Source organism: Brevundimonas sp. GW821-FHT10A07, assembly GCF_059415785.1.
In genome coordinates this window covers 1-55,736 of record NZ_JBWKNX010000020.1, presented here as the reverse complement: position 1 = coordinate 55,736, position 55,736 = coordinate 1, and the positions used below count along the sequence as shown (strand labels likewise).

The window sequence follows — 55,736 nt, the reverse complement described above, 5'->3', positions numbered from 1 at the left end:
TTCTCGACCTATCTGAACGACATCAGCGGGCAGATCATGGCGATGTTCGTCCTGACCGTCGCCGCGGCCGAGGCCGCCGTCGGCCTGGCCATCCTGGTGACCTTCTTCCGTAACCGCGGCGACATCGCCGTCGACGACGCCTCCGTGATGAAGGGCTGAGCGTGAACCTCCACACCCTGATCATTCTCGGGATCTTCGCCCCGCTGCTGGGCGCGACCGTCGCCGGCCTGTTCGGCCGCCGCATCGGCGACATCCCGTCGCAGACCCTCACGACCGGTCTGCTGTTCTTCTCGTGCGCCGTGGCCTGGACGGTGTTCGGCCAGTGGACCTGGGGCCATCTGGAGCCCTTCACCATCCGCCTGGCGCCCTTCATCAATGTGGGCGACTTCCAGTCGGCCTGGTCGATCCGCATCGACGCCCTGTCGGCGACCATGCTGATCGTGGTCACCAGCGTCTCGTCGCTGGTCCACCTGTATTCCTGGGGCTATATGGCCGAGGACGACAGCCGGCCGCGCTTCTTCGCCTATCTGTCCCTGTTCACCTTCATGATGCTGGCGCTGGTGACGGCCGCCGACTTCATGCAGCTGTTCTTCGGCTGGGAAGGCGTGGGTCTGGCCTCGTATCTGCTGATCGGCTTCTGGTTCAAGAAGCCGACCGCCAGCGCCGCCGCCATCAAGGCCTTCGTCGTCAACCGCGTCGGCGACTTCGGCTTCGTGCTGGGCATCATCACCATCTTCTGGATGTACGGCACGATCGAGTTCGCCGAGCTGTTCCCGCTGGTCGCGACCAAGGCGGGCACAACCTGGGAGTTCCTGGGCGTCCAGTGGTCCGCGCTCGACCTGGCCGGCTTCCTGCTGTTCATCGGCGCCATGGGCAAGTCGGCCCAGTTCTTCCTGCACACCTGGCTGCCGGACGCGATGGAAGGCCCGACCCCGGTTTCGGCCCTGATCCACGCCGCCACCATGGTGACCGCCGGCGTCTATATGGTCTGCCTGCTGTCGCCCATCTATGAGTATGCGCCGGGCGCCTCGCAGATCATCGCCATCATCGGCGCGATCACGGCCCTGTTCGCCGCCACGGTCGGCCTGACCCAGAACGACATCAAGCGGGTCATCGCCTATTCGACCTGTTCGCAACTGGGCTACATGTTCTTCGCGGCGGGCGTCGGCGCCTATCAGGCGGCCATGTTCCACCTGTTCACCCACGCCTTCTTCAAGGCCCTGCTGTTCCTGGGCGCCGGTTCGGTGATCCACGGCATGCACCACGAGCAGGACATGCGGAAGATGGGCGGGCTGTGGAAGCTGCTGCCGATCACCTATGCCGTCATGACCATCGGCACCATCGCCATCACCGGCCTGGGCATCCCCGGCGTCGGCGGCTTCGCCGGCTTCTATTCGAAGGACTCGATCATCGAGAGCGCCTTCGCCTCGGCCGCCTCGGGCCATTCGGCGGTCGGCATGTTCGCCTTCTCCATCGGTCTGATCGCGGCCGGTCTGACGGCCTATTACTCTTGGCGCCTGATCTTCATGACCTTCCACAACAAGCCGGTGTGGAAGGAAGAGGGCGACGCCCATCATGCCGACGATCACGCCTCGCACGCCCAGCTGGAAACCCATTCCGAGCCGGTCTCCGATGCGCACGCCCATGACGACCATGCGCATGACGATCATGGCCACCACGGTCCGCTGCAACCGCACGAGAGCCCCTGGGTCATGCTGGTTCCGCTGATCCTGCTGTCGGTCGGCGCCGTCGCCGCGGGCTTCGTGTTCGCGCCGCATTTCATCGGCCATCACGAGCATGAGTTCTGGCGTGGGGCCATCTTCACCGGCGAGCACAACCATGTGCTTCACGAAAGCCACGACGTCCCGACCTGGGTGAAGTGGTCGCCGCTGATCCTGACCCTGACCGGTACGGCCTTCGCCTACTGGATCTACGTCGCCCGCGAAGGCATGGGCCGTCGCATGGCCGAGCGGGGCGGGTTCCTGTACAACTTCCTGTACAACAAGTGGTATTTCGACGAGTTGTACGACTTCGTCTTCGTGCGCGGCTTCAAGGCCGTGGGCGACGTCTTCTGGAAGATCGTCGACGTGAAGATCATCGACGGCCTCGGCCCGAACGGCGCCGCCTGGGCGTCGCTGAAATCCGCCGCACGACTGGGCAAGCTCCAGTCCGGCTTCGTCTATCATTATGCCTTCGTGATGCTGCTCGGGGTGGCCGGTCTGCTCACCTTCGCCATCCTCGTGTGGGGAGCCTGAGCCCGTGCCCTACATCCTGAGCCTCGTTACATTCCTGCCGCTGGCCGGCGCCCTGGCGATCTTCCTCGCCCGGCTGGCGTCGAAGTCCCAGGACGCCGCCGCTCCGGCCGCGCGCTGGATCGCCCTGATCACGACCCTGGTCGTGCTGGCGGTCTCGGTCGTGCTGGTCGCCGGTTTCGATCCGTCGAACCCCGGATATCAGTTCGTTGAAATGGTCCCCTGGTTCGCCGGGGCCAGCTATCATCTGGGCGTCGACGGGATCTCGATCCTGTTCGTCCTGCTGACCGCCTTCCTGATGCCGATCTGCATCCTGGCCAGCTGGAAGTCGGTCGAGACGCGCGTCGTCGAATATATGATCGCCTTCCTGGTGCTGGAGACCCTGGTCATCGGCGTCTTCACGGCGCTGGACCTGTATCTCTTCTACATCTTCTTCGAAGGCACCCTGGTGCCGATGTTCCTGATCATCGGCATCTGGGGCGGCGCCAACCGGATCTACGCCGCCTACAAGTTCTTCCTCTACACCCTGCTGGGGTCGGTGCTGATGCTGCTGGCCATGCTGTGGATGTCGCACACCGCCGGCACCACCAGCATTCCCGAGCTGAAGCAATACGCCTTCGACCCGGCCGTTCAGCCCCTGTTGTGGCTGGCCTTCTTCGCCTCCTTCGCGGTGAAGATGCCGATGTGGCCGGTCCACACCTGGCTGCCCGACGCCCACGTTCAGGCGCCGACGGCGGGTTCGGTCATCCTGGCCGGCATCCTGCTGAAGCTGGGCGGTTACGGCTTCATCCTGTTCAACGTGCCGATGTTCCCGGTTGCGTCCGAGATGTTCCGCCCGCTGGTCTTCACCCTGTCGGTCATCGCCATCGTCTATACCTCGCTGGTCGCCTGGCGTCAGACGGACATGAAGAAGCTGATCGCCTATTCGTCGATCGCCCACATGGGCTTCGTCACCCTGGGCATCTTCTCGGGCAACTATCAGGGCATGCAGGGCGCGGTGTTCCAGATGATCAGCCACGGTCTGATCTCGGGCGCGCTGTTCCTGTGCGTCGGCGTCGTCTACGACCGGATGCATACGCGTGAGATCGCCTTCTACGGCGGCCTGACGTCGCGCATGCCCTGGTTCGCCGCCATCTTCCTGATGTTCACCATGGCCAACGTCGGCCTGCCGGGCACCTCGGGCTTCATCGGCGAAGTCCTGACCATGACGGGCGCCTATCAGGCCTCGACCTGGGCGGCCCTGGTTGCAGCTTCGGGCGTCATCTTCTCGGCCGTCTATGCCCTGACCCTGTATCGGGCGGTCATGTTCGGCGAGATCACCAATCCGAAGCTGATGACCATCGCCGACATCGACAAGCGTGAGCTGCTGCTGTTCGTGCCGCTGATCCTCGGCACCCTGTGGCTGGGCGTCCATCCGGCCGCCGTCCTCGATTACACCGGGCCCGCCGTCGAGGCCCTGACCAATGCCTATCGCGTTGCGATCGGCGGGTGAGACCAAGCATGCCTGATCTGTCCTCCGCCCTGCACCTCGCCGCCTCGGAGCTGACCCTCGCGGTCGGCGCCCTGGTCCTGCTGATGGTCGGCGCCTTCATCGGCGACAAGAGCGCCCGGCTGGTGTCCATCCTGTCGGTCCTGCTGCTGATCGCCGCCGCCGTCCTCGCCTTCATGGGACCGTGGGGCGTCGCCTTCAACGGCGCCTATGTGGCCGATCCGCTGGCCATCTACGGCAAGAGCGTCATCTATCTGTCCGCCGCCGTGGCCATCGTCCTGGGCGACGGCTGGATGAAACGGACCCACATCGCCAAGTTCGAATATCCGGTCCTGATCGTGCTGGCCTCGGTCGGCATGGGGATGATGGCGTCCTCGGGCGACCTGATCTCCATGTATGTCGGCATCGAGCTGCATTCGCTGGCCCTGTACGTCCTGGCCGCCTTCCACCGCGACGACGTCAAGGCGTCGGAAGCGGGCCTGAAATATTTCGTCCTCGGCGCCCTGTCGTCGGGCCTGCTGCTGTACGGCTCCAGCCTGATCTACGGCTTCGCCGGTTCGATGCGGTTCGAGGACATCGCCGCCTTTGCCGTCGATCACCCCAGCCCGGGCCTGGTGTTCGGTCTGGTCTTCCTGATCTGCGGTCTGGCGTTCAAGGTCTCGGCCGCGCCCTTCCACATGTGGACGCCCGACGTGTACGAAGGCGCCCCGACCCCGGTCGTGGCCCTGTTCGCCACGGCCCCCAAGGTGGCCGCCATGGTCCTGATCGCCCGCGCCCTGGAGGGCGGCTTCAGCGAGGCCCACGCCCAGTGGTCGCAGGTCCTGGTCGCCATTTCCCTGATCAGCTTCGTCGTCGGCGCCTTCGGCGGCCTGGTGCAGAAGGATGTCCAGCGCCTGCTGGCCTATTCGTCGATCGCCAACATCGGCTACGCCCTGCTGGGCATCGCCGCCGGCACCAGCGAAGGCCTGCAGGCCATGCTGATGTTCATGACCCTGTATGTCATCGACCAACTGGGCTTCTTCGCCATCCTGCTTAGCCTGTCCAAGTCGGGCCGTCCGATCCGCCGCATCGCCGATCTGGCGGGTCTGAAGAAGGATCGTCCGGTCACGGCCGTGGCCCTGACCGTCCTGTCTCTGTCGGTCCTGGGCATGCCGCCGTTCTCGGGCTTCTGGGGCAAGTATTATGTCTTCGGCGCCGCCGCCGACGCCGGTCTGTGGCCGGTGGCTGCGGCCGGTCTGGTCGCCTCGGTCGTCGCCGCCTTCTATTATCTGCGCATCATCAAGCTGATGTGGTTCGACGCACCTGTCGACGACATCCAGATGGACAAGTCCTCGCCGGAGACCAGCATCATCGGCTGGGCCTGCGCCGCCTTCGCCTTCCCGCTGGTGATCGTCGGTCTGACCTGGCTGGAGCCGCTGACCAAGGTTGCGAGCGCCGGCTTCGGGAACGGTTAGGGCGTTGACGCCCGCCCCTCTGGTCATCCTCGACGAGATCGACTCGACGCTGTCGGAAGCCCGGCGGCTGGCGGAGGCGGGCGAGGTCGGCCCGAAGTGGATCATCGCGCGCCGCCAGACGGCGGGGCGTGGCCGGCGCGGCCGAAGCTGGGTGGACAAGCCCGGAAATCTGGCCGCGACCTTGCTGATCCGGGTTCATGCGTCGCCGCGCGAGGCCGCGCAGGCGACCTTCATCGCCGCCCTGGCCGTCGCCGACCTGCTGGACGTCTTCGTCTCGCCGGCCCTGGTCTCGATCAAATGGCCGAACGACGTCCTGCTGGACGGCCGCAAGGCGTGCGGCATTCTTGTCGAAAGCGGCGCGCATGCGTCCGGCGGGCTCTGGCTGGCCGTCGGGATCGGCGTCAACCTGGCCCATGCGCCCGAGGGAACCGAGAAGGCCTCGGCGGCGATCGCGGAAAGACTGCGCGAGGACCTCGCCTTCGCCCCGCCGGTCGAAGCCGCCGCCGAGATCCTGGCCGAGACCTTCGCCGTCTGGTGGGGGCGCTGGCAGACGATGGGCTTCGAGCCGGTTCTGGACGCCTGGACCAGCCGTCTGACCGGGCTGAACGGCCCGTGCACAGCGCGTCTGGACAACGAAACGATTGAGGGCCTGGCCGAGGGTGTGGAGCCTGACGGGGCCTTGCGCCTGCGCCTCGCCGACGGCTCCGTGCGATTGATTTCGGCCGGCGACGTCTTCTTCGGCAAGGCGGCCTGATGCTGCTCGCCATCGAACAGGGCAACACCAATACGCTGTTCGCCGTCCACGACGGTTCGGACTGGATCGCCCAGTGGCGCGCCGCCACCGAGGCCAGCCGCACCGCCGACGAATACGCCGTCTGGCTGAACCAGCTGATGGTCATGAAGGGGCTGGAGTTCGCCGCCCTGACCGGCTGCATCATCTCCAGCGTCGTGCCCCAGTCGATCTTCAACCTGCGCAATCTGTCGCGCCGCTATCTGAACATCGAACCCCTGGTGATCGGCGAGAACGCCCAGCTCGGCATAGAGGTGCGGATCGCCAAGCCCAGCGAGGCCGGCGCCGACCGCTTGGTCAACGCCATCGGGGCCAAGCTGGTCTATCCGGGCGACCTGATCGTCATCGACAGCGGCACGGCCACCACCTTCGACATCGTCGCCGACGACGGCGCCTTCGAAGGCGGTCTGATCGCCCCCGGCATCAATCTGTCGCTCCAGGCCCTGCACGAGGCGGCGGCCAAATTGCCGCGCATCGCCATCCAGCGCCCCGACCACGTCATCGGCAAGGGCACGGTCGAGGCCATGCAGTCCGGCGTCTTCTGGGGCTATATTTCGTTGATCGAAGGCCTAGTCGCGCGCATCAAGGCGGAATGGGCGCGGCCCATGACCGTCATCGGCACCGGCGGCGTCGCCAGCCTGTTCGAAGGCGCGACCGACAGCATCGATCACTTCGATCCCGACCTGACTATTCGCGGCCTCCTGGAAATCTGGCGTCGTAACGCCCAAATGACTGACTGAATGAAAAAGCAAAACCAAGACGAACTCGTTTTCCTGCCGCTGGGCGGCTCGGACGAGGTCGGTATGAACCTCAACGCCTATGGCTTCGGGCCAGAGGCTGATCGTGAATGGCTGATCGTCGATGTCGGCGTCACCTTCGGCGACCTGTCCACGCCCGGCGTGGACGTGATCGTGCCCGATCCTTCCTATCTGGAAGGCGAGACGATCAAGGGCATCGTCCTGACCCATGCGCACGAAGACCATATCGGCGCCCTGGGCTGGCTGTGGCCGCGCATCAAGGCGCCGATCTACGCCACCCCCTTCACCGCCTATCTGATCCGGGACAAGCTGCGCGAACGCGGCATCCTGGACGAGGTCGAGCTGATCGAGGTGCCGCTGGGCGGCACGGTCGACATCGGCTCGTTCGGCGTGACCTTCGTCAACATGAGCCACTCGATCGCCGAGCCGAGCGGCCTGGCCATCGACACCCCCCTGGGCGTGGTGTTCCACACCGGCGACTGGAAGATCGACGACCAGCCGATCATCGGCGAGAAGACCGACGCCCCCGCCATTCGCGCCATGGGCGACGAGGGCGTGCTGGCCATGGTCTGCGATTCGACCAATGTCTTCGTGCCGGGCGTCGCCGGGTCCGAGGGCGATGTGGCCGTCGCCATCACCAAACTGATCTCCAGCCTCAAGGGCCGGGTCGCCGTGGGCTGTTTCGCCTCCAACGTCGCCCGGATGGACAGCGTCATCCGCGCCGCCGAGGCCTGCGGGCGTCGCGTGTCGCTCGCCGGCCGTTCGATGCACCGGATTACGGCTGCGGCCAAACACGTCGGCATGCTGCAGGACGTCAAACCCTTCCTGTCGGACGAGGAGGCCCGCGTCTGGCCTGCCGACCAGATCCTGTATCTGTGCACCGGCAGCCAGGGCGAGGCCCGCGCGGCCCTGTCGCGCGTCGCCGACGGCACCCATCCGGTCGTCAAACTGGGCCTGGGCGACCACTGCATCTTCTCGTCGCGCCAGATTCCCGGCAACGAACTGGCCATCGGCAATCTGCAGGACCGGCTCGCGGACCGGGGCGTGCGCCTCTACACCGAGAAGGATCACCCCGGCATCCACGTCTCGGGCCACCCGTGCCGCGACGAGCTGAAGCAGATGTATGAATGGGTGCGGCCGCAGATCGCGATGCCGACCCATGGCGTGCGTCGCTTCCTGCTGGAACACGCCAATCTGGCCAAGGATATCGGCGTCAAGGAAACCGTCACCCCGCGCAACGGCGACATGGTTCGTCTGGCCCCCGGACCGGCCAAGATCATCGACGAGGTGCCGAACGGCCGCCTTTACGTCGACGGCGGCATGCTGGTGACCGAACAGGGCGAGGCCCTGAAGGAGCGTCGCCACGCCTCGACCAATGGCGTGCTGATCGTCAGCTTCGCCCTCGACAAGCGCGGCCGCATCGCCAGCGACATCGACATCCGCAGCGTCGGCCTGCCCGGCGACACCGCCACACCGCTGGGCGACGCCCTGGACAATCTGGCCGAGCGCGTCGAACAGGTGATCAAGAGCCTGAAGGGCGACGCCCTGGACGACGAAATGGTCATCGAACAGGCCGTGGCTCGCGTGCTGAAGAAGGCCAGCCAGCAGATCTGGGATCGCCGTCCGATCGTCGAGACGGTCGTCCTGCGGGTCTGACCACAAACACCCCCGTCACCCTCGGGCTTGTCCCGAGGGCCCAGCTTTCCGTCTCGCGGACAGGTGGGGTAGGGCGGGCGGCCGTGCGTCACTCCACCCGAGTTCCATGCTGAACCGTGGGCCCTCGGGACAAGCCCGAGGGTGACGGTGAAATAGGGTCGTGAAGCAACCTTGGCCGTTCACGCGCATTTTCTGCGCGCTGAAGCGGTCGGGGCATATGGTCGAAGAACACAAACCCACGCGCGTGCGCCGTCTGCTGGAACGGGTGCGCCACGCCCGTCATCCGTTGCACGGCTGGCGGCGCTGGGCCGTGATCGCAGGGCAGGGGACGGCGGGCTTCGTCGCCCTGTTCGCCGCAGTGAACGTGGCGCTCAGCCTGTCCACCTTTCGCGGCGACGAGCCGCTGTCGCGCATTGTCCATGAACTGCGCGTCCTGTGGTTCAGTCCGACGGACGGACAGCCGATGTCGCCGACCGCCTTTCCGACCGTCTATGGCCGCGACCTCGGCCCCGCGCCCGACACCGCCGCGATCCACGCCTATCTGGAGCGAGAGGCCGAGGACGGGGTCTTTCTGCTGGACCATGTGATGGTGGACCGGATCCTGAGGCTGAACGGACGGATCGACGCGCGCAGCCTGCCGTCCGGCGTCTATGTCGGCGCCCACGCCCTGGGGCCGGACGGCCTGCCGCTGGTGCCCGTGACCAAATACATGGGCCACTATCTGCTGTTCCCGCGCCACGCCTATATTCTGGTCGTGCCGCAGACGGGCCCGGCCATCGCTTTTTCCGCCAGCCAGAACGCCAAGTTCGGCGTCACGGATCACCCCGACCGTCTCTCGGCCGAGATCGCCCCCTATACGCCCGACGCCTATGACTTCCCCAGTTCGGGCGAGGCCCTGCACGAGATGACGCGGATCACCAGAGACCCAGCCCGCGTCGCCGAGGCGGTCGAGGCCCTGAAGGGCGCCCAGGCCCGGCTGGAGGCCGAGGGCCTGACCTACGGCCTGCTGGCCCCGAACTCGAACACCGCTGTCGGCTGCGTGCTGGAACGGTCGGGCTCCATCACCCAGGCGCAGCGGTCGTCCATCCTGTTGGCGTTACGCGCGCCGGGCTTCGGCGCAGCCTGCGAATAGACGTCTCGGAATCCGGCGGAGGTCCGCTATATCCCGTCCATGACCGAACGACTCTTGCTGCTGAATCCCGACTGGCATGACGACCAGGGCGGTCCCTGGTTCTGCCCGGCCGGCGCCTATGTGGAGGGCGTGCTGGCCTTCTATCCCCGGCTGCGGGACGTTCTTGATATCGTCTATCTGGACCACCCCCGGCCGCGCCCGCCGGTCATCGCCGAGGTCGGCGAGGCGCATCAGAGCTGCCCGATCCTGATCCTCGACGGCGAACTGGACTGGCCCGAGGCTCAGGTCAGCGAAACGACGGGGCGCCGCTTCCTGCAGGACCACGCCATCGCGCCCTATCTGGCGGCGCGCTACGGCGTAGGCCGGCCGCATCCCTGAGGCGCGATCGACCGCGATGTCGTGTCAGCCGAGCGTGGCCTTGCGATAGGTTTCGTTCAGTTCGAACACCTCGGCCGACACCTCGACCTTGCCGGCCGTGCGAGCCAGCGCGGCGGTCAGGATCTCCAGCACCTTTTCGCTCAGCGCGATCTTCTGCTCCGGCATGCGGCCCAGCATCAGGCCGATGCGGCAGGCCAGCATGGCGGTCTCGGGCGCGTCGTCGGCGATGACGACGTGATCCAGGGCGATCAGCCGGGTCTTGCAGGCCGACAAGGCGGCGCCGGCGATCTCGACGGCGGCCTGATGGATCTCCAGGGCGACCGGGGTCCAGTCGGCGTCGGCCAGGTGGCGGGTGTATTCCAGGGTGATCTGCGGCATGTCGGGGACTCGTCCAGAGGAGGCCGATCCTCTAGACCGGTTTCAACCGGGCGCCAAAGCCCGGACAGGAGGTCCCATGCCCATCGGCCCCATCACCATGTTCGGCATCTACATCATCGTCTGGTGGACGGTGTTGTTCGGCGTGCTGCCGCTGGGAACCTCGCGCGAGACCCACGAACCGCCGACGGACGGCGCCCAGTGGGGCGCGCCGACGACGCCGAACCTGAAGCGCAAATTCATCACCACCACCTGGGTCGCGGCCCTGGTTTGGGTCTTCGTCATGGTGCTGATCTTCACCGGATGGCTGCCCCTGCCGGACTTCTCGCGCGCGCCGGCGGTCTAATCCCCAACCCGGCCTAGCTTTCGCCCCGGTCCAGCGGCTAAAGCCTTGGTCTGTCTCTACGCCTAGGATTCCCCATCATGCGCCTGTCGCGCTTTTTCCTGCCCACGCTGAAGGAAGCCCCTTCGGACGCCCAGATTGTCTCGCACCAGCTGATGCTGCGCGCCGGCATGATCAAGCAGGAGGCCGCCGGCATCTACGCCTGGCTGCCGCTGGGTCTGCGGGTGCTGCGCAAGATCGAGCAGATCGTCCGTGAAGAGCAGCAGCGGGCCGGGGCGGTCGAACTGCTGATGCCGACCCTGCAACTGGCCGACCTGTGGCGAGAGTCTGGGCGTTACGACGCCTACGGCCCCGAGATGCTGCGCATCACCGACCGGCACGAGCGCGAACTTCTGTACGGACCGACCAACGAGGAGATGATCACCGACATCTTCCGGGCCTATGTGAAGTCCTACAAGTCGTTGCCGCTGAACCTGTTTCATATCCAGTGGAAGTTCCGCGACGAGCGCCGGCCCCGGTTCGGCGTCATGCGCGGCCGCGAGTTCCTGATGAAGGACGCCTATTCATTCGACGTGGACGAGGCCTCGGCCCGCAAGGCCTACAACCGCATGTTCGTGGCCTATCTGAACACCTTCGCCCGCATGGGTCTGAAGGCCGTGCCGATGCGCGCCGACACCGGCCCGATCGGCGGCGACCTGAGCCACGAGTTCATCGTCCTGGCCGAGACCGGCGAGAGCGCGGTCTTCTGCGACAAGGCCCTGGTCGAAATGCCGGCGCCGGGCGCGGACGTGGACTGGGACGATCTTCAGTCAATCGTTGATCAACGAACCGCGCTCTACGCCGCCACCGAGGAAATGCACGACGAAGCCCGGTTCGAGGCCGAGACCGCCGAGGGCGACCGTCTGTCGGCGCGCGGCATCGAGGTCGGCCACATCTTCTATTTCGGCACGAAATACTCGGCGCCGATGAAGGCCAAGGTCGCCGGGCCGGACGGTCAGGACGCTGAGGTCCATATGGGCAGCTACGGCGTCGGCGTGTCGCGTCTGCTGGGCGCCATCATCGAGGCCAGCCACGACGAGGGCGGCATCATCTGGCCCGACGCCGTGGCCCCGTTCGACGTGGTCGTGATCAATCTGCGGGCCAATGACGCCGCCGTCTCCGCCGCCTGCGAGGACGCGGTGGCCCAGCTGGAGAAACTGGGCAAGGACGTGCTGTACGATGACACCGACGAACGGCCGGGCGGCAAGTTCGCCACCGCCGATCTGATCGGCGTGCCGTGGCAGCTGACCATCGGTCCCAAGGGCCTGGCCGACGGCGTGGTCGAGCTGAAGCGCCGCGCCACCGGCGAGAAGGTCTCCGTCCCCCTGGCCGAAGCCATCGAAAGGTTGACTGCTTGAACCTGCCGTCCCGTCCTTCCGGCGCCTTCTCCTCGTGGGAGATCGGCCTGGCCCTCCGCTACCTGCGCGCCAAGCGCAAGGAGGGCGGGGTGGCGACCATCGCGGTGATCAGCTTCATCGGCATCATGCTGGCCGTCGCGGTGCTGATCAGCGTCATGAGCATCATGGCCGGCTTCCGCTCGGAACTGCTGGGCCGGATGCTGTCGTTCAACGGCCATATGTACGTCCAGGGGCCGGTGCTGACGTCTGAAGATCGGGACGCCGCCCTGAAGCGGATCGCCGACGTGCCCGGCGTGGTCAGCGTCACCCCGCTGAACGAGAGCCAGAGCCTGGTCCGGGTCGGCAACTTCACCACGGGCGCCATGGTGCGCGGCGTGCGGCCCCAGGACCTGGCCACCACCAAATACGTCTTCGACAGCCTGACGCCCAAGGAACGCGCCGACTTCGGCAAGGGCGCATACGGCGGCGACCGAATCCTGATGGGCGCGGCCCTGGCCAACTCCCTGGGCTTGCAGGTGGGCGATCCCGTCACCCTCTATTCGCCGACCGGCGCCGACAGCGCCTTCGGCAATCTGGGCGGTCTGGAAAAGACCTATTTCGTCGGCGGCCTGTTCCGCTCGGGCACGGCCGACTTCGACCGCGCCTTCCTGTTCATGCCGCTGGAGCAGCAGCAGTTGTTCTTCGGCAAGGAGGGGGTCTGGGACGCCATCGAGATCAAGGTCGACGACCCCGACCGCGTCGGCGAGCTGACCCCCGCCATCCGCGACGCCGCCGGCCCCGGATCGGTCATCAGCGACTGGCGCGAACGCCTGGCCGCCTTCTACGGCGCCCTGCGGGTCGAGCGGGTGGCCATGAGCATCATCCTGGGCCTGGTCGTCGCCATCGCCGCCATGAACATCATCTCCGGCATCGTCATGCTGGTGAAGAACAAGACGCGCGACATCGCCATCCTGCGCACCGTGGGCGCCAGCCCGTCGGCCATCCTGCGCATCTTCTTCATGTCCGGCGCCATGATCGGCGTGGCGGGCACCCTGGCGGGCCTCGCCCTGGGCCTGCTGTTCTGCTGGAACATCGGCACGATCCAGCACGCCATCGAGGCCGTGCTGGGCGTGCAACTGTTCAACGCCGACGTCTATCAGCTGGACGCCATCCCGGCCCTGGTCGATCCGATGGACGTGACCTGGGTCGCCCTGCTGTCCTTCAGCATGAGCTGCCTGGCCAGCCTGCCGCCGTCCTGGACGGCCTCTCGCATCGATCCTGTGGAGGCGCTCCGCTATGAGTAGGTCTCCGATCCTGTCGGTGCGCGGCCTGACCCGCACCTATGACACCGCCAACGGCGGCCTGACCGTGCTGAAGGGCGTGGATCTGGACGTCATGCCGGGCGAGATGGTCGGGCTGATCGGCCCCTCGGGCTCGGGCAAGTCCAGCCTGCTGCACGCCGCGGGACTGCTGGAAAAGCCGACCGAGGGCACCGTCGCCATCGACGGCGAAATGGTGGGCGACCTCGACGAGCGCGCCCGCACCCGCCTGCGCCTGTCGCGCATCGGCTTCGTCTATCAGTTCCACCATCTGCTGGCCGAGTTCGACGCCCGCGACAATGTCGCCCTGCCGATGCGGATCGCGGGCATGAGCCTGGCCCAGGCGCGCCGTCAGGCCGAGGAGACCCTGACGACCCTGGGGCTCGGCGAGCGGCTGACGCACCAGCCGGCGCAACTGTCGGGCGGCGAGAAGCAGCGTGTCGCCATCGCCCGGTCCCTGGCCAACAAGCCCCGCCTGCTGCTGGCCGACGAACCGACCGGCAACCTGGACCCGACCACCAGCCAGTCGGTGTTCGAATCCCTGCGCGACCTGGCCAAGACCACCGGCGTCGCCGCCCTGATCGCCACCCACAATATGGAGCTGGCCGGCCATATGGACCGCGTCTTCGCCCTGAAGGACGGCCATCTGGAAGAACGGGCGGCGGAGAGCCAGGCCTACTGAGCCAGGCCTAATGACATCTGGCGGACGCCGTCACCCAACGGCCGCGTCGCCCCAGATGGCGCGCAGCTGCTGGGGCCGGCGGCAGCCCTGGCGATAGGCCTCGTAATGAGCGCGGTTGCGGCGGGCGTAATCCTGATGCTCCGCCCCGGCGGGCCAGAACCGCTGGACCCCGACGACCGGGGTGGTGAAGCTCTTGCCCAGAACGCGCATCGCCGCATCTCGTGACGCCACAGCGGCCGCCCTCTGCTCCGCCGTGGCGAAGACCGCCGCGCGATAGGACGGCCCCTGGTCGCAGAACTGCCCGTTCGGATCGGTCGGGTCTATGGTGCGCCAGTAGCGGTCCACCAGGGCGCGATAGCTGACGACGCGGGGATCGAACGTGACCTGGACCGCCTCCATATGGCCGGTCCCGCCGCGCACCACCTGCTCATAGGTCGGGTTGGCCGTCTGGCCGCCGACGAAGCCCGACACGGCGGACCGCACCCCCGGCAGGCCGTCGAACGCCTTTTCCTCGGACCAGAAACAGCCGCCGGCGAAGACGGCCGTCTGAAGCACCGACCGGGCGGGCTGGGCCTGGGCGCCGTCGGTCTGGGGCAGGGCGGCGGTCGTCACGACGACCAGGGCGGCCGCAATCGCCGCGCCAGCCAGGAATTTCAGAGACTTGGGCATGGGGACATCTCCCTTTCTCCACAGGCATACGATGCGCCGCTGCAAATGGTTTCAGACCGTCTCGCCCCTTGGGATAAGACCGGGGTTGACGAGAACAATGAGCGAACATAGAACAAGGCAAGAACATTCATGTCTGGGGGTAAGTCGCCATGCCGCGTTTGATGAGAGATATGCTGTCGCTGGCCTCGTGCAGCGGTTTCGTCTGGATGGTCTGGACCCTGGCCATCAGCGTGACGGCCGCCTGATTTCAGACTCGCGCCACAGGGTCTGAATTCGCATTGTGTAAAATCAATCGCTTATGAGAGATTCTAGACTATCTGGACTGTGTTTTTTCGCCGTGACGGTCTGAAGCCTCTATCCACAGCGGATCGATGATCGCGCGGCCCGGCTGAAGGTTTGCGGTGTTCCGGCGGGCGGTGATGTGAGACTCGGTCCAGGATGATGCGCGGCCTCCCTTCGGAGGCGCGACAGGCGGAGGTCCAGTGAGCGAACCGGTCAACAGTCAGGGTTTTGTCCATCTGCGGGTCCGCTCGGCCTATTCGTTGCTGGAAGGCGCGATCAAGGCGGGCAAGCTGGGCAAGCTGGCGGCGGACGCGGGCATGCCGGCCGTGGCCATCGCCGACCGGACCAATCTGTTCGGCGCGCTGGAGTTCAGCCAGTACACCCGTGACGCCGGGGTCCAGCCCATCATCGCCTGCGCCCTGCCGGTGTTCGGCATCGGCGGACACCAGGCCGTGCGCTGGGCCAAGACCCCGACCGTGGTCCTGCTGGTCCAGAACGAGGCCGGGTGGCGCAACCTGTGCGCCCTGTCGTCCTCGGCCTATCTGGACGCGGGCGAAATGGCCGAACCGGGCGTGGCCTGGGACCAGGTCGTGGCGCGGTCCGAGGGGCTGATCCTGTTGTCGGGCGGCCCCGACGGTCCGGTCGATCCCCTGTTCGCCCAGGGCAAGACGGGCGAGGGGGCGGCCGCCCTGGCGACGATGAAGTCCGCCTTCGGCGACCGCTTCTATGTCGAGCTGCAGCGTCACGGGCTGGAGGACGAAAAGCGGGCCGAGCCCGGTCTGGTCGAATGGGCCTACGCCCACGAGACGCCCCTGGTCGCGACCAATGACGTCTATTACGCCAAGGCGGCCCAGGCCAAGTCGCACGACGCCCTGTTGTGCATCGCCGACGGCGCCTTCACCGGCCAGGAAGACCGCCGCCGCATCACCGGCGAACACTGGTTCAAGTCGGCCGAGGCGATGCGCGACCTGTTCGCCGACCTGCCCGAGGCCTGCGACAACACCATCGACATCGCCCGGCGCTGCGCCTTCCTGGTCAACACCCATGCGCCCATCCTGCCGCGGTTCGACACCGGGGCAGGGCGATCCGAGGCCGACGAACTGGCGCACCAGGCGCGCGAGGGGCTGAAGGTCCGCCTTGGCCAGATCACCCCCGCCGTGCCCGAGGCGGAATACTGGAGCCGGCTGGAATGGGAGGTCGGCATCATCCAGCAGATGGGCTTCCCCGGCTATTTCCTGATCGTGTCCGACTTCATCAAATGGGCCAAGGAGCACGGCATCCCGGTGGGGCCGGGGCGGGGCTCGGGGGCCGGCTCTCTGGTCGCCTGGTCCTTGACCATCACCGACCTCGACCCGCTGCGGTTCGGCCTGCTGTTCGAGCGGTTCCTGAACCCCGAACGGGTCTCCATGCCCGACTTCGACATCGACTTCTGCCAGGAGCGGCGCGAAGAGGTGATCGACTATGTGCAGGACCGCTACGGCAAGGACCGGGTGGCCCAGATCATCACCTTCGGCACCCTGCAGGCGCGGGCCGTGCTGCGCGACGTGGGCCGGGTGCTGCAGATGCCGCTGGGCCAGGTGGACCGGCTCTGCAAGATGGTGCCGAACAACCCGGCCAATCCCGTCACCCTGGCCCAGGCCATCGACCTGGAGCCGCGCCTGAAGGAAGCCAGGGACGCCGAACCTGCGGTCCGCACCCTGCTGGAGACGGCGCTGGAGCTGGAGGGGCTGTACCGCAACGCCTCGACCCACGCCGCCGGCATCGTCATCGGCGACCGGCCTCTGGTCGAACTGGTGCCCCTGTACCAGGATCCGCGCTCGACCATTCCGGCCTCCCAGTTCAACATGAAATGGGTCGAGCCGGCGGGTCTGGTGAAGTTCGACTTCCTGGGCCTGAAGACCCTGACCGTGCTGGATCGCGCGCGCGGCTATCTGGAACGGCGCGGCGCGGCGCAGGACTGGAACGGCCTGCCGCTGGACGACGCTCGCACCTATGAGCTGATGGCCTCGGGCCAGACCGTCGGGGTGTTCCAGCTGGAATCCCAGGGCATGCGCGACACCCTGCGCAAGATGCGCTGCGGCTCGATCGAGGAGATCACCGCCCTGATCTCGCTGTATCGGCCGGGGCCGATGGAGATGATCGACACCTATATCGACCGGAAGTTCGGTCGGGCCGAGGTCGATTATCTGCACCCCAGCCTGAAAGAGGTGCTGACCGAGACCTACGGGGTCATCATCTACCAGGAACAGGTGATGAAGATCGCCCAGATCCTGGCGGGCTACAGCCTGGGCGAGGCCGACCTGCTGCGTCGCGCCATGGGCAAGAAGAAGAAGGAGGAGATGGACTTCCAGCGGGCGCGCTTCGTCAAGGGCGCGCTGGAGAAGACCGTCCCCGAGGCCCAGTCCGGCTCGATTTTCGACCTGGTGGCCAAGTTCGCCGGCTATGGCTTCAACAAGTCGCACGCCGCCGCCTACGCCCTGATCTCGTTCCAGACCGGCTGGCTGAAGGCCAATCATCCGGTCGAGTTCTTCGCCGCCTCGATGAGTCTGGACCTGTCGAACACCGACAAGCTGGCGGTCTTCTATCAGGACGCCAAACGGTTCGACGTGCCGGTGCTGCCGCCCGATCTGAACCGGTCCTCGGCGGACTTCGACGTGGCCTGGGACGACAGTCGTGGGGTGGTCCTCTACGCCCTGGGCGCCATCCGCAACGTCGGGCTCGAGGCGATGAAACACGTCATCGAGGTGCGCGAGACCGGCGGTCGTTTCGCCGACATCTTCGACTTCCTGGAACGGGTCGATCCGCGCAGCGTCAACAAACGGGCGCTGGAAGGCCTGGCCAAGGCCGGCGCCTTCGACAGCATCCACCCCAACCGCCGCCAGCTGGTCGAACAGGCCGACGTCCTGATGGCCTATTGCCAGAGCGTGGCGGCCGAACGCGCCTCGTCCCAGGTCTCCCTGTTCGGCGGGGATCAGGCCCATGTCGGCCGGCCGCGGCTGAAGAGCGTCGAGCCCTGGGTCGGGCCCGAGCGGCTGGACCATGAGCTGTCGGCCGTCGGCTTCTATCTGTCCGGCCACCCGCTGGACGAGATGACCTCGGCCCTGAAACGCAAGCGCGTCACCTTCGTCGCCGAGGCGATTCCCCTGGCGGAATCGGGCCACGAGGCCTTCCAGATGGCCGGGGTGGTGCGCCGCAAGCAGGAACGCGCCAGCGCCCGCACCGGCGAGAAATTCGCCTTCGTCACCTTCTCGGATCCGACCGGCGAGTTCGAATGCCTGTTCCCGCCCGAACAGCTGCGCAAATGCCGTGAGGTGCTGGAGCCCGGCGCCTCGGTCATGGTGCGGGTCCGCGCCAAGGCCTCCGAAGGCGAGGTGCGGTTTTTCGGCGACGACGCCAGCCAGATGGACAATCTGCTGGATGACGCCAACATCGGACTGCGCATCCATGTCTCGGCCCGCATCGCCGACGCCGAGGCCCTGAAGGCCCGGCTGGAACGCGCCCGCTCCGGCGCCATCGGCAAGGGCGGCGAAATCTCCCTGGTAGCCTCGCTGGAAGGCCGTCAGGAGGTCGAGGTCAAGCTTCCCGGCCGCTACCGGCTGGACGGCGCCCTGCGCGGCGCCCTGAAGTCGGCCCCGGGCGTCCTGATGCTGGAGGAGGCGTGATGACCGCGCTGTCCCACGCCGCCGGAACCTTCGAGGTCAAGATCACGCCGGTCGCGCCCGAGCCGGACGCGCCTGCCGACGCCCCCGCCGACGTCCACGGCCGAATGAAGCTCGCCAAGACCTTCCACGGCGATCTTGAAGGAACCGGCGTGGGGGAGATGCTGGGGGTCATGGCCGGCCAGTCCGGCGCCTATGTCGCCATGGAGCGGGTGACGGGCGTGCTGAACGGTCGCCAGGGCGGTTTCTCCATGGTCCATCGCGGCGTCATGAACGCGGGGTCGCAGGAGCTTCTGATCACCATCGTGCCGGGCTCAGGCAGTGGTGATCTGGCGGGAGTAAGCGGGGTCTTCCACCTGACCATCGCCGACGGGGAGCATCGTTATGTCCTGGACTACAGCCTGCCTGAATGACGCTCCGACGGTCGGTTGCATATGGTCAAGCTGTTGGAATTGCGGAACCGCCTGAGCCGTGAAGGGTTGGTTCAGTCTAAAAGGGAGACTGTTCCAATGAAAAATCTCGTTCTCGCCGGCGTCGCTTCGGTCGCTTTGCTCGGCGCCTGCAATCAGGGCGGCGACACCGCAGCCCAGAACGCCGACGAAGCCGTCAATGCGACCCAGGACGCCGCTTCCGGCGTCGTCGGCCAGACCTCCGCCGCCACCATGGGCGCCAACACCGTCGAGGGCTTCGTCACCAGCCTTGCGGTCGGCAACATGTATGAAATCGAGGCCGCAAAGGTCGCCGCCGCCAAATCGACCAACGCCGACGTCAAGGCCCTGGCGGCCATGATCGACAAGGATCATACGGCGGCGGGCGAGAAGATGACCTCGGTCGTCGCGACGGCGGCTCCGAACGTCACGGTTCCCACCACGCTGGACGAACGTCGCCAGGGGCTGATCGACAATCTGAAGGCCGCTACGCCGGCTGATTTCGACAAGGTCTATCTGGAGCAGCAGGTCGCCGCTCATAACGAGACCCTGACCCTGCTGAACGGTTTCGACGACAACACCGACGCCCCGGCCCTGGCCGGTCTGGCCCGGGAGCTGATCCCGACCATCACGGCCCACCGCGATCGCGCCCAGGCCCTGATGGATGCGATGAACTAAGGCGACGAATTTCGCCCATGACAGGCGGTCCCGAAAGGGGCCGCCTTCTGTGTTTTGTCAGGCGGCGCTTGCTATTCGGGCCTATCCCGCCTACATGGCCCCCGCATTTCGCAACGCGGGCGAGGCGCGTTTCGGGGAGACATCCCGATCCGCTCCATTCCGAGGGTCTTGTGACCTTTAATCCCCCGCGCCACGTTTGATCGGAAAAAGGACTGAACGATCATGGCTCTGCCTGAATTCTCGATGCGCACCCTGCTTGAAGCGGGCGCCCACTTCGGCCACCAGACGCACCGGTGGAACCCGAAGATGGACCGCTACATCTTCGGCTCGCGCTCGAACATCCACATCATCGACCTGTCGCAGACGATGCCGCTGTTCCACCAGGCTCTGGTGGCCGTGCGCGACGTCGCCGCCAAGGGCGGCCGCGTCCTGTTCGTCGGCACCAAGCGCCAGGCCTCCGAGCCGGTCGCCGAAGCCGCCAAGCGCTGCGCCCAGTACTACATGAACAACCGTTGGCTGGGCGGCACCCTGACCAACTGGCGCACCGTCTCGGGCTCGATCGCCCGTCTGCGTGAACTGGAAGGCATCCTCGAGAACGGCGGCGAAGGCCGCGTCAAGAAGGAACTGCTGAACCTGCAGCGCGAGAAGGACAAGCTGGAGCTGTCGCTGGGCGGCATCAAGGACATGGGTTCGATCCCGGACATCATGTTCGTGATCGACACCAACAAGGAAGCGATCGCGATCCAGGAAGCCCGCAAGCTGAACATCCCGATCATCGCCATCCTGGACACCAACTCGGACCCGGACGGCATCACCTATCCGGTCCCCGGCAACGACGACGCCGCCCGCGCCATCCAGACCTACTGCGACCTGATCGCCGACGCGGTCCTGGACGGTCTGGCCGCCGGCGCCTCGGCCTCGGGCGTGGACCTGGGTGCTGCGATCAATCCGGAAGAGCCCATGCTGCGTGAAGCCTCGACCCCGGTCGAAGCCGACGCCGCTCCGGCCGGCACGGAAGACGTCGCCGCTGAACTGGTCGCCGCCGCTGAACCGGCTGTCGCCGATGAAGCTGCTCAGGCCGCCACTTCGGAAGCGAACGACGCCGTCGAAACCGAGAAGGCCACGGGCTGATCGCCCGACGGCCCTCCTTTTGACGCTACGCTTGCCGCGCGGCGGCTCGCTACTTGAGCGTCAATCCGAAGGCTGTGCGTTGAACTGACACACGGCCGGGCTAAATCAGCCCGGCCGTTCCCACATACGAATCCCCCAAGGAGAAGAACATGGCCGAGATCACTGCCGCCCTCGTGAAGGAACTTCGCGAGCGTTCGGGCGTCGGCATGATGGACTGCAAGAAGGCGCTGGTCGAAAACGACGGCAACATCGAAGCAGCGATCGACTGGCTCCGCGCCAAGGGCCTGTCCAAGGCCGCCAAGAAGGCCGACCGCGTCGCCGCCGAGGGCCTGGTCGCCGTGGCGTCCAAGGAAGACGGCAAGGGCGAAGTCGCCGCCGCCATCGAGTTCAATGCGGAAACCGACTTCGTCGCCCGTAACGAACTGTTCCAGAACGCCGCCAAGTCGTTCGCCCAGCTGGGCCTGGAGCATCACACCGTCGAGGCCCTGCACGGCGCCGAACTGGAAGCCGGCAAGACGGTCCAGGACGAAGTGACCAACATGATCGCCACCATCGGCGAGAACATGCAGCTGCGCCGCGCCGCCCGTCTGTCGGTGTCGGAAGGCGTCGTCTCGACCTATGTCCACAACGCGGTTTCGCCGGGCGTGGGCCGTATCGGCGTGCTGGTCGCCCTGGAAGGCGAGGGCGACAAGACCGCCCTGCGCGAACTGGGCCGCAAGATCGCCATGCACGTCGCCGCGACCGCCCCGCTGTCGCTGAACACGGACGACCTGGACCCGGCCGCCATCGAGAAGGAACGCACCGTCCTGACCGAAAAGGCCAAGGAAGAAGGCCGTCCCGAAGCCATGATCGCCAAGATCGTGGAAGGCCAGATCAACAAGTTCCAGAAGGACGTGGTGCTGTCCAAGCAGCCGTTCGTCATGGACCCGGACCTGACCATCGAACAGCTGGTCGCCAACTCGGCCAAGGAACTGGGCTCCTCCAACCTGCACCTGGCCGGCTTCGTCCGTCTGGCGCTGGGTGAAGGCGTCGAGAAGGTCGAAGGCCCCGACTTCGCGTCGGAAGTCGCCTCGATGATGGGCGGCAACTAAGCAGTCTTCCCCTCATTCGTGAGGGTTTTGTATCAGAAGGGCGCGTTCGGCTTTGATGGCCGGCGCGCCCTTCGTCTATAAGAAGTCGCCTGATTCAAAAGGCGCCGCATTCAAACGGACCCCCGCCGCATGCCCGACGCCCCCGCCAATTTTCGCTACAAGCGCGTCCTGCTCAAGGTCTCCGGCGAAGTCCTGATGGGCGATCAGGCCTTCGGCGTCGACATGAAGACCGTGGACACCGTGGCCAAGGCCGTGGCCCAGGTCGCGGCCGAGGGCGTGGAAATCTGTCTGGTGATCGGCGGCGGCAACATCTTCCGCGGCCTGTCCAAGGCGGCGGCGGGCATGGAGCGCGCCCAGGCCGACTATATGGGCATGCTGGCCACCATCATGAACGCCCTGGCCATGCAGTCGGCGCTGGAGAAGATCGGCGTCTCGACCCGCGTGCAGAGCGCCATTCCGATGGCCGCCATCGCCGAACCCTACATCCGCCGCCGCGCCCTGCGTCATCTCGAGAAGGGCCGCGTGGTCATCTTCGCCGCCGGCGTCGGCGCGCCCTTCTTCACGACGGATTCGGGCGCCGCCCTTCGCGCGGCCGAAATGGGCTGCGACGCCCTGCTGAAGGGCACCAGCGTTGACGGCGTCTATACGGCGGACCCCAAGAAGGATCCGACCGCGACCCGCTACGAGACCCTGACCTATCAGGAGGTTCTGGCCCAGGATCTGCGGGTGATGGACGCTTCCGCCATCGCCATGATGCGCGACACGGGTATTCCGATCGTGGTCTTCTCGATCCGCGAAGACGACTCCCTGCGCCGCGCCCTGACCGGCGAGGGCACCTGCACCATCATCCAGGACCGCGCCTGATCGTTCGACGATCCGTTGAAGACAAGAGAGACCAAGACCATGGCCAAGCCCGAAGTGAAAACCTATCGCGACCGCATGGAGAAGGCGGTCGTGGCGCTGAAGGAAGAGTTCAGCGGCCTGCGCACCGGACGGGCCAACGCCGGCTTGCTGGAGCCCGTGCGGGTCGAGGCCTATGGATCGGCTTCGCCGCTGTCGGCCGTCGCCGCCATCAGCGTGCCCGAGCCGCGGATGATCTCCGTCAACGTCTGGGACAAGGGCATGGTGGTCGCGGTCGAAAAGGCCATTCGCAACGCCAACCTGGGCCTGAACCCCATCGTCGACGGACAGACCCTGCGCATCCCCGTGCCGCCGCTGACCGAGGAGCGCCGCAAGGACCTGGTCAAGCTCGCCGGCAAGTACACCGAGCAACAGAAGATCGCCGTGCGCAACGTGCGCCGCGACGCCAACGACGATCTGAAGAAGGCCGAGAAGGCGGGCGAGATCAGCCAGGACGAACAGAAGAAGCTGGAGGCGGACATCCAGAAGGAGACGGACGCCGCCATCAAGCGCATCGACGAGGCCTTGAAGACCAAGGAACAAGAGATCATGCAGGTCTGAGGCGGAACGGCTTGGGTCTGAAGGGACGGAACGACAGATGACGGCAGACCGCGCCGCGCCTTCGAGCTCGCGTTCCGATGGACCACGCCATGTCGCCATCATCATGGACGGCAACGGCCGCTGGGCGAGCGCCCGGGGCCTGCCGCGCGCCATGGGACATCGCGAGGGGGTCCAGGCGCTGAAGCGCACGATCCAGGCCGCGCCCGATTTCGGCATCGAATGCCTGACCGTCTTCGGCTTCTCGACCGAGAACTGGAGCCGTCCGGCCGAGGAGGTCTCGGACCTGATGGGGCTGGTGCGGACCTATGTGGCCAGTGATCTGGCGCGGCTGGAGAAGGCGGGCGTGCGCCTGCGCATTCTCGGCCGCCGCGACGGACTGCCGTCCGACATCGCCGCCATCATCGAAAAGGCCGAGCGCCAGACCGCCCACAACGACCGGTTCATGCTTCAGGTCGCCTTCAACTACGGCGGCCGGGCCGATCTGGTCGACGCCGCGCGTCGCCACATGCAAAGACTGCTGGCGGGCGAGACGGTCGAGCCGATCGATGAAGACACCCTGGCCGCCGGCCTGGCCACGGCGGGATCGCCGCCGCTGGATCTGATCGTCCGCACCTCGGGCGAGCAGCGCCTGTCGAACTTCCTGCTGTGGGAAGCCGCCTACGCCGAACTGGTGTTCCAGGACATCCTGTGGCCCGACTATGGGCCGAAGGCGCTGGGGGAGGCGGTCGCCGCCTTCGCCCAACGCGAACGCCGCTACGGCGGGCGAGAGGACGCGCCCGCGCGCGTGTCGGCCTGATGGCGGTCAAGGGGCGGGATATCGCCTTGAGGGCGGCCTCGGCCGCCGTCCTGGCGCCGGCGGCGGTGGCCGCCACCTGGTTCGGGGGCGTCTGGTTCCTGGCGCTGATGCTGGCCGCCTGCGTCGTCCTGGCCTTCGAATGGGGCGCCATGAGCGCGCCCAAGGCTCCGCGTCCCGTCGGACTGGCGGTGGCCCTGGCCGTCGTGGCCGCCGTCGTCAGCGCCTATTTCGGCGTCATGTCGGTCGCCTTCGTCATCCTGGTGTTCGGCGCCGCCGCTGCGGGGCTCTATGCCCGAAGTCGAGCCCAACAGGCCGTGGATGCGGCCTATGGCGTGCTTTATCTGGGTTGGCCCTCGGTGCTGCTGATCTGGCTGCGCGACGGGGACGGCGCGGTCGGTCTGCACTGGACGGCGCTTGTCTTCGCTGTGACCTGGTCGGCGGACATCCTGGCCTATCTGGCGGGTTCGACCCTGGGCGGGCCGAAGCTGTGGCCGCGTTATTCGCCCAACAAGACCTGGTCCGGCTTCGTCGGCGGCATTCTGGCGGGCGCGGTCGCCGGTGCGGCGCTGACGGCCTGGTTCGACATGGGCCGCCTGACCATCTTCTGGGGCGCGATCCTGGGCCTGGCGGCCGCGCTGGCCACCATGGGCGGCGATCTGTGGGAGTCGGGGCTGAAGCGCCGGTTCGGCGTCAAGGACGCGGGCAACACCATCCCCGGCCACGGCGGCCTGCTGGACCGGGTGGACGGGTTGATGTTCGCGGTCGTGGTGGTGGCGGCGGGACGTCTGCTGGTGGTTCTGCTGGAAAAGGGCGCGTCTTGATCCGTCGCCGCGTCACGGTTCTGGGCTCCACCGGCTCGGTCGGCTCGTCGACCCTGGACCTGATGGAACAGGCCGAGGCCACCGGCACGGGGGCCTTCGAGGTCGAGGCCCTGACGGGCGGCGCCAATATCGCCAAACTGGCCGAGCAGGCGCGGCGCTGGAAGCCGAAACTGGCGGTGACGGCCGACCCGAAGAGGCTGACCGATCTGCGCGACGCCCTGGCGGGAACCGGCGTGGCGGCGGCGGCGGGCGAGGACGCCATTGTGGAGGCGGCGACGCGGCCGGCCGACTGGATCATGGCGTCCATCGTCGGGGCCGCAGGGTTGAAGTCGGCCTGGGCGGCGGCCGAAACGGGCGCCATCCTGGCCTTGGCCAACAAGGAAAGCCTGGTCTGCTGCGGCCCGGCCCTGATCGAGCGCGTTCGACGGGCCGGGGGGCGGCTGATCCCGGTCGATTCCGAACATTCCGCCATCTTCCAGGTGTTTCCGGCCGATGCGCCCGAGCAGGTGTCGAAACTGGTGCTCACCGCCTCGGGCGGGCCGTTCCGCCAGACCCCGCGCGCCCAGATGACCGGGATCACGCCCGAACAGGCCGTCGCCCATCCGAACTGGAGCATGGGGGCCAAGATTTCGGTCGACAGCGCCACCATGGCCAACAAGGGCCTGGAGATGATCGAGGCGGCCTATCTGTTCGCCATGCCGGCGGAGCGGATCGACGTCGTGGTCCACCCCGAATCGATCATCCACAGCCTTGTGGAATATGTGGATGGTTCGACTCTGGCCCAGATGGGGCCGCCGGACATGCGCACGCCGATCGCCTGCGCCCTGGCCTGGCCCCATCGCATCGCCTGGCCCGCGCCGAAGCTGGACCTGGCGGCTCTGGGGCGGTTGACGTTCGAAGCGCCCGATCTGGCGCGGTTTCCGGCCCTGGATCTGGCGCGTCAGGCCCTGCAGGCGGGGGGGGCGGCGCCCGCCGTGTTCAACGCCGCCAACGAGGTCGCGGCCTTTGCATTTCTTGACCGCAAGCTGGCCTTTCTCAATATTGCCGCAGTCGTCGCCGAAACCCTTGATCGTGCGACGAAGGCGGGGATGGTTTTCGGCTCTGGAGACGCCTGTGGCGCGGCCCTTTCGGTCGATGCCCAGGCCCGTCTGATGGCCGGAACCATAATCGCCGGACTGGCGAACGCGGCCTGATCGGCCAGGGGAGACGATTTTACAATGCTGGGCGCTCTGGGTCAGATCCTGATCTACATCGTGCCGTTCCTGCTGGTGCTGACCTTCATCGTCACCATTCATGAGCTGGGTCACTTCCTCGTCGCCCGCGCCTTCGGCGTGAAGGTGGACCGTTTCGCCATCGGTTTCGGCAAGGCGATCTTCAGCCGCACCGACCGGCACGGCATCGAATGGCGGCTCGGCTGGATGCCGCTGGGCGGGTATGTCAAATTCTCGGGCGATCTGGACGCTTCCAGCGTGCCGGATCAGGCGGGCCTGGCCGAACTGCGCCAGCGGGTGATCGCCGAGGGCGGGCCGGGGGCTGAGCGCGACTATTTCCACTTCAAGCCCGTTTGGCAGCGCGCCCTGATCGTCGTGGCCGGGCCCGCCGCCAACTTCCTGCTGGCCATCACCATTTTCGCGATCGTCTTCATGAGCGTGGGCGCGCAACTACGGCCCGCCCGCGTGGCCCAGGTCCAGGCCGGTTCGCCCGCCGCCGCCGCCGGCTTCCAGGTCGGCGACCTGATCACAGGGGTGAACGGCAAGGCGATCAAGGACGGCGGAGAGGTGACGCGCACCGTCATGCTGTCGACCGGCGATCCCGTCCGATTCACCGTCGAACGTGCGCAGCAGGTGGTGGAGCTGACCGCCGTTCCCGAGCGTCGCGAAGAGAACGATCCCATCGCCGGGCGGGTCAAGGTCGGCCGGATCGGCCTGGGGCTCGCGCCTGCGCCGGGCGATCTGCGTCATGTTCGCTATGGGCCTGTGGACGCCGTGGTCGAAGGCGTGCGCCAGACCCGCGACGTCGTCGGTTCGACCCTGACCTACCTGGGGCGTCTGGCGACGGGGCGGGAGTCGGGCGACCAGTTCAGCGGTCCGTTGGGCATCGCCAAGGCGACCGGTTCGCTGACGACGGCGGCGGTGGAGGCCAATCCGGCGCCCGAGGCCATCGCAATCAACCTTCTGCTCACCCTGACAACCTTCGCCGCCATACTTTCGATCGGAATCGGCTTTCTAAATCTCTTGCCCATCCCTGTGCTGGACGGCGGACATCTGCTTTTCTACGGCTATGAAGCCATAGTGCGGCGGCCCGTTGCGGCGCGGTATCAGGAGATGGGCTATCGCGCAGGTCTTGCGCTTCTGGCGGGATTTATGTTGTTCGCGACGTGGAACGACCTACAGAAGCTCAACATCTTCCAATTCCTCGGCGGGCTCGTCTCGTGAGCCGACGCCAGCCCCCGATGGTTTCCAGAATGAACGACATGACATCACGCGCCGCCGTCCGACTGGGCGCCCGATCCAGCCTCCTCGCGCTGGCTGTCGCCGCAGGCTTCGCCGCCCCGGCCCTGGCCCAGACTGCAGGGGCTCCTGCGGCGCCCGCGCCCGCCGGCGAACAGCCGCCGCGCGTCGAGATCGCCGCGCCCCAGTCGCTGACGGTCAATCGCATCCTGGTTCAGGGCGCGCAGCGGATCGACCAGACCACGGTCCTGTCCTATCTGCCGATCCGCCCCGGCGACACGGTCGACGCCGCCGTTCTGGATGTCGCGGTTCGCACCCTGTCACGCACCGGCCTGTTCGCCGACGTGCAGCTGGGCGTGCAGAACGGCGACCTCATCGTCCAGATCGTCGAGAACCCGATCATCAACCAGGTGGTGTTCGAGGGGAACAGCGCCCTGTCGCAGGACAAGCTGACCAAGGAGGTCACGCTTCAGCCGCGCGGCATCTACACCCGCGCCAAGGTGCAGGAAGATGTCGGCGCCATCGTCGAACTGTATCGCCTGCAGGGCCGCATCTCGGCGACCGTGACGCCGAAACTGGTTCAGCTGGAACAGAACCGCGTCGATGTGATCTTCGAGATCAACGAAGGCCCCCAGACCGGCATCAGCGCCATCAACATCCTGGGCAACCACGCGTTTTCCGACAACGACGTGCGCGGCGTCATGGTGACCGAGCGGTCGCAATGGTGGAAGTTCTTCTCCAGCAACGACAACTATGATCCGAACCGCCTAGATTACGACCAGGAGCAGCTGCGGAAATTCTATACGAACCGCGGCTACTACGACTTCCGCATCGTCTCGTCGGTGGCCGAGCTGCAGCCTGACGATCAGGCGTTCCAACTGACCCTGACCCTGAACGAGGGCGACAAGTACAACTTCGGCAAGGTCGACGTCATCACCCAGAATGACCGCCTCAACGCCGAATTCCTCAAGGCGCTTGTGCCGATCCGCGAAGGCCAGCTCTACGAGAGCGACAAGATCGAACAGGCGGTCGACGCCCTGACCTTCGCCGCCGGTTCGGCCGGTTACGCCTTCGTCGAGATCAATCCGACCTATCGCGCCAACCCCGACACCGACACGGTGGATGTGACCTTCAATGTGTCCGAGGGGCAGCGCGTCTATATCGACCGCATCAATGTGGTCGGAAACACCCGCACCATCGACCCGGTCATCCGCCGCGAACTGATGCTGACCGAAGGCGACGCCTTCAACCGCGCCCTGATGGAGCGCTCGCGCAACAATCTGCGCGCGCTCGGCTTCTTCAAGGACGTGACGATCGAGGAAACGCGCGGCAGCGCGCCCGACCGTTCGGTCATCAACGTCAACGTCCAGGAACAGCCGACCGGGGAACTGTCCGTCGGCGCAGGCTTCAGCTCGGTCGACTCCTTCACGGTCAACCTGGGCATTTCCGAGCGGAACTTCCGCGGGCGCGGCCAGAACGTCGTCGCGCGTCTTGAATGGGGCTCGCTGCGTCAGCAGGTCGATTTCCGCTTCACCGAACCCAAGTTCCTGGGCCGCGACCTTCGGGCGGGCTGGGATCTGTTCCACTCGCGATATGACCTGAGCAAATATTCGTCCTACGACTACCGTTCGACCGGCGGCGGCCTGCGCCTGTCCTATCCGTTGAACGGCAATATGCTGCTCAGCACCCGCTACTTCCTGAAATCGGACGAGATCATCGTCCCGACCGGCTACTGCAACGCGACCGGCAGCGGCTCTTCGGCCCTGTGCGACCAGGTCGGCAGCTATATCAACTCGTCCGTCGGCTACACGCTTCAGATGAACTACACCAACGACCCGGTTCGCCCGACGCGCGGCTGGTCGGGCTCGCTGCGTCAGGACCTGGCCGGTCTCGGCGGCGACGTGAACTATGTGAAGACCGAAGCTGATGCAGCCTGGTACTATGGCTTCTCGCCGCGCTGGGTCGTCAGCGTCCAGGGCTCGACCGGCTATGTCAGCGGCTGGAACGGCGATCCTATCCGCATCAACGACCGCTTCTTCAAGGGCGGCAACAGCTTCCGCGGCTTCGAGACCGCCGGGATGGGGCCGCGCGACCTGCGGACGACCGACGCCCTGGGCGGCAACTTCTACGCCATCGGCACCGTCGAACTGACCCTGCCGAACTATCTGCCCGAGCAGTACGGCATCAAGACCTCGCTGTTCGCCGACGTCGGCACCCTGGGCGTGCTGGATGATCGCTACAAGTTGACAACGACCGGCACGGTCAACACCAATATCGCCGATGAGTTGTCTCTGCGGGCGTCGGCCGGCGTCAGCATTCACTGGAAATCGCCGATGGGCCCCATCCGGTTCGACATCTCCAAGGTCCTGTCCAAGGAAGACTACGACAAGACGGAATCCTTCCGCTTCTCGACCTCCACCCAGTTCTAAGCCCGCGACGCAAAAGCGCACGCACGAGGAAGTCCCATGAAAGCTCTGATCATCGCCGCCACGGCCGCCGCCACCCTGGTCGCCACCGCCGCCTCGGCCCAACAGGCCGCTGCACCCGCTAACCCCGGTCCGGTCATCCCGGGCGTCTGCGTCTATTACAACGCCCGTCTGCTGGCGCAGTCGGCCGCCGGCCAGGCCGTCGAGGCGCGCATGCAGCAACTGGCGCAGGAAGTTCAGGGCGAACTCCAGCCCTACGCCACCGCGCTTCAGACCGAAGCCCAGCAGCTTCAGACCTCGGGCGCCAGCCTGCCGGCCGACCAACTGCAACAGCGCCGCCAGGCCCTGCAGCAGCGCGCCCAGGAAGCGCAACAGCTGGAAGGCACGCGCGAAAACGAACTGCGCTACACCCTGGCCATGCAACGCCAGGCCATCACCGAGGCTGTGTCGCCGATCCTGACCGCCCTGTACCAGGAGAAGGGCTGCGGCCTGCTGCTGGACCGCGAGAGCGTCTTCATGATGAACCCGGCCATGGATCTGACCGATACGGCGATCCAGCGCCTGAACACGGCCCTGCCGACCCTGTCGTTCAACCGTATGGCCGTCCCGGCCCAGCAGTCGCAACAGCCGGCCGCCGCCAACTAAGTTCGACATGCCCGACACCCGCTTTTTTCAAACCCTGTCTCCTCTGACCGTCGCCGAATTGGCGGGTCAGATAGGGGGCGAGGTCGAGAGGGGCGGGGACCGGACCATCGCCTCGGTCGCGCCCCTGTCCTCTGCGGACGGGGGCGCGATCGCGTTTCTGGGCGACCGCAAATTCGCCGCTGCGCTGGCGGGGACCCGAGCGGGTTGCGTGATCGTGCCGGCCGAGGCCGTGGAGTCGGCGCCCGCTGAAGCCGCCGTCATCGTCTCTCGCACGCCCCAGGCGTCCTGGGCCATGGCCTCGGCCTTGCTGCACCGTCCGGAGACGCTGGACCGGGCTATCCAGGCCTCCGAGGCGGCCGAGGACGACAGCGTCGTCATCGAGCCCGGCGTCGTGCTGGGCTGGGGCGTCCGCATCGGACGCGGCACGCGTATCTGCGCCAACACCGTCATCGGTCCGGGCGTTCAGATCGGCCGCGACTGCGTGATCGGTTCGAACGTCACCGTCGGCTTCGCCCTGATCGGCGACCGGGTGAAACTGTACGCCGGCGCACGGATCGGCGAGGCGGGCTTCGGCGCCACCGGCACCGCCGCCGGCGCCATGGATATTCCCCAACTGGGGCGTGTCATTCTGCAAGACGGGGTGACGGTCGGCGCCAACTCCTGCATCGATCGCGGGGCCTATGATGACACGGTCATCGGCGAGAACACCAAGATCGATAATCTGGTCATGGTGGGCCACAACTGCGTCATCGGCCGCAACAATCTGATGGCCGCCAACACCGGGATTTCCGGCTCCGTGACCAGCGGCGACAACGTCATCTTCGGCGGCAAGGCGGGGATCGGCGACCACATCACCATCGGCGAAGGCGCGCGGGTCGCGGCCGGCGCCGGGGTGCTGGCGAACATTCCGGCGGGCGAGACCTGGTCCGGTTATCCGGCCCGTCCGATCCGACAGTTCTTGCGCGAAACCATCTGGCTCGCCAAACAGGCCTCTTCAAAGAAGGCCCCGAAGGAATCATAGGGATGAGCGAAGACGGCAAGATCGATTACGCCGAGGTGATGCGGCGGCTGCCGCACCGTTACCCCTTCCTGCTGGTGGACAAGGCCGAGGCCTTCGTGCCCCGGACCTCCATCGTGGGCGTCAAGAACGTCACCCACAACGAGCCCTTCTTCCAGGGTCATTTCCCGATCGATCCGGTCATGCCCGGCGTGCTGATCGTCGAGGCCATGGCCCAGACGGGCGCCCTGCTGATGTCCAAGACCCTGGACGTGGCCGTGGCCGACAAGGTCATCATGTTCATGTCCATCGACGGCGTGCGCTTCCGCAAGCCGGCGCGGCCGGGCGACCAGCTGCGCATGGAGGTCAAGGTGATCAAGGCGCGCGGCGACGCCTACAAGTTCCGCGGCGAGACCTTCATCGACGGCAAACTGGCCGCCGAGGCCGAATTCATGGCCATGGTCGTGACCGTGCCCCCTCCAGCGACAGAGCCCGCCGCCTGATGACCATCCACCCCACCGCCCTGATCGACGCCACAGCGACCCTGGCCGACGGGGTCGAGGTCGGGCCCTGGTGCACCGTCGGGCCGAACGTGGTCCTGAGCGAGGGCGTGCGTCTGGTCAGCCATGTGGTGGTTCAACAGGACACGACCGTGGGCGCCGGGACGGTGATCCATCCGTTCGCCGTCATCGGCGGCGACCCTCAGCACAACGGCTACAAGGGCGAGCCGGTGCGGCTGGAGATCGGCGAGAACAACCTGATCCGCGAGCACTGCACCTTCAACCGGGGCACGCCCCAGGGGACGGGCGTGACCGTCGTCGGCTCCAACAACCTGTTCATGACCGGCGCCCACGTGGGCCACGACTGCGTGGTCGGAAGCAATCTCGTGATGGCCAACAACGCCACCCTGGGCGGCCATGCTCATATCGGCGACAAGGTCTTCCTGGGGGGGCTGTGCGCCGTCCACCAGAACGGCCGTGTGGGGCAGGGAGCGATCATCGGCGGTCTGGCCGCCGTGACCCGCGACGTCATCCCCTATGGCTCGGCCTGGGGCAATCATGCGCGGCTGCGCGGGCTGAACCTGATCGGGCTGAAGCGCAAGGGCTACGGCAAGGATCAGGTGCGGCGGCTGTTGGCCGCCTATCGCGATCTGTTCGAGGGCCAGGGCGAGTTCGCCGGCCGGATCGACGGCGTGGCCCAGGCCTATGCCGATCTGCCCGAGATCATGGAGATCATCGCCTTCATCCGCGACGGCGGGCGGCGTCCGCTGTGTCTGCCGAACGCGGAATGAGCCCTTCCGGAAAGCTGGGCCTGATCGCCGGCGGCGGCGACCTGCCGGCGGCCGTCGCGGCGCGGTGCGACGCCGAGGGACGGCCGGTCTTCATCATCCGTCTGGCCGGGTTCGCCGACCCCCATCTGACCCGCTGGCCCGGCGCCGACTTCGGCATGGCCCAGATCGGAGCCATACTGAAGGCGCTGAAGGCCGAGGCCTGCACGACGGTCTGTCTGGCGGGAATCGTCAACCGGCCGGATTTCAAGAGCCTGAAGCCGGACTTCAAGGGCGCGACCCTGCTGCCGGGGATCGTCGCAGCGGCGACCCAGGGCGATGACGCCCTGTTGCGCAAGATCCTCTCGATCTTTGAGGCCGAAGGGTTCGCGGTCGAAGGCGCTGATGACATCCTGGGCGGCGAAACCCTGGCGTCGGGGGCTTTGGGCGCTGTGACGCCGACGCCGGAGCAGGTCGCCGATCTAAGAAAGGCGCTGTACGTCGCCGAAAAATCGGGCGAACTGGATATCGGCCAGGGCGCGGTCGTCTGCGACGGGCTGGTGCTGGCGGTCGAGGCCCAGGAGGGCACGGACGCCATGTTGCACCGGGTGGCGGGCCTGCCGGCCGATCTCCGCGGTTCGGCGTCGGCCCCCAAGGGGGCGCTGGGCAAGGCGCCCAAGCCGATCCAGGACCTGCGTGTGGACATGCCGGTGATCGGGCCGCGCACGGTCGAGCTGGCGGCGGCGGCGGGCCTGGCGGGCATCGCCGGCGTGACCGGGCGGCTGATCCTGATCGACCGTCCGGCTATAGTGGCGGCTGCGGACCGGCTGGGTCTGTTCGTCTGGGGTGAAGACCGATGAGCCGTCCGTTGAAGATCATGCTGGTGGCGGCCGAGGCCTCAGGCGATGCGCTCGGCGCCGGCCTGGCCCAGGCGCTCCGGAAGCGGCTTGGCGACACGGTGAGCTTCGTCGGCGTCGGCGGCCCCCGTATGGCGGCGGAGGGCGTCGTCAGTCCGTTTGATATCGCCGAACTGTCGATCCTGGGCTGGATCGAGGGCCTGCGCGCCTATGGCATGGTCCGGCGCCGGGTTCGGGAGACGGCGGCCCTGGCCGCGCGCGAACAGCCGGACGCGGTGGTGCTGATCGACAGCTGGGGCTTCACCATCCGGGTGGCCGAGGCGATCCGCGCCGCCCGGCCGGACGTGCCGCTGATCAAATATGTCGGCCCCCAGGTCTGGGCGTCGCGCCCCAGTCGGGCCAAGACCCTGGCGGGCGCCGTGGATCACCTGCTGGCGCTGTACAGCTTCGATGCGCCCTGGTTCGAGCGTGCGGGCCTGCCCACGACGGTCGTCGGCTCGTCGGCCCTGCATGTGGATATGGACAGCGCGGACGGCGCCGCCTTCCGCGCACGGCGGGGAATCGCCGCCGATGCAAAACTGCTGCTGATCCTGCCGGGCAGTCGGCCCGCCGAGATCGCGCGCATGACGCCCGTCTATGAGGCGACGATCCGCAGGTTGAAGGCCGCCGATCCCGGTCTGGCTGTGGCCGTGGTGGCTGCGGGCACCGTGGCCAAGGATGTCACCAGCCGCGTCTCCGCCTGGCCGTTTCGGGTCCATCTGGTCGATGAGGCCGAGAAATATGACGCCATGCGGGCCGCGACGGCCGCCCTGGCCACAAGCGGAACGGTCTCGACGGAACTGGCGCTGGCCGGAACGCCGATGGTCATCGCCTATCGGATCGGCGCGCTCAGCTATGAGCTGATGAAGCGGGTGGTGACGGCGAAACACATCACCCTGTTCAATATCGCCGCTGACGCGCGCATCGCGCCCGAGTTCATCCAGAACGAAGCGTCGCCGGATATCCTGGCGCCTGCGGTCCAACGGCTTCTGGCCGACCATGAGGCGGCGGCCGATCAGGCGCGGCGTCAGACCGCGGCGCTGGATCTGATGGGCCGCGGCGGCCCGGATCCGTCGGCCCTGGCCGCTGACGCGGTCCTGCAAGTCATTGAAGCCAAGCGGGGCGGCTGATCTCGGGGCGGCCGCCCCCAAACAAAAACGCCGGGGATGTCTCCCCGGCGTCTTGCATTTCAAGCCTGTGGTGCTCGATCAGCCGCGCTGGTCGATCGCCACATAATCGCGTTGGGTCGGGCCCGTGTAGAGCTGGCGCGGACGGCCGATCTTCTGCGACGGATCCGCCATCATTTCCTGCCACTGGGCGATCCAGCCCACGGTGCGGGCCAGGGCGAACAGGACGGTGAACATGGTGGTGGGGAAGCCCATGGCCGACAGGGTGATGCCCGAATAGAAGTCGACGTTCGGGAACAGCTTGCGCGAGGTGAAGTATTCGTCCGACAGGGCGACCTTCTCCAGCTCCTTGGCGACCAGGAACAGCGGGTCGTTCTCGCGGCCCGTGGCGGCCAGGACTTCATAGGCCGACTGCTGCATGACCTTGGCGCGCGGGTCGTAGTTCTTGTACACGCGGTGCCCGAAGCCCATCAGCTTGTACTTGCGGTCCTTCACGCCCTGGATGAACTCGGGAATCTTGTCGGGCGTGCCGATTTCCTTGAGCATGTTGAGCGCCTCTTCATTGGCGCCGCCGTGCGACGGGCCCCACAGGCAGGCGATGCCGGCGGCGATACAGGCGAACGGGTTCGCGCCCGACGAACCGGCCAGACGGACGGTCGAGGTCGAGGCGTTCTGCTCGTGGTCGGCGTGCAGGGTGAAGATGCGGTCCATGGCGCGAACCAGGGCCGGATCGACGTTATAGTCCTCGGCCGGCACGGCGAAGCACATGCGCAGGAAGTTCTCGGCGTAGGACAGGTCGTTGCGCGGCGAGATGAACGGCTGGCCGACGTGGTACTTGTAGGCGCGGGCCGCGATGGTCGGCATCTTGGCGATCAGGCGGATGGCCGAGATGTCGCGCTGGACCGGATCATGGATGTCCAGGCTGTCATGATAGAAGGCCGACAGGGCCCCCACGGTGCCGACCATGATCGCCATGGGATGGGCGTCGCGGCGGAAGCCCTCGAAGAAGCGGTCGAACTGGGCGTGCAGCATCGTGTGCATGGTGATGCTGTTTTCGAACTTTTCGTACTGCGCCGCAGTCGGCAGTTCGCCGTGCAGCAGCAGGTGGCAGACCTCCACGAAGTTCGACTTCGACGCCAACTGGTCGATCGGGTAGCCGCGGTGCAGAAGCACGCCGGCGTCGCCGTCGATATAGGTCAGGGCTGACTCGCACGCGGCGGTGGAGGTGAAGCCCGGGTCGAAGGTGAAGGCGCCCGTACCCGCGTACATCTTGCGGATATCGATGACATCCGGGCCGGTGGAGCCCGAAAGGACCGGAAGCTCGATGGTCTTGCCCTCGAAGGACAGGGTCGCCGAGCCGGCGGTTTTGGCTTGTTCAGTCATGAATGCCCCTTTGCATCACACGTCCAGGCGCGGGGAGGCGTCGGCCGCTTTTTTGGTTGTGGGTGATCACTTAGTCTGTTGCAGCGCATCATCCAAGCGCCCGAGACTTTCGTCGCGCCCAAGAGCGGACAAAGTTCGTGCGATATCGGGTGAAGTTGACCCTGCGGTAAGGGCCGTTCGCACCGGCGGACCGATCTTGCCGAAGCCGACCTCTTCGGATTCGGCGAAGCTCTTGAGCTCGGCTTCCAGGGCGAAGACATCCCAGGACTGGAACAGCGTCAGCCGGTCCCGCAGACGGCCGAGGCGGTCCAGGGTTTCGCCCGAGAGCAGGACGCGCGCCTTGTCGTCCAGCGCGAGGGGGCGGCTCTTCAGCACGAATTCGGTCTGGTCGGCCAGGTCCAGCACGGTCTTGGCGCGGTCCTTGACGAAGGGCATGGCGCGTTGGAGCCTGGCCTCGTCGTCTTCGGCGATGACGCGACCGCGTTGCAGGTGGACATCCAGGGTCAGCTTGGCGAGGCGTTCGTCCGCCGCGAGACGCAGCCAGTGGGAATTGACGTGGGCCAGCTTGTCGAAATCGAGCCGGGCCGGGGCCTTGCCGATGCCGGCCAGGTCGAACCATTCCACCGCCTGGGCGTCGCTGAACAGTTCGTCGTCGCCATGGGCCCAGCCCAGCCGGGCCAGATAGTTGCGCATGGCCTCGGGCAGATAGCCCATTTCGGCGTATTCATGAACCGCCTGGGCGCCGTGGCGCTTCGACAGTTTGGCGCCGTCTGGGCCGTGAATCAGCGGGATGTGGGCGAAGGTCGGCCGAATCCAGCCCAGGGCGTCGTAGATCAGGCTCTGGCGTGCGGCGTTGTTCAGGTGGTCGTCGCCGCGGATGACGTGGGTCACGCCCATATCGTGGTCATCGACCACGACGGCGAGATTGTAGGTCGGGGCCCCGTCCGAGCGCAGAAGGACCAGGTCGTCGAGGTCGTTCGTCGACCAACTGACCGCGCCCTGAACCTCGTCCGCCACGGTCACGGTCGTGGATTGCGGGCGGCGAAAACGCACGACGTGAGGCAGGGCCAGGTCATCGACGGTCGGCGCGCGGTCGCGCCACGGCGACTCGAAGGCGCGACGTTCGGCCTTGGCGGCGTCCCGCAGTCGGCCGGTCTCCTCGGCCGTGGTGAAATCGCGATAGGCGTGGCCGGTCTCAAGCAACTGGTCCACCACCTCGCGGTGGCGGTCGGCGCGGCTGTACTGGAAAACCGGTTCCTCGTCGGCGAACAGCTCCAACCAGCTGAGCCCGTCGAAGATGGCCTTGACGGCCTCGTCGGTGGACCGCTCGCGGTCCGTGTCCTCGATGCGGATCAGGAAACGCCCTGCGTGTTGTTTGGCGTACAGCCAGTTGAACAAGGCGGTTCTCGCTCCGCCGATATGCAGATAGCCTGTCGGCGAGGGGGCGAAGCGCGTGACGACAGTCGAGGAAGGTGAGGTCATGGGGGAAGGGTCCGTAAGCGAGGCCCTTATACGCCCCGAGACGACAAAGCCTACCCCCGGCGCGCGATTGCGGGCCTGGTTGGAGGACGAGGCTGCGGCGCAGAGGCTGAGATGGCGGCTGTGGGCGCCGGTGGCCTTTGGCGGAGGCGGGGCGATCTATTTCGCCCTGCGGTCGGAGCCGGCCCTGTGGCCGCTGCTGCTCGGGGCGATCGTCTCCGGCGCGGGCTGGATGGCGGCGCGACGACGGGGATGGGCGCGGCGCCTGACCTGGCCGCTGATGATGCTGGCCTGTCTGTCCGGAGGGTTGGCGGCGGCCAAGATTCGCACGGAGATGGTGACGGCGCCCATCGCTCCAGCCCTGGGTGAAGCGACGGTGATCGAGGCCTGGGTGGTGGATGTGGACAGCCCCGGCCAGAGGGGCGCGCGGATCGTGGTCGCGCCGGTCTGGATTCGGGGGCTGGCGCCGGACCAGACGCCGGTTCGGCTCAGGGCCACGGTGCGGGGCGATCCGCCCCGGCCCGGCGAGGCGGTCCGTCTGTTCGCCATTCTCAATCCGCCGCCCGCGCCGGCCAGCCCCGGCGCCTATGACTTCGGCCGCAACGCCTTTTTCCAGGGCATGGGCGGGATCGCCTTCGCCCTGGGGGAGACGCGACGGCTCGATCTACCGTCGGCGCCGTGGCGGCTGCGCCTGGAAATGGCGGTGAACAGCGCCCGCTACGCCCTGGCCGAAAGGATCGTGGCCCGGCTGGGCGAACGGACGGGCGGGATCGCGGCGGCCATGACCACCAGCCATGAGACCTGGATCAGCCAGGAGGACATGGACGTGATGCGGGATTCGGGCCTGGCGCACATTCTGTCGGTGTCGGGCCTGCACATGGCCATCGTCGGCGGCTTCGTCTTTTTCGCGGCCCGACTGGGCGTGGCGGCCTGGCCCTGGCTGGCGTTGCGGGTTCCCGGAAAGAAGGTCGCGGCCCTGGCCGGACTGACGGCGGTCGGCGCCTATCTGGTCGTGTCGGGCGCGCCGCCGCCGGCCGAGCGGGCGGCGATCACGGCCTCCATCGCCTTTCTGGCCATACTGCTGGATCGGCAGGCGGTGACGATGCATGGCCTGGCTGTGGCGGCCTTTGTGGTGTTGGCCATCCAGCCCGAGGCCATCGTCACGCCGGGCTTTCAGATGTCCTTTGCGGCCACGGCGGCCCTGGTGGCCCTGGTCGAGGCCTGGCCGCAGCGGGTGCGAGAGATTTCGGCGCCCTGGCCGATCGTGGCGGCGCAGAGGTTCGGCGGCTGGTTGACGGCGGCGGTGGCGGCCAGCGTCGTGGCGGGACTGGCGACCGGGCCGTTCGCCATGCAGCATTTCAACCGCACGGCCATGTACGGGCTTCTGGCCAATCTGGGCACGGCGCCGGTCGCGGATTTCGTCCTGATGCCGGCTCTGGCTCTGGGAGCGGCGTTGGAGCCCCTGGGCCTTGGCGGGCCGTTCCTGGCGGTGGCGGGGTGGGGCGTCGAACTGATGCTGGCGATCGGGGGCTGGACCGCCGGCCTGCCGGGGGCGGTGCGGACGGTGGCCAGCGCGCCGGACTATGTCCTGCCCATCGCCTTTCTGGGGGTGTTGTTCGTCTGTCTGTGGCAGGGGCGGCTGAGGTGGCTGGGCCTGCCGCTGGCGGCGGCGGTGCTGGTCTGGCCCAGGGCGCCGACGCCGGATCTCTGGATCGGGGACGGCGGGACCAACGCCGCCTTTCATCACCAAGCCCAGGCGGTCGTGATCCGGCCCGGCGTGCGCGCCTTCGCCGTTGATCTGTGGTCGCGGCGGCGGGGCCTGACGACGGCGGATCGGCCGGAGGCGGGCTGGACGTGCGACCGGTCTTCCTGTCGGCCGGAATCACTCGAAGCCGGGCCGGTCGCCCTGTGGTGGGGGCGCGAGGCCCCGGATGCGGAGCAGATGGCGGCCCTGTGCCGGGCTGCATCCGTCGTCAGCGTGCGGGCTGCGGTCGTCGCCCTGCCGGCCTCATGCGACGGCCGTCTGGTGCTCGACGGCGTCGATTTCACGCGCGGCGGGGCGGTGGAGCTGTGGCGCGACGGAGCGGACCGCTGGAAAGCGGTGTGGACGGCCGACGTGCGCGGGGATCGCCCCTGGGCGCGCCGGCCGGATCCGGACCTCAGTGATAGCGGCGCATGAGGCCGACCAGCTTGCCCTGAACCTCGACCTGGTCGGGACCGAAGATTCGGGTCTCATAGTTGCGGTTGGCGGGCTCCAGGGCGATGGAGCCGCCCTTGCGACGCAGGCGTTTCAAGGTGGCCTCTTCGCCCTCGACCAGGGCCACGACGATCTCGCCGTTGTTGGCCGTGTCGCCGCGACGGATGACCACCAGGTCGCCGTTCAGGATGCCGGCCTCGATCATGGAGTCGCCCTCGATCTCGAGGAGGTAATGATCGCCCTTGCCCAGCATGGATTCGGGCACCGACAGCCGCTCCTGCTCGTGCTGGATCGCGGCGATGGGGGTGCCGGCGGCGATCTTGCCCAGCAGTGGCAGTTCGCGGGTGTCGTTGGCGGCTGAGGCCGCAGCGGGGCGTGGCGCGCCGCCGCCGCCTTCGATGACGTCAGGCTTGAAGCCGGTCCGGCCGCGCGGGGCGCCGGCGGTCGCCTGTTCAGGCAGTTTGGTCACTTCAAGAGCGCGGGCGCGGTGGGCGAGGCGGCGGATGAAGCCGCGTTCCTCCAGGGCCGTGATCAGCCGGTGAATGCCCGACTTGGACGCCAGATCCAGCGCCTCCTTCATCTCGTCGAACGAGGGGGAGACGCCGGTCTCCTGAATCCGTTCGTGGATGAACATCAGCAGTTCGTGCTGCTTGCGCGTGAGCATCGCCAGGCCCTCATGGGCCCTTTCCTCGAATCGGAACGGGCCGTGAACATTGACGATGTTCTGTAAGTGTTCCTTCCTAATGTCAACTTAACGGCGTCGCTTCACCACGCGCGTCGGGTTGAATCAGGCGGCCAGCAGCTTGCGGGTCGCGGCCTCGACGTCGGCCTGACGCATCAGGCTTTCGCCGACCAGAATGGCCTGGGCGTGGGCGGCGGAGACGCGATCGACGTCCTCGGGCGTGAAGATGCCGCTCTCGGCGACCAGCAGGGCGCGGACGGGGCTCAGCATCGACAGGCGCTCGGTGACCTCCAGATCGACCTCGAAGGTGCGAAGCGAGCGGTTGTTGATCCCCACCAGATCGCCGCCCAAGGCGCAGGCGCGCGCCATTTCGGCCTCGTCGTGGGTTTCGATCAGGGCGTCCATGCCGAATCGTTCGGCCTCGGCCAGCAGTTCGGCGGCGAGCCGATCGTCGATCATGGCCAGGATGATCAGGATACAGTCGGCGCCCAGGGCCCGGCTCTCGGCCACCTGCCAGGGATCGACCAGGAAGTCCTTGCGCAGGCAGGGCAGGGCCGTGGCGGTGCGGGCCTGGCCCAGATAGGCGTCGTCGCCCTGGAAACTGGGACCGTCGGTCAGGACCGACAGGCAGGACGCGCCGCCGGCCTCGTAGGCCATGGCGAGGGCGGCGGGGTCGAAGTCGGGACGGATCAGGCCTTTGGAGGGGCTGGCCTTCTTGATCTCGGCGATCAGGGCGGGGCGGCCGGTTTCCTCGACGGTCCGGTCCAGGGCCGCGCGGAAACCGCGCGGAGCGGAGGCCGCCTGAGCCAGGCCCTCGATCGCGTCCTGGGAGGTCGCGGCCTTGCGGGCGGCGACATCCTCGCGCTTGTAGGCGGCGATGCGGTCCAGGACGTCGGTCATGCTTTGTCTTCGGTATCCAGCGGCGTGGAGGTGATGCGGGCCAGACGCTCCAGCGCCTCGGCGGCCCGGCCGTCGTCAATGGCGGCGGCGGCGAGGGCGGCCCCTTCCGCGAGGTCGGTCGCCCGATCCGACACCACGAGGGCGGCGGCGGCGTTCAGCAGGACGATGTCGCGATAGGCGCCGGTCTGACCCGCCAGCAGGGCGCGCAGGGCGGCGGCGTTCTCTTCGCCGTCGCCGCCGCGGATGGCGTCGATGGAGGCGCGAGGAAGACCGGCGTCCTCGGGCGTGACCTGGAAGCGGCGCACGGCGCCGTCTTTCCATTCCGCGACTTCCGTCGGGCCGGAGGTGGCCAGTTCGTCCAGGCCCTGGCCATGGACGGTCCAGGCGCGAGTCGCGCCCAGCCGGCCGAGCACCTCGACCAAGGGTTCAAGGAGGCGGGGGTCATAGACGCCCATGACCTGGCGTTTGGCCTGGGCCGGATTCGACAGCGGGCCCAGCAGGTTGAAGACGGTGCGGAAACCGATCTCGGCGCGGACCGGGCCGACGTGGCGCATGGCGCCGTGATAGGCGGGGGCGAACAGGAAGCAGATTCCGGCCTCGTCCAGCGCCTTGCGCTGCTGATCCGGGGTGGCGGCCAGATTGACGCCCAGGATCGACAGGACGTCGGAGGAGCCGGATTTCGAGGAGATGGCCCGGTTGCCGTGCTTGGCGACCTTCAGGCCCGCGCCGGCCAGGACCAGGGCGGCGGCGGTGGAGATATTGTAGGTGTGCTGGCCGTCGCCGCCGGTGCCGCAGGTGTCGATCACCTCGTACGGATGGTCGAGCGTCAGGGCGGCGTCGCGCATGGCCTGGGCGAAGGCGGCGATCTCGTCCACCGTCTCGCCGCGGATCCGCAGGGCGGTGACGGCCGCCGCGACCTGCGACGGGGTCGGTTCGCCGCGCAGGCAGGCGGCGAAGAAATCGTGCGCCTGCTCGGACGTCAGGGGGTGGCCCTCGACCAGTCGGGCGAGGATCGGCTTGAACCCGTCAGCCATGATCAGGCCGCCACGATCAGGCGGCCGCGAGGCGCTTCACGCCGGCGATCTCGAGGAAGTTGGCCAGCATGTCGTGGCCGTGTTCGGTGGCGATGGATTCCGGGTGGAACTGGACGCCATGGATCGGGCGGCTGCGGTGCTGGAGCCCCATGATCTCGCCGTCGGCGGTCCAGGCGGTCACTTCCAGACAGTCAGGCAGGGTTTCGCGCTTCACGGCCAGCGAATGATAGCGGGTGGCGGTGAAGGGCGAGGGCAGGCCGGCGAAGACGCTCTTGCCGTCGTGCAGGATCGGCGAAGTCTTGCCGTGCATCAGGGTCTTGGCGCGGATCACGTCGCCGCCGAAGGCCTGGCCGATGGCCTGGTGGCCCAGGCAGACGCCGAGGATCGGCATGGAGGCCGGGGCGCTTTCGATCAGCGGCAGGCAGATGCCGGCTTGATCGGGCGCGCAGGGGCCCGGCGAAAGCAGAACGGCGGCGGGGTTCAGCGCCCAGGCCTCGTCCGCCGTCAGGTCGTCGTTGCGCACCACATGGGTCGGCGCGCCCAACTCCGCGAGGTAGTGGACGAGGTTGTAGGTAAAGCTGTCGTAGTTATCGACGACGAGGATCATGATCTGGCTTCTAGGCGTGACAAGCCGCCGCGCCAAGCGTGCGCGGCGTTAAAGCGCATCTTAACATTGGCGGGGGCAGATGGGGGTCGTGAAACTCAGCGCCGAAAAAGACATCGCCGACAAGATCGCCGCCGCCAAGGCGAAGCTGGTCGTGGTCGAACCCAAGCCGATCAGCCCCTATGCGGCTTTGGGCGCCGCCGCCCTGGCCGCCACGGCGGCCGTCGTCATGGCCGGGGTCGTCGTGTTGGGGCCGGGCGTCCGCTTTGACGAACCCCCGGCGACCTACGGGCCTTAGAGCCTGATCGGCTGAGGAGGAATTCCGCTGATGCCGTGAATCAGGCTCCAGATTGAAGCGAGAGCATGATTCACGCTTCTGCCGGAACCGCTACGCGGTTCCGTCCGAAACGATCATGCTCTAGCGATTGCCGGTGCGGAAGCGCCAGGCGTCGTCGGCGGCCCGCATGGGGGCGCGGGCCTTATGCCGGGTCTCGGCGTATTCGGCCGCAGGATCGCTGTCGGCGACCACGCCGGCGCCGGCCTGGACGAAGATCTGATCATCAGCGAACAGGGCGGTGCGCAGGGTGATGCAGATGTCCGCCTCGCCCCCGGCCGAAATATAACCGACGCCGCCGCCGTAGCCGACGCCGCGCTTTTCGGTCTCCAGCTCATCGATCACTTCCATGGCCCGCACCTTGGGCGCGCCTGACAGGGTGCCGGCGGGAAGGGCCGCCAGCAGGGTGTCGACGGCGTCCAGCTTCGGATCGGCCTTGCCGCGCACATTGGAGACGATGTGCATGACCTGGCTGTAGCGTTCGACGACGAAGCTCTCAGTCACTTCGACCGTGCCCGGCGCGGCGACGCGGCCGACGTCGTTGCGGCCCAGGTCCAGCAGCATCAGATGTTCGGCCCGCTCCTTGGGATCGGCCAGCAGTTCGACCTCCAGGGCCTTGTCCGCCTCGGGCGTGGCGCCGCGCATGCGGGTTCCGGCCAGCGGGCGGATTGTGACCTGGCCGTCCTTCAGCCGAACCAGGATCTCCGGGCTGGACCCGGCCAGCTGGAAGCCCTCGAAGTTCAGATAGAAGAGATAGGGCGACGGGTTCTGGCGACGCAGCGAGCGGTAGAAGGCGAAGGGATCTTCGGTCCAGGGGGCCGAGAAGCGGTGGCTGAGCACGACCTGGAAGATGTCGCCGGCGGCGATGTAGTCCTTGGCCCTGGCCACCATCTCGCCGAAGCCGACCTCATCCACGGGCGAGACGAAGGTGGGGGCGGGCGTCGGCTGCGGCGCGGCGCGCACCGGAAGCGGCTCGCGCAGGCCCGTCTCGAAGGCGTCCAGCCGGGCGACGGCGGCGTCGAAAGCCTCACGCGGCGGGGCGCCGGCGTCGGGATAGGCGGCCGAGACCAGGATGATCTCCTGCCCGACGGAATCGAAGATGGCGACCAGGGAAGGACGGGTGAGCACGGCGTCCGGCAGATCCAGCGGATCCGGATTGGGCTCGCCCAGCGGCTCGAGCAGGCGCACCATGTCATAGCCGAAGACGCCGAACAGACCGGCGGCCATGGGCGGGAGGTCCTGCGGCAGGTCGAACTTCGACGCGGCGATCAGGGCGCGCAGGGACTGAAGCGTGGGCAGGGGCTCGGCGATGAAACGCCCCTCGACCACCGCCGGGCCACGCGCCAGTTCCGCCGCGTTCGCCCGGCAACGCCAGACCACGTCCGGGTCCAGCGTCAGGATCGAATAGCGGCCCTTCACGGCGCCGCCTTCGACGGATTCCAGCAGACAGGCGTAGGGGCGATGGCGACCCAGTTTCAGATAGGCCGAAACCGGCGTCTCAAGGTCGTCGATGACGCGCCGGACCAGCACCTGCGGCCGACCGGCCGAAAGGCCGGCGGCGAAGGCGTCGTAGTCGGCCCCGTTGAAACCCGAGGCGTCTTGGCCGGCCGTGGTCATTGCGCCGGTGCGGCGGGAGCGGTCGGCTCGGCGGACAGGCCCAGGGCCTGACGCGCCAGGGCGACGTCGTTCTTGGCCTTGGAGCGCTGGGCGCCGGCGGTCATCTCGGTCTGGACCATGGCCTGGACCAGTTCCTGGGTGATGCGCGGACGGGCCTGTTCAGCCAGAGGACCGGCGACGGCCGGATTGGCGGCGTGGACGCCATCGACGCGGCCAACCAGATAACCGCCTTCGCCCGGTTGGGAGAAGACCTGGCCCTTGGCCTGACCGAACAGGCCCTGAAGCACGCCCTGGCCCAGCGATTCCTGGGTGGCCTGGTCGCGGACCACGCCGGTGCGGACGGTCAGGGACGCGTTCACCGAACGGGCCACGGCGGCGATGTCCTGGCCCTGGCGGACGCGGCTCGCCAGCTCTTCAGCCTTGGCGGCAAGACGGCGCGAGATTTCGCGCTGGGTCCACTGGGCGGCCAGAGGCGCGCGGACTTCGGCCAGGGTCGGCAGGGCCGAGGGACGGATGTCGTTCACGCGGACGGCGAAATACTGGCCCTGGCCGGCGTCGATCACGTCGCTTTCACCGCCCTTGGTCAGGCTCCAGGCCGTCTCGAAGACTTGCGGGGGGGCGTTCAGGGCCTGGCCGTTGGGCAGTTTGCCGTCCTTGGTGAAGGGGGGCAGGTCGATGACGCGGCCGCCGGCCTCGCGGGCGGCGTCGGCCAGGTTCTTGCCTGCGGTGCGGGCGGCTTCGTACTTCTCGACCTTGGCGTAGGTCTGGCCCTTGACGTCCTCGGCGCGCAGTTCCGCGACGATCTGTTCACGCGAGTTTTCCAGGGTCGCGGGCTGACCGGGCTGGATGGCGGTGACCTTGGCGACGGCGAAGCCGACGCCGGCCTGGACCGGGTCAGAGACCTGGTTGACTTGCAGGCCGAACACGGCGGCGGCGGTGGCCGCGTCGCCGACGGCGGCGCGGGGCGTGGCGTTGAAGTTCGCAGGCTGGATGCTGTTGGCGCGGCCGACATCGGCGGGCGACTGGCCGGCGCGCAAGGCGGCGGCGATCTTCTGGGCGACGTCGCGGCTGGGCGCGGTCAGGGTCACGAAGGTGCGGGTCTCGGGCTTGCTCAGGCTGTCCTTCTTGAACTCGAAACGTTCGCGGATGCGCTCATCCGACACGACGGGGGCGGCGCCCGGGTCCGGCGTGAACAGGACGACGGACACCATGCGGAACTCCGGCGCGCGCAGACGTGCGGCGTTTTCCTGAATGAAGGCGTTCAGCTGGGCGTCGGTCGGGGGGGGGAATTCGCCGGCCATGGCGGGCGTGACCTCGAACCAGCGACCGTCGCGGGTCTCGAAGGCGGCGCCGGCCAGCAGGGCGCCGTAGATGCGCGGCGCACGGGCGCCGGCGAAGATGGCGGCGCCGAAATGCTCCGTCGCATATTGGTCGCGCAGGTCCTGCTCCAGCATGGCGGGGGTCAGGTTCTGTTGCGCCAGGGCGCTCTCATAGGCCTGCTGATCGAACTGGCCCGTGACCGAGTTGAAGAAGGCGGGGATCTGGCGGATCTGCTTGACGATCAGCTCCTTGCCGGGGCGGATGCCCGCTTTCCAGGCCCAGTTCAGGAAGCCGAGCTGTTCGGTCTGGCTGTCCAGGAAGCGGGTGTGGATGTTTTCCGCGATCAGGTCCTCGTTGGTCACGGGACGACCGGCCTGTTGCTGGATGTTTTCGCGCACACGCCCGAAGGCGGCGCTGAACTCGGCCTCGTTCATCGAACGGTCGCCGGCGTCGATCACATGTTTCGGGCCCAGGTTGGCGAAGACATCCATCCGCGCGCCCACGATCACGAAACTGATGGCGATCAGGACGAGCAGGGCGGCGGCCCACTTGGAGCGCGAGAAGGCGCGGAAGGCGGTGATCATTCGAAGACCCGTAGACTTGCCGACGTTGGCGTCACCCGGCGTATAGTCGGGGCAGGCGCGCCCCCGCAAGGACGGCGTGATGGCCAGATTGCGGCGCGCCCTCTTGGCTTGCCGGTTTGAGGCCCCTAGACAGGGGGCATGAAACAATCCGTGAAGTTGATCGTCGGCAACTGGAAAATGCACGGCGTCTCCGCAGACGTATCCGAGGCCCTGGCTTTGAAGGAAGGCCTGGCGGGGGCGCCGCCCTCATGCCGCATCGCCCTGTGCCCGCCCGCCACCCTGACGGATCGGCTGCGCCGCGTCCTGGCGGACAGCGCGGTCGAAGTGGGGGGGCAGGATTGCCACGAAAAGGCGTCGGGCGCCTTCACGGGGTCGGTGTCGGCGGACATGCTGGCGGACGCCGGCGCCACCCTGGTGATTCTGGGCCATTCCGAGCGACGGGCGGCCTTCGGGGAAACAGACGCAGACGTCGCCGCCAAGGTCGAGGCGGCCATGGCGGCCGGTCTGGAGCCGATCGTCTGCGTCGGCGAGACCCTGGAGCAACATGAAGCGGGCCAGGCGGTCGCCGTCGTCAGCGCCCAGATCGCAGGCTCCCTGCCGGACGGTTTGTCCGAGCGTGACTTTGCAGTCGCCTATGAGCCGGTGTGGGCCATCGGCACGGGCCTGACGCCCACTCTGGAACAGATCGCGGAGGTTCACGCCGCCATACGGACCGCCATGATCCAGCGCCTAGGCGAGCCCGCCCGCCGCGCGCCCATCCTGTACGGCGGCTCGGTCAAACCTGACAATGCGGCCGAGATTCTGGCCGTGCCCGAAGTGGGCGGCGCCCTGGTCGGGGGCGCCTCGCTGAAGGCCGATGATTTCCTGAAGATCGTCCACGCCGCCTGACGGGCCGCTTCCGGTTTGCCCCCCGGCGGCTTCGGTGATAGAGGCCGCCGCTTGATCGGCGCAGCTCCGCGCCCACATGAATGACGCCATGCTCCAGACCATCCTGCTCGTCGCCATCATCCTGGTCGCCGTCTCACTGACGGGCGTCGTGCTGCTGCAGCGGTCCGAGGGCGGCGCCCTGGGCATGGGCGGCGGTCCTTCGGGCTTCATGACGGCGCGGGGCGCCGGCAATCTGCTGACCAAGATCACCTGGGTGCTGGCGGCCCTGCTGTTCGGCCTGACCATCGTCTTGACCGTGGTCGGCAATATGGACCGCGCCTCGGTCTCGGTGATCGACGCCGACGCCGTGGGCTCTCTGGCCACGACGCCGCAGACCCAGACGCAACAACCGGCCCAGCAACAGCAGCCGGCCGCGCCCGCCCAGCCGACCGCGCCGTCGCTGGACGATCTGGAAGCCAGCCTGCCGTCCGCCTCGGCAGCCCGGTCGCCGGCGTCCACTCCGGCCCAGCAGCCCGCCCAGTAACGGGCAGGCGACCGACCCGACTTCCGAAAGCGCGCCGCAGGGCGCGCTTTCTTCTTTTGATCAACAGTTCGATTCGCGGCGGCCCATGCGTCGTTCGCGAATCATGGAGTAAGGTGTCCGCCCATGGCTCGCTATGTGTTCATCACCGGCGGCGTGGTTTCCTCGCTAGGAAAAGGCCTCGCCTCCGCCGCTCTCGGCGCTCTTTTGCAAGCGCGCGGCTACAAGGTCCGGCTTCGCAAGCTCGATCCCTATCTGAACGTCGATCCGGGCACGATGAGCCCGTACCAGCACGGCGAGGTCTTCGTGACCGACGACGGCGCCGAGACCGACCTGGACCTGGGTCACTACGAGCGGTTCACCGGGGTGTCGGCGGCCAAGTCCGACAATATCACCACGGGCCGGATCTATTCGACCATCCTGGAGAAGGAGCGTCGCGGCGACTATCTGGGCGCGACCGTCCAGGTGATTCCGCACGTCACGGACCAGATCAAGTCCTTCTGCCTGACCCCGGCCCTGACTGACGACGGCGAGGATGTGGACTTCGTCCTGGTCGAGATCGGCGGCACGGTCGGCGACATCGAGGGGCTGCCCTTCTTCGAGGCCATCCGCCAGCTGGGGCAGGATCTGCCGCGCGGCCGGTCCTGCTTCGTCCATCTGACCCTGTTGCCGTTCATCAAGACGGCCGGCGAGATGAAGACCAAGCCGACCCAGCACTCGGTCAAGGAACTGCGCTCCATCGGCATCCAGCCGGACATCCTGCTGTGCCGCTGTGAATTCCCGATCCCGCCCGAGGAAAAGCGCAAGATCGGCCTGTTCTGCAATGTGCGCGAAAGCGGCGTGATCCAGGCGATGGACTCGGCCGACATCTACGCCGTCCCGCTGGACTACCATCGCGAAGGCCTGGACCGCGAAGTCCTGGCCCATTTCGGCATAGAGGATGCGCCGGAACCCGACCTGACGCGCTGGCAGGAGATCGCACGCCGCCGTCTGCACCCGGACGGCGAGGTCACCATCGCGGTGGTCGGCAAGTACACGGTTCTGAAGGACGCCTATAAGTCCCTGATCGAGGCCCTGCACCACGGCGGGGTCGCCAATAACGTCAAGGTCAATATCGACTGGGTCGAGGCCGACACCTTCGAGGGCGACCCGGAGGCCTGCGAGGAGCGGCTGCAGGGCGCCCACGCCGTTCTGGTGCCGGGCGGCTTCGGCGAGCGGGGCTCGGAAGGCAAGATCGAGGCGGCGCGGTTCGCCCGCGAGCGCAACATTCCCTATTTCGGCATCTGTTTCGGCATGCAGATGGCTGTGATCGAGGCGGCGCGGAACCTGGCCGGCTATCCCAAGGCCTCGTCCACGGAGTTCGGTCCGACCGCCGAGCCGGTCGTGGGCCTGATGACCGAATGGACGCAAGGCAATCAGCGCGTCCTGCGCCAGCAGGGCGGCGACCTGGGCGGCACCATGCGGCTGGGCGCCTATGATTCGACCCTGGCCGAAGGCTCCAAGATCGCCGAGATCTACGGTTCCACCGCCATCAGCGAACGACACCGCCACCGCTACGAAGTCAATATCAACTATCGCGAGGCGGTCGAGCAGAAGGCCGGCCTGGTCTTCGCCGGACTGTCGCCGGACGGGGTTCTGCCCGAGACGGTGGAGCGGCCGGACCATCCCTGGTTCATCGGCGTCCAGTATCACCCTGAACTGAAGAGCCGACCGTTCGCGCCGCACCCGCTGTTCGCCAGCTTCATCGGCGCCGCCGTGGTTCAGAGCCGTCTGGTCTGATCAAGGCCTGAGATCAAACCGCGTTCACGGACCTGCGATTACTATGGGTCCGCCTTTTGCAGTAAACTGCCTGAACGGATCGAATTGGCACGACCTGACGGGACACGAACGATCGATGATCGGCGAGTTGCTCTATCACCTGCACCGGCATTTTCGCCTGCTGCTGATCGCAGGGGGGCTCGTGATCGCCGTGTCTGCAGTCGCGCTCGGCTACGAGGCCGTGCGGCACATGGGGACGCCGTCGTCGGCCCGCCCGGCCGAAACCGGACGGGCCTGATCCGTCAGTCGATCTTCAGGCGCATGAAGATCATTCCGCCGTCCGGATCGCCGCCGTAGATCGGCTCCAGCGCGTCCGGCACGCGGTTCACCGCATAGAGGGCGCCGAGGCCGAGGCGGACGCGGGGGGCGATCCGCCAGTCGCGGACGGCGCCCAGCGAGGCCTTGCCGACGGTGTAGAGCGGGCCGTGGCCGCCGTGGTCTCCGGGGACCAGTTCGTCCGTCTCGATCCGTTCGGCGCGGGCGAAGACGGTCCAGCGGTCGTTCGGATGGACGGCGGATTCCAGCAGCCAGCCGTCCTTGGATTCGTCGTGACTGTTGGTCTTGCGCCCCCAGGCCAGGGTCGAGGACCACCAGCCGGTCTCGCCCAGGCGGCGGGTATGGATCGCGCTGGCCGACCATTTGGTTTCGTCCTCGTCGGGCTCCAGCTGTTCCGGGGCGGAGACGTCGGCGTAGGAGGCCTGGAAGGACCAGTCGGCCGTCGGATTCCAGGAGCCACGGACCGACCAGCTGTCGAGTTTCGGCGAATCTATGCCCCAGCGTTCCTCGTCGGGTTCGCGGCCCTTGAAGGCCGAGGTCTCGATCTTGAAGCGGTCGTGGGCCCAGCCCAGGGTGGTGACGCCGAAGACGATATGGGTCGAGTCCAGCCAGTGGTGGGTGATGGGCGCCTCGGGACTGTCCATCGCGCTCATCCGGTGCATGAAGGCGGGCGGGCCGAAGGCCGGCTCGCCGGGCAGGCCGATGTAGCCGTAGAGGCTGTCCTTTTCCGACAGGCGTTTCGAATAGCTGGCCGACAGCTCCATGAAGAAGTCGTGCGGATGCTGGCGGTCGACCAGGGGATCGACGCCGTTCGCCGTCTCGCCGGCCGCCAGCAGCAGCGGGTAGCCGGACTTGCCCATCAGGGGGTCGGGGCTGAGCATGGCGCGCAGGTTCAGGGTTGAACCGTCGTCGAAGTCGCGGCGAGCCGTGCTCATCAGCATGCCCGAGACGAAGGTCTTGTCGCCGCCGCGGGGCCCGGACTGGGTATCGTAGGTCAGGTTCAGCAGGGCGTGGGTCATCACCGTCCAGTCGCCTCGGATGGTGTGGATGCCGGCGTGTTCGCCGGAGTCGGGCTGCCAGCTGGTGCCCGAGGCGTCCCGGCTCATGGGCCAGGGGCCGTAGGGGCTGGTCATGGCGTGTGCCGGGGCGTGTGAGGCGGCCGGCATGTCGGCCATGTCGTGGCCGGCGTGAGGATCGGCGGCCGGCGCCGCTTGGTGGTGTGAATGGTCCTGCGCCGTAGCCACCTGAGCGAGGGCGAGCAGGGAGACGCCGGCGAGGGCGCCGACGAGGGTATGGGGAGCCATGAAGGCCTCCTGGAATGATCGTTACTGAAGGCGCCGCGAACGGCGCAGGGCTCAGGCGATCAGGAGGCGGGGCGGGCCGGGTTCGGGCGAGAGCAGGAGCCCGGCCGGGACGTTGAACAGCGGGGCGGTGAGGCGGGCCGGGGCGACGGTCGGGGCGGAATCTGAGGCGGGGTCGAGGTTCGGCGCCGCCACGCAGGCGACGCAGCAGGCCATGGCCTTCATCGGCTTGCCGGGGGGCTTGCCCGAGTGATCCGGCGTCTGGTCCGGGGCGGCGTGGCTGGCCTCATGACACGGCGCCTCGGCCATGGCGGGCGACGCCGAGACGCCGAGGGCGCCCAGGGTCAGCACCGCCAGGGCGCCGATCAGCAGCAGAAGGGACGAGACGATCTTCACGACGCCAAGGATAGGCGCAGCAGCCCGGCGCCGCAATGTATCGCCCGTGTCATTCACCGCACCGGCTTCTTGTCGACCAGGGGCAGGCCCGGCGCGTCCGGCGGGGTCTGGCCGCCGGCGCCCAGTTCGCGTTGCATGAAGACGACGTCGCGCCAGTCGTCGTGTTTCCAGCCCGCCGCCTTGAACACGCCGGCGTCGGCGAAGCCGCGGGCGCGGTGCAGGGCGATGGAGCCGGCGTTGTCGGAATCGCCGATCACGGCGACCATCTGGCGCAGGCCCAGGGCTTCGCAGGCGAGGATCAGAGCGTCCAGCAAGGCGCCGGCGACGCCGCGGCCGCGGGCATCCGGCGCGACATAGATCGAGTCTTCGACCATGTAGCGATAGGCTTGGCGGGTGCGGAACGGGCCGGCGTAGGCGTAGCCGACCACGGCGCCGTCGATCTCGGCGACCAGGCGGGGCAGGCCCAGGGCCTGGACGGCGGCGAACCGGGCCGTCATCTCGATCGCGTCCGGCGGCTCCAGCTCGAAGGTGCCGCGTCCGTTGGCGACGCTTTCGGCATAGATGGCGGTGATCGCCGCCATGTCGGCCGGGGTCGCCTCGCGGATCTGGACGGCGGCGCTCATCAGCCCAGCAGCCGCGCGGCCTGGGGCGCGAAATAGGTCAGGACGCCCGCGCAACCGGCGCGCTTGAACCCGTGTAGGGTCTCCAGAACGGCGCGGTCGTGATCCAGCCAGCCGTTGGCGATGGAGGCCTGCATCATCGCGTACTCGCCCGACACCTGATAGGCGAAGGTCGGGACGCGGAAGGTCTCGGACACGCGGCGGACGATGTCGAGATAGGGCATGCCCGGCTTGACCATGACCGCGTCGGCGCCTTCCGACAGGTCCATGGCGACCTCCTTCAGGGCCTCGTCCGAGTTGGCGTAGTCCATCTGATAGGTCTTCTTGTCGCCCCTCAACGCAGTCGAGGAGCCTACGGCGTCGCGGTAAGGGCCGTAGAAGGCCGAGGCGAACTTGGCCGCATAGGACAGGATCAGGGTGTCGTGGAAGCCGTTGGCCTCCAGCGCCTCGCGCACCGCCTGGATACGGCCGTCCATCATGTCCGACGGGGCGACCACGTCGGCGCCGGCGTGGGCGTGGATGAAGGCCTGTTCGGCCAGCCGATCCAGCGAGGCGTCGTTGACGATGCGGTCGCCTTCCAGCACCCCGTCGTGGCCGTGGTCGGTGTAGCAGTCCAAAGCGACGTCGGTCATGACGCCGATCTCCGGCGCGGCGTCCTTGATGGCCTTGATGCAGTCGGGGATCAGGCCGTCGGGATCGGTCGCCCCCGTGCCGACCGCGTCCTTGATGGCGCCGTCCACGTTCGGGAACAGGGCCAGCATCGGAATGCCCAGGTCGCGCGCTTCGACCGCCGCTGCGGCGGCCGCCTTGGGCGACAGGCGGAAGACGCCGGGCATGGAGGCGACCGGCACGCGGTCCTCGGCGCCGTCGTGGACGATAAGGGGCCAGATCAGGTCGGCCGGGGTCAGGACGGTCTCGGCGACCAGACGGCGCACCCAAGGGCTGGCGCGCAGACGCCGGGGACGGGCGAGCGGGAAGGGGGCGGGCTGATAGGGAAGCATGGACGGATGACCTTGAAAACCTGGCGACGGACTAGCGCCGCCGGGGCGGAGGCGCAAATCGCGTGATGCGTCAGATCGTTTCGCGCGTGATACCGGCTTGCGCGGAGCGACGAAATGCGAGCCTATCGCAACGAAATCAGGCGCGACGAAATCAGGGAGACGGCGATGATGAAGCGATTGGCGGCGGGCGCGGCGGTTCTGGCCCTGGCGGCGGGGCTGTCCGGCTGCATCATCATCGCGTCGGAGGGCGGCGAGCGGACGGTGGTCGTGGACAGCGCGCCTCTGGCCGCCCCGGCCTATGTCTCGCTTTATACGGATGCGGTGGCTGATCCGAAACGCCCGGCCGAAGAAGTGGCGCGCGATCCCCTGCGTCATCCGGCCGAGATCCTGGCCTTCGCCCAGCTGGCGCCGGGCGACAAGGTGGCCGATGTGCGCCCCGGCGCCGGCTATTTCACGCGGCTGTTTTCGGACGTGGTCGGGCCGACGGGCCGGGTCTACGCCTTCGTGCCCGAGCGGACCATGGCGCGCGAGAACCCGATGGCCGACGCCCTGGTCGCCGCCTATCCCAATGTGACGCGGGTCAACGGCCTGCTGGATTCCATGACCTATGCTGAGCCGCTGGACATGGTCTTCATGAGCCAGGAATATCACGACTTCCATATCCCCGGTTTCAACACCGATGTGGCCCGGATGAACGCGGCCGTGTTCGCGGCGCTGAAGCCCGGCGGCCGCTATATCCTGATCGACCACCAGGCGGCGGCGGGGACCGGGATCTCGGCGGTCCAGACCCTGCACCGGATCGAGGGCGACTATCTGAAGCGCGAGGTCGAGGCGGCGGGCTTCGTCTTTGAGGGCGAGAGCGCGGCCGTGGCCAATCCGGCCGACGACCACAGCCTGAACGTCTTCGACGCCGCCATTCGCGGCAAGACCGATCAATTCGTCTATCGCTTCAGAAAGCCGGGCTGAGGTCTTCAGGTTCGGGAGCGTCGGTCGAGCGGGCGCTCGCCTCCCGCGCCTCCCGCGCCCGTCTGAGGGCGCCGGTCTCGGCCCGGAGAAGCGGGCCGGGGACGATATAGTCGGCATAGGCCGGACGGCGACGGGCCTTGACCTGCCGCAGGAACAGGCGTTCGCGCTCCGTCAGGGGTTCGGCCTCGCCCGAGGCGATCAGCTCCAGCCGATGTCGCTGAAGCGTATAGACGAAGGCGTCGTCATGGCGGGCGCTAGACGGACGGCGAGGGCGCATCGGAGGCTCCTTCCGGGGCTCGGGTGAATTGGCTCTGTCTTCGCGGCGGACCAGCGAAGTTCGGGGAGGGCTCGGGACGCCGGGACTGCGCCCGGAGTGGATATGTTTTTACCGTTTCGGCGCAGGCGTCGTCCCGAGAGGCCGTTTTCCACACGCGCTCCGGCTGGCGGCCCTATTCTTCGAGCCTTGCCGGATCGGCGGGCCGCCTTGCGACGGCTTCGCCGGGGCGGACATGTCGACGTAGATCGACAGCGGTTCGCTTTCCTAAGCGTGCGGCGAGCAGGAGACGGCATCCATCGCCGCCCCTAAGGACCCCGGCGGTCTCCTTCCCGCCGGCTTCATCGCTCGACCACAACCCCGCCGCCGTCAGGGCGCTGGATCCGACGCCCTCCCCATCGGCGGGGATGGGAGGATGATACGGGCGCCGGCGGGTATGGCGGGCAAATAGGGTCGAGATTCTTTTAGGGCTTTGAAATCGTTCGATTCAGACCAGCGTCATTGTGGGTGTTGGCCCCCCTCTCCGCGCGCGAAGGCGCGGGGAGAGGACAGGTCGCGCTAGCGACCAGGCGGGGGCGACCGCGGCGGTGGAGATGGCCACGGCCGCGTCTGGCGCCGACTCGCCCCCACCTGGCGTTCGCTGACGCTCCCGCCGGTCCTTGTTTGTCGCTGATCGGTTAGATTTCCCCTGATCCGGGACGCCCGCCTGATGTT

At 67.5% G+C, this 55,736-nt stretch carries 53 protein-coding genes (1 of these 53 running past the window's edge); 38 read left to right on the top strand and 15 right to left on the bottom strand.

Translation table 11 applies throughout. The annotated features are described in order from the left end of the window. The 9 genes from nuoK to AC07NC_RS15070 form a co-directional block, all read left to right on the top strand. A protein-coding gene (nuoK, locus tag AC07NC_RS15110) for an NADH-quinone oxidoreductase subunit NuoK (protein WP_008264046.1) crosses the window boundary here: on the top strand, positions 1-159 show its 3' portion. It extends 150 nt beyond the left edge of the window; 159 of the gene's 309 nt are visible here — the last part of the coding sequence; its start codon lies off the left edge, out of view; its stop codon occupies positions 157-159. A 2-nt stretch (positions 160-161) separates the two neighbouring features. Next, positions 162-2,255: an NADH-quinone oxidoreductase subunit L gene (gene nuoL, locus AC07NC_RS15105; RefSeq protein WP_494570020.1), complete on the top strand. Its 2,094-nt coding sequence runs from the start codon at positions 162-164 to the stop codon at positions 2,253-2,255. Between the two features lie 4 nt (positions 2,256-2,259). Further along, a complete protein-coding gene (locus AC07NC_RS15100) occupies positions 2,260-3,744 on the top strand; it encodes an NADH-quinone oxidoreductase subunit M (protein WP_008259479.1) in 1,485 nt (494 codons plus the stop codon). Between the two features lie 8 nt (positions 3,745-3,752). Continuing rightward, the gene (nuoN, locus tag AC07NC_RS15095) at positions 3,753-5,195 is read left to right on the top strand and encodes an NADH-quinone oxidoreductase subunit NuoN (RefSeq protein ID WP_008260532.1); all 1,443 of its coding nucleotides are present in this window, start codon (positions 3,753-3,755) and stop codon (positions 5,193-5,195) included. Between the two features lie 4 nt (positions 5,196-5,199). After that, complete coding sequence (locus tag AC07NC_RS15090; RefSeq protein WP_008261559.1) at positions 5,200-5,949, top strand: biotin--[acetyl-CoA-carboxylase] ligase; 750 nt, start codon at positions 5,200-5,202, stop codon at positions 5,947-5,949. Next, positions 5,946-6,725 (top strand): type III pantothenate kinase, encoded by a 780-nt coding sequence (locus AC07NC_RS15085; RefSeq protein ID WP_040349588.1) that lies wholly within the window; start codon positions 5,946-5,948, stop codon positions 6,723-6,725. The genes AC07NC_RS15090 and AC07NC_RS15085 overlap by 4 nt, the downstream gene beginning before the upstream one ends. Continuing rightward, positions 6,726-8,399, top strand: coding sequence for a ribonuclease J (locus AC07NC_RS15080; RefSeq protein WP_494570019.1), 1,674 nt, complete (start codon positions 6,726-6,728; stop codon positions 8,397-8,399). A gap of 217 nt (positions 8,400-8,616) precedes the next feature. Continuing rightward, a complete protein-coding gene (locus AC07NC_RS15075; protein ID WP_494570018.1) occupies positions 8,617-9,531 on the top strand; it encodes a hypothetical protein in 915 nt (304 codons plus the stop codon). 39 nt (positions 9,532-9,570) lie between these two features. Further along, the gene (locus AC07NC_RS15070; RefSeq protein WP_494570017.1) at positions 9,571-9,909 is read left to right on the top strand and encodes a DUF3088 family protein; all 339 of its coding nucleotides are present in this window, start codon (positions 9,571-9,573) and stop codon (positions 9,907-9,909) included. Positions 9,910-9,933: 24 nt separating this feature from the next. Here the strand turns inward: AC07NC_RS15070 and AC07NC_RS15065 are convergent, their stop codons facing one another. Beyond that, on the bottom strand, positions 9,934-10,287 hold the full coding sequence (locus tag AC07NC_RS15065) for a 5-carboxymethyl-2-hydroxymuconate Delta-isomerase (protein WP_494570016.1): 354 nt from the start codon (positions 10,285-10,287) through the stop codon (positions 9,934-9,936). A gap of 76 nt (positions 10,288-10,363) precedes the next feature. Between AC07NC_RS15065 and AC07NC_RS15060 the strand changes: the two genes are divergently transcribed. The 4 genes from AC07NC_RS15060 (at position 10,364) to AC07NC_RS15045 (ending at position 14,004) form a co-directional block, all read left to right on the top strand. Continuing rightward, the gene (locus AC07NC_RS15060) at positions 10,364-10,630 is read left to right on the top strand and encodes a DUF1467 family protein (RefSeq protein ID WP_008259708.1); all 267 of its coding nucleotides are present in this window, start codon (positions 10,364-10,366) and stop codon (positions 10,628-10,630) included. Between the two features lie 77 nt (positions 10,631-10,707). Next, entirely contained in the window at positions 10,708-12,024 is a 1,317-nt protein-coding gene (gene proS / locus AC07NC_RS15055; protein WP_372705726.1) for a proline--tRNA ligase, read from the top strand. Further along, a complete protein-coding gene (locus tag AC07NC_RS15050; protein WP_494570015.1) occupies positions 12,021-13,307 on the top strand; it encodes a lipoprotein-releasing ABC transporter permease subunit in 1,287 nt (428 codons plus the stop codon). The genes proS and AC07NC_RS15050 overlap by 4 nt, the downstream gene beginning before the upstream one ends. Further along, positions 13,300-14,004, top strand: coding sequence for an ABC transporter ATP-binding protein (locus tag AC07NC_RS15045; RefSeq protein WP_494570014.1), 705 nt, complete (start codon positions 13,300-13,302; stop codon positions 14,002-14,004). The genes AC07NC_RS15050 and AC07NC_RS15045 overlap by 8 nt, the downstream gene beginning before the upstream one ends. A 30-nt stretch (positions 14,005-14,034) precedes the next feature. Here AC07NC_RS15045 and msrA read toward each other — a convergent pair whose 3' ends face one another. Further along, positions 14,035-14,673 (bottom strand): peptide-methionine (S)-S-oxide reductase MsrA, encoded by a 639-nt coding sequence (gene msrA, locus AC07NC_RS15040; protein ID WP_494570013.1) that lies wholly within the window; start codon positions 14,671-14,673, stop codon positions 14,035-14,037. A 482-nt stretch (positions 14,674-15,155) separates the two neighbouring features. Here msrA and dnaE point away from each other — a divergent pair, with 482 nt between their 5' ends. The 18 genes from dnaE to lpxB all read left to right on the top strand — a co-directional run bounded on the left by dnaE (position 15,156) and on the right by lpxB (position 34,831). Further along, positions 15,156-18,617, top strand: a complete 3,462-nt coding sequence (gene dnaE, locus AC07NC_RS15035; RefSeq protein WP_494570012.1) for a DNA polymerase III subunit alpha — start codon at positions 15,156-15,158, stop codon at positions 18,615-18,617. Next, complete coding sequence (locus AC07NC_RS15030) at positions 18,617-19,027, top strand: DUF3224 domain-containing protein (protein WP_494570011.1); 411 nt, start codon at positions 18,617-18,619, stop codon at positions 19,025-19,027. Before dnaE ends, AC07NC_RS15030 begins: the two co-directional genes overlap by 1 nt. A gap of 96 nt (positions 19,028-19,123) precedes the next feature. Continuing rightward, positions 19,124-19,720 carry a DUF4142 domain-containing protein gene (locus tag AC07NC_RS15025; RefSeq protein ID WP_494570010.1) on the top strand — a complete coding sequence of 199 codons (597 nt, stop codon included), beginning with the start codon at positions 19,124-19,126 and terminating at the stop codon, positions 19,718-19,720. Between the two features lie 222 nt (positions 19,721-19,942). Continuing rightward, positions 19,943-20,851, top strand: a complete 909-nt coding sequence (gene rpsB, locus AC07NC_RS15020) for a 30S ribosomal protein S2 (RefSeq protein WP_008264289.1) — start codon at positions 19,943-19,945, stop codon at positions 20,849-20,851. Positions 20,852-21,000: 149 nt separating this feature from the next. Beyond that, positions 21,001-21,942, top strand: a complete 942-nt coding sequence (tsf, locus tag AC07NC_RS15015; protein ID WP_494570009.1) for a translation elongation factor Ts — start codon at positions 21,001-21,003, stop codon at positions 21,940-21,942. 129 nt (positions 21,943-22,071) lie between these two features. Beyond that, positions 22,072-22,806, top strand: coding sequence for a UMP kinase (gene pyrH, locus AC07NC_RS15010; protein ID WP_008263497.1), 735 nt, complete (start codon positions 22,072-22,074; stop codon positions 22,804-22,806). Positions 22,807-22,845: 39 nt separating this feature from the next. Further along, entirely contained in the window at positions 22,846-23,403 is a 558-nt protein-coding gene (frr, locus tag AC07NC_RS15005; protein ID WP_008263615.1) for a ribosome recycling factor, read from the top strand. Between the two features lie 37 nt (positions 23,404-23,440). Beyond that, complete coding sequence (uppS, locus tag AC07NC_RS15000; RefSeq protein ID WP_035307337.1) at positions 23,441-24,199, top strand: polyprenyl diphosphate synthase; 759 nt, start codon at positions 23,441-23,443, stop codon at positions 24,197-24,199. Beyond that, a complete protein-coding gene (locus AC07NC_RS14995) occupies positions 24,199-25,020 on the top strand; it encodes a phosphatidate cytidylyltransferase (protein ID WP_494570008.1) in 822 nt (273 codons plus the stop codon). The genes uppS and AC07NC_RS14995 overlap by 1 nt, the downstream gene beginning before the upstream one ends. Further along, complete coding sequence (gene dxr, locus AC07NC_RS14990; protein ID WP_494570007.1) at positions 25,017-26,213, top strand: 1-deoxy-D-xylulose-5-phosphate reductoisomerase; 1,197 nt, start codon at positions 25,017-25,019, stop codon at positions 26,211-26,213. Before AC07NC_RS14995 ends, dxr begins: the two co-directional genes overlap by 4 nt. Before the next feature lie 24 nt (positions 26,214-26,237). Beyond that, complete coding sequence (locus AC07NC_RS14985; RefSeq protein ID WP_494570006.1) at positions 26,238-27,455, top strand: M50 family metallopeptidase; 1,218 nt, start codon at positions 26,238-26,240, stop codon at positions 27,453-27,455. 38 nt (positions 27,456-27,493) lie between these two features. Next, the gene (gene bamA / locus AC07NC_RS14980) at positions 27,494-29,899 is read left to right on the top strand and encodes an outer membrane protein assembly factor BamA (protein ID WP_197019730.1); all 2,406 of its coding nucleotides are present in this window, start codon (positions 27,494-27,496) and stop codon (positions 29,897-29,899) included. A 36-nt stretch (positions 29,900-29,935) separates the two neighbouring features. After that, positions 29,936-30,541, top strand: a complete 606-nt coding sequence (locus tag AC07NC_RS14975; protein WP_035307349.1) for an OmpH/Skp family outer membrane protein — start codon at positions 29,936-29,938, stop codon at positions 30,539-30,541. A gap of 7 nt (positions 30,542-30,548) precedes the next feature. Next, complete coding sequence (gene lpxD / locus AC07NC_RS14970) at positions 30,549-31,562, top strand: UDP-3-O-(3-hydroxymyristoyl)glucosamine N-acyltransferase (protein ID WP_494570005.1); 1,014 nt, start codon at positions 30,549-30,551, stop codon at positions 31,560-31,562. A 2-nt stretch (positions 31,563-31,564) separates the two neighbouring features. Further along, positions 31,565-32,041 carry a 3-hydroxyacyl-ACP dehydratase FabZ gene (gene fabZ / locus AC07NC_RS14965; RefSeq protein WP_494570004.1) on the top strand — a complete coding sequence of 159 codons (477 nt, stop codon included), beginning with the start codon at positions 31,565-31,567 and terminating at the stop codon, positions 32,039-32,041. Continuing rightward, complete coding sequence (gene lpxA, locus AC07NC_RS14960; protein WP_494570003.1) at positions 32,041-32,829, top strand: acyl-ACP--UDP-N-acetylglucosamine O-acyltransferase; 789 nt, start codon at positions 32,041-32,043, stop codon at positions 32,827-32,829. The genes fabZ and lpxA overlap by 1 nt, the downstream gene beginning before the upstream one ends. Further along, positions 32,826-33,665: a UDP-2,3-diacylglucosamine diphosphatase gene (lpxI, locus tag AC07NC_RS14955; RefSeq protein ID WP_494570002.1), complete on the top strand. Its 840-nt coding sequence runs from the start codon at positions 32,826-32,828 to the stop codon at positions 33,663-33,665. The genes lpxA and lpxI overlap by 4 nt, the downstream gene beginning before the upstream one ends. Further along, positions 33,662-34,831 (top strand): lipid-A-disaccharide synthase, encoded by a 1,170-nt coding sequence (gene lpxB / locus AC07NC_RS14950; protein ID WP_494570001.1) that lies wholly within the window; start codon positions 33,662-33,664, stop codon positions 34,829-34,831. The genes lpxI and lpxB overlap by 4 nt, the downstream gene beginning before the upstream one ends. 78 nt (positions 34,832-34,909) lie before the next feature. On the opposite strand, the gene gltA is transcribed toward lpxB, so the two are convergent. Next, the gene (gene gltA / locus AC07NC_RS14945) at positions 34,910-36,211 is read right to left on the bottom strand and encodes a citrate synthase (RefSeq protein ID WP_008261264.1); all 1,302 of its coding nucleotides are present in this window, start codon (positions 36,209-36,211) and stop codon (positions 34,910-34,912) included. A gap of 66 nt (positions 36,212-36,277) precedes the next feature. Further along, on the bottom strand, positions 36,278-37,693 hold the full coding sequence (gene gltX, locus AC07NC_RS14940; protein ID WP_494570000.1) for a glutamate--tRNA ligase: 1,416 nt from the start codon (positions 37,691-37,693) through the stop codon (positions 36,278-36,280). A 67-nt stretch (positions 37,694-37,760) separates the two neighbouring features. Between gltX and AC07NC_RS14935 the strand changes: the two genes are divergently transcribed. Then, entirely contained in the window at positions 37,761-39,869 is a 2,109-nt protein-coding gene (locus AC07NC_RS14935; RefSeq protein ID WP_494569999.1) for a ComEC/Rec2 family competence protein, read from the top strand. On the opposite strand, the gene lexA is transcribed toward AC07NC_RS14935, so the two are convergent. From lexA to AC07NC_RS14915, 4 genes are all read right to left on the bottom strand, one after another. After that, positions 39,850-40,551, bottom strand: coding sequence for a transcriptional repressor LexA (gene lexA, locus AC07NC_RS14930; RefSeq protein ID WP_494569998.1), 702 nt, complete (start codon positions 40,549-40,551; stop codon positions 39,850-39,852). The two genes, AC07NC_RS14935 and lexA, sit on opposite strands and share 20 nt — an antisense overlap. A 123-nt stretch (positions 40,552-40,674) precedes the next feature. Next, positions 40,675-41,469, bottom strand: coding sequence for an indole-3-glycerol phosphate synthase TrpC (gene trpC, locus AC07NC_RS14925; protein WP_494569997.1), 795 nt, complete (start codon positions 41,467-41,469; stop codon positions 40,675-40,677). Next, positions 41,466-42,503 carry an anthranilate phosphoribosyltransferase gene (gene trpD, locus AC07NC_RS14920; RefSeq protein ID WP_494569996.1) on the bottom strand — a complete coding sequence of 346 codons (1,038 nt, stop codon included), beginning with the start codon at positions 42,501-42,503 and terminating at the stop codon, positions 41,466-41,468. Before trpD ends, trpC begins: the two co-directional genes overlap by 4 nt. Positions 42,504-42,519: 16 nt before the next feature. Then, the gene (locus tag AC07NC_RS14915) at positions 42,520-43,110 is read right to left on the bottom strand and encodes an anthranilate synthase component II (protein WP_008259403.1); all 591 of its coding nucleotides are present in this window, start codon (positions 43,108-43,110) and stop codon (positions 42,520-42,522) included. Positions 43,111-43,198: 88 nt separating this feature from the next. Between AC07NC_RS14915 and AC07NC_RS14910 the strand changes: the two genes are divergently transcribed. Next, positions 43,199-43,405, top strand: a complete 207-nt coding sequence (locus AC07NC_RS14910; protein ID WP_035307384.1) for a hypothetical protein — start codon at positions 43,199-43,201, stop codon at positions 43,403-43,405. Between the two features lie 120 nt (positions 43,406-43,525). Here the strand turns inward: AC07NC_RS14910 and trpE are convergent, their stop codons facing one another. Together trpE and AC07NC_RS14900 are read right to left on the bottom strand one after the other, a co-directional pair. Then, positions 43,526-45,058 carry an anthranilate synthase component I gene (gene trpE / locus AC07NC_RS14905; RefSeq protein WP_494569995.1) on the bottom strand — a complete coding sequence of 511 codons (1,533 nt, stop codon included), beginning with the start codon at positions 45,056-45,058 and terminating at the stop codon, positions 43,526-43,528. After that, on the bottom strand, positions 45,055-46,962 hold the full coding sequence (locus AC07NC_RS14900) for a peptidylprolyl isomerase (protein WP_494569994.1): 1,908 nt from the start codon (positions 46,960-46,962) through the stop codon (positions 45,055-45,057). The genes trpE and AC07NC_RS14900 overlap by 4 nt, the downstream gene beginning before the upstream one ends. A 138-nt stretch (positions 46,963-47,100) precedes the next feature. Between AC07NC_RS14900 and tpiA the strand changes: the two genes are divergently transcribed. The 4 genes from tpiA to AC07NC_RS14880 all read left to right on the top strand — a co-directional run bounded on the left by tpiA (position 47,101) and on the right by AC07NC_RS14880 (position 50,426). Beyond that, a complete protein-coding gene (gene tpiA, locus AC07NC_RS14895; protein ID WP_154726159.1) occupies positions 47,101-47,850 on the top strand; it encodes a triose-phosphate isomerase in 750 nt (249 codons plus the stop codon). Between the two features lie 76 nt (positions 47,851-47,926). Next, a complete protein-coding gene (gene secG, locus AC07NC_RS14890) occupies positions 47,927-48,373 on the top strand; it encodes a preprotein translocase subunit SecG (RefSeq protein ID WP_494569993.1) in 447 nt (148 codons plus the stop codon). A 123-nt stretch (positions 48,374-48,496) separates the two neighbouring features. Beyond that, the gene (gene pyrG, locus AC07NC_RS14885) at positions 48,497-50,149 is read left to right on the top strand and encodes a CTP synthase (protein WP_494569992.1); all 1,653 of its coding nucleotides are present in this window, start codon (positions 48,497-48,499) and stop codon (positions 50,147-50,149) included. A 115-nt stretch (positions 50,150-50,264) separates the two neighbouring features. Continuing rightward, a complete protein-coding gene (locus AC07NC_RS14880) occupies positions 50,265-50,426 on the top strand; it encodes a hypothetical protein (RefSeq protein ID WP_008258848.1) in 162 nt (53 codons plus the stop codon). Between the two features lie 4 nt (positions 50,427-50,430). Here the strand turns inward: AC07NC_RS14880 and AC07NC_RS14875 are convergent, their stop codons facing one another. From AC07NC_RS14875 to hemB, 4 genes are read right to left on the bottom strand one after another with little or no spacing between them, the layout of a single operon-like run. Then, a complete protein-coding gene (locus AC07NC_RS14875; protein WP_494569991.1) occupies positions 50,431-51,768 on the bottom strand; it encodes a hypothetical protein in 1,338 nt (445 codons plus the stop codon). Between the two features lie 51 nt (positions 51,769-51,819). After that, positions 51,820-52,218, bottom strand: a complete 399-nt coding sequence (locus AC07NC_RS14870; RefSeq protein ID WP_494569990.1) for a hypothetical protein — start codon at positions 52,216-52,218, stop codon at positions 51,820-51,822. Then, complete coding sequence (locus AC07NC_RS14865; protein ID WP_494569989.1) at positions 52,215-52,784, bottom strand: GNAT family N-acetyltransferase; 570 nt, start codon at positions 52,782-52,784, stop codon at positions 52,215-52,217. The genes AC07NC_RS14870 and AC07NC_RS14865 overlap by 4 nt, the downstream gene beginning before the upstream one ends. Further along, a complete protein-coding gene (gene hemB / locus AC07NC_RS14860) occupies positions 52,784-53,782 on the bottom strand; it encodes a porphobilinogen synthase (protein ID WP_040349585.1) in 999 nt (332 codons plus the stop codon). Before hemB ends, AC07NC_RS14865 begins: the two co-directional genes overlap by 1 nt. A 165-nt stretch (positions 53,783-53,947) precedes the next feature. Here hemB and AC07NC_RS14855 point away from each other — a divergent pair, with 165 nt between their 5' ends. Beyond that, positions 53,948-54,748, top strand: coding sequence for a class I SAM-dependent methyltransferase (locus tag AC07NC_RS14855; RefSeq protein ID WP_494569988.1), 801 nt, complete (start codon positions 53,948-53,950; stop codon positions 54,746-54,748). On the opposite strand, the gene AC07NC_RS14850 is transcribed toward AC07NC_RS14855, so the two are convergent. Then, positions 54,732-55,025: a hypothetical protein gene (locus tag AC07NC_RS14850; RefSeq protein WP_008260443.1), complete on the bottom strand. Its 294-nt coding sequence runs from the start codon at positions 55,023-55,025 to the stop codon at positions 54,732-54,734. The genes AC07NC_RS14855 and AC07NC_RS14850 overlap by 17 nt on opposite strands. Positions 55,026-55,736: the final 711 nt, after the last annotated feature.

What these genes read in the sequence shown, in the direction of transcription:
- nuoN (WP_008260532.1), top strand. Translation starts at nt 3,753, where the DNA reads ATGCCTGATCTGTCCTCCGCCCTGCACCTCGCCGCCTCGGAGCTGACC.
- AC07NC_RS15080 (WP_494570019.1), top strand. Translation starts at nt 6,726, where the DNA reads ATGAAAAAGCAAAACCAAGACGAACTCGTTTTCCTGCCGCTGGGCGGC.
- AC07NC_RS15075 (WP_494570018.1), top strand. Translation starts at nt 8,617, where the DNA reads ATGGTCGAAGAACACAAACCCACGCGCGTGCGCCGTCTGCTGGAACGG.
- AC07NC_RS15070 (WP_494570017.1), top strand. Translation starts at nt 9,571, where the DNA reads ATGACCGAACGACTCTTGCTGCTGAATCCCGACTGGCATGACGACCAG.
- AC07NC_RS15065 (WP_494570016.1), bottom strand. Translation starts at nt 10,287, where the DNA reads ATGCCGCAGATCACCCTGGAATACACCCGCCACCTGGCCGACGCCGAC.
- AC07NC_RS15060 (WP_008259708.1), top strand. Translation starts at nt 10,364, where the DNA reads ATGCCCATCGGCCCCATCACCATGTTCGGCATCTACATCATCGTCTGG.
- proS (WP_372705726.1), top strand. Translation starts at nt 10,708, where the DNA reads ATGCGCCTGTCGCGCTTTTTCCTGCCCACGCTGAAGGAAGCCCCTTCG.
- AC07NC_RS15045 (WP_494570014.1), top strand. Translation starts at nt 13,300, where the DNA reads ATGAGTAGGTCTCCGATCCTGTCGGTGCGCGGCCTGACCCGCACCTAT.
- msrA (WP_494570013.1), bottom strand. Translation starts at nt 14,673, where the DNA reads ATGCCCAAGTCTCTGAAATTCCTGGCTGGCGCGGCGATTGCGGCCGCC.
- AC07NC_RS15030 (WP_494570011.1), top strand. Translation starts at nt 18,617, where the DNA reads ATGACCGCGCTGTCCCACGCCGCCGGAACCTTCGAGGTCAAGATCACG.
- AC07NC_RS15025 (WP_494570010.1), top strand. Translation starts at nt 19,124, where the DNA reads ATGAAAAATCTCGTTCTCGCCGGCGTCGCTTCGGTCGCTTTGCTCGGC.
- rpsB (WP_008264289.1), top strand. Translation starts at nt 19,943, where the DNA reads ATGGCTCTGCCTGAATTCTCGATGCGCACCCTGCTTGAAGCGGGCGCC.
- tsf (WP_494570009.1), top strand. Translation starts at nt 21,001, where the DNA reads ATGGCCGAGATCACTGCCGCCCTCGTGAAGGAACTTCGCGAGCGTTCG.
- pyrH (WP_008263497.1), top strand. Translation starts at nt 22,072, where the DNA reads ATGCCCGACGCCCCCGCCAATTTTCGCTACAAGCGCGTCCTGCTCAAG.
- frr (WP_008263615.1), top strand. Translation starts at nt 22,846, where the DNA reads ATGGCCAAGCCCGAAGTGAAAACCTATCGCGACCGCATGGAGAAGGCG.
- uppS (WP_035307337.1), top strand. Translation starts at nt 23,441, where the DNA reads ATGACGGCAGACCGCGCCGCGCCTTCGAGCTCGCGTTCCGATGGACCA.
- AC07NC_RS14995 (WP_494570008.1), top strand. Translation starts at nt 24,199, where the DNA reads ATGGCGGTCAAGGGGCGGGATATCGCCTTGAGGGCGGCCTCGGCCGCC.
- AC07NC_RS14985 (WP_494570006.1), top strand. Translation starts at nt 26,238, where the DNA reads ATGCTGGGCGCTCTGGGTCAGATCCTGATCTACATCGTGCCGTTCCTG.
- bamA (WP_197019730.1), top strand. Translation starts at nt 27,494, where the DNA reads ATGACATCACGCGCCGCCGTCCGACTGGGCGCCCGATCCAGCCTCCTC.
- AC07NC_RS14975 (WP_035307349.1), top strand. Translation starts at nt 29,936, where the DNA reads ATGAAAGCTCTGATCATCGCCGCCACGGCCGCCGCCACCCTGGTCGCC.
- lpxD (WP_494570005.1), top strand. Translation starts at nt 30,549, where the DNA reads ATGCCCGACACCCGCTTTTTTCAAACCCTGTCTCCTCTGACCGTCGCC.
- fabZ (WP_494570004.1), top strand. Translation starts at nt 31,565, where the DNA reads ATGAGCGAAGACGGCAAGATCGATTACGCCGAGGTGATGCGGCGGCTG.
- lpxA (WP_494570003.1), top strand. Translation starts at nt 32,041, where the DNA reads ATGACCATCCACCCCACCGCCCTGATCGACGCCACAGCGACCCTGGCC.
- lpxI (WP_494570002.1), top strand. Translation starts at nt 32,826, where the DNA reads ATGAGCCCTTCCGGAAAGCTGGGCCTGATCGCCGGCGGCGGCGACCTG.
- lpxB (WP_494570001.1), top strand. Translation starts at nt 33,662, where the DNA reads ATGAGCCGTCCGTTGAAGATCATGCTGGTGGCGGCCGAGGCCTCAGGC.
- gltA (WP_008261264.1), bottom strand. Translation starts at nt 36,211, where the DNA reads ATGACTGAACAAGCCAAAACCGCCGGCTCGGCGACCCTGTCCTTCGAG.
- gltX (WP_494570000.1), bottom strand. Translation starts at nt 37,693, where the DNA reads ATGACCTCACCTTCCTCGACTGTCGTCACGCGCTTCGCCCCCTCGCCG.
- lexA (WP_494569998.1), bottom strand. Translation starts at nt 40,551, where the DNA reads ATGCTCACGCGCAAGCAGCACGAACTGCTGATGTTCATCCACGAACGG.
- trpC (WP_494569997.1), bottom strand. Translation starts at nt 41,469, where the DNA reads ATGACCGACGTCCTGGACCGCATCGCCGCCTACAAGCGCGAGGATGTC.
- trpD (WP_494569996.1), bottom strand. Translation starts at nt 42,503, where the DNA reads ATGGCTGACGGGTTCAAGCCGATCCTCGCCCGACTGGTCGAGGGCCAC.
- AC07NC_RS14915 (WP_008259403.1), bottom strand. Translation starts at nt 43,110, where the DNA reads ATGATCCTCGTCGTCGATAACTACGACAGCTTTACCTACAACCTCGTC.
- trpE (WP_494569995.1), bottom strand. Translation starts at nt 45,058, where the DNA reads ATGACCACGGCCGGCCAAGACGCCTCGGGTTTCAACGGGGCCGACTAC.
- AC07NC_RS14900 (WP_494569994.1), bottom strand. Translation starts at nt 46,962, where the DNA reads ATGATCACCGCCTTCCGCGCCTTCTCGCGCTCCAAGTGGGCCGCCGCC.
- tpiA (WP_154726159.1), top strand. Translation starts at nt 47,101, where the DNA reads ATGAAACAATCCGTGAAGTTGATCGTCGGCAACTGGAAAATGCACGGC.
- secG (WP_494569993.1), top strand. Translation starts at nt 47,927, where the DNA reads ATGAATGACGCCATGCTCCAGACCATCCTGCTCGTCGCCATCATCCTG.
- pyrG (WP_494569992.1), top strand. Translation starts at nt 48,497, where the DNA reads ATGGCTCGCTATGTGTTCATCACCGGCGGCGTGGTTTCCTCGCTAGGA.
- AC07NC_RS14880 (WP_008258848.1), top strand. Translation starts at nt 50,265, where the DNA reads ATGATCGGCGAGTTGCTCTATCACCTGCACCGGCATTTTCGCCTGCTG.
- AC07NC_RS14875 (WP_494569991.1), bottom strand. Translation starts at nt 51,768, where the DNA reads ATGGCTCCCCATACCCTCGTCGGCGCCCTCGCCGGCGTCTCCCTGCTC.
- AC07NC_RS14865 (WP_494569989.1), bottom strand. Translation starts at nt 52,784, where the DNA reads ATGAGCGCCGCCGTCCAGATCCGCGAGGCGACCCCGGCCGACATGGCG.
- hemB (WP_040349585.1), bottom strand. Translation starts at nt 53,782, where the DNA reads ATGCTTCCCTATCAGCCCGCCCCCTTCCCGCTCGCCCGTCCCCGGCGT.
- AC07NC_RS14855 (WP_494569988.1), top strand. Translation starts at nt 53,948, where the DNA reads ATGATGAAGCGATTGGCGGCGGGCGCGGCGGTTCTGGCCCTGGCGGCG.
- AC07NC_RS14850 (WP_008260443.1), bottom strand. Translation starts at nt 55,025, where the DNA reads ATGCGCCCTCGCCGTCCGTCTAGCGCCCGCCATGACGACGCCTTCGTC.